The sequence below is a fragment of the Petrotoga sp. SL27 genome (assembly GCF_002924605.1).
Taxonomy (GTDB): domain Bacteria; phylum Thermotogota; class Thermotogae; order Petrotogales; family Petrotogaceae; genus Petrotoga; species Petrotoga sibirica.
Map to the genome: position 1 here is coordinate 57,672 of NZ_JAIP01000027.1, position 57,671 is coordinate 115,342.

A 57,671-nucleotide genomic window follows, 5' to 3' on the forward strand; every position below is an offset into this window, starting at 1 on the left:
CCGAACGAGGAGGATTTTAACTGAATTGGGTATGCCCGATCTCCCTATAATCGCTAAAATAGAAACATTGCAAGCTTTAGACAACCTGGAATCGATCATAGAAGAAGCGGATGGGGTGATGGTTGCAAGAGGAGATTTGGGTGTTGAAGCACCTGTTGAACAAATACCTTTGCTTCAAAAGAGGATAATAGAGATTGCAAATACGATGGCTAAGCCTGCGATAACTGCAACTCAAATGCTTGAAAGTATGGTTAATAATCCATTTCCTACAAGAGCAGAGGCAACTGATATAGCTAATGCTATATTAGATGGGACAGATGCAGTTATGTTGTCTGAAGAAACATCGATTGGGAAATACCCTGAACAAGCTGTCAAAGTTATGTCCAATGTGGCAAAGGAAACTGAGAAAATATTAGAAGAGTACTATTATAAATTCGATTATTCAACATATGGTGGAGGAGATCCTGCTACCAATTCAATAACGATGTCTGCAATAAAAATTGCCGAACAACTAGGCATCGACGTTGTTGTTGCAACAACATATAGTGGTTACACGGCAAGAGTGCTGTCTAGGTTCAGGAGAAATATGAAAATAGTTGCAGCATCCCCAAGAATATCTACTTATCATCGATTGGCGTTAGTTTGGGGAGTGACTCCTGTTATTATGCAAAGGTTTACCGACACAGATAATATGTTGGAAAGTGTGAGCAATATTGTGAAATCTTTAAATTTTGCCCTACCAGGAGAAAATATCATTGTAACTGCAGGAATCCCTTATGGTTTCTCCAGTAAAACTAATCTTTTAAAGGTTCATGAGGTATGATATGATTTTTTTAGTAGTAAATAATAATTTTTGAGGTGATTTTTATGAATAAAATAGACGAATTAACTCCAAAGAAAATTGTAGAAAAATTAGATAATTATATAATCGGTCAAAAGGAAGCAAAGAAACAGGTTGCTATCGCTTTGAGAAACAGGATTAGACGTTTGGCTCTTCAAGAGGATGTTAGAAGAGATGTTATACCTAAAAATATTCTGATGATAGGGTCTACAGGTGTTGGAAAAACAGAGATTGCAAGAAGATTAGCAGAAGTTGCTAACGCACCATTTGTGAAGGTGGAAGCTACAAGGTTTACCGAGGTTGGATATGTTGGGAAAAATGTAGAGAGTATGGTTAGAGAATTGGTTGATTCTTCAGTTAACATGGTAAAAAAGGAAATGATGGAAGAAGTTAAAGGTAAAGCTCAAAGACTCGTAGAAGAAAGGATAGTAGAGGCACTTGTGCCTTCAAAGAAAAAATCAAAGGCTCAACCCTCATTTATGGACGTTATGCAACTTTTCAATCAAAGCGCTGAATATTCCCAAAATAAGGGATATGATGAAAAAGAAGACGAAAATATTCAAAGAAGAAAAGAAGAATTGTTAGAAAAATTAAGAAATGGTGAATTAGAAGATTTAGAAATAGAAATAGAGGTCGAAGAACAATCTACACCTATGTTTGCTGGATTGGGACCTGAACTAGAAGACATGGGTATACAGTTTGGTGAGATGTTTCAAAATATTATGCCCAAGAAGAAAAAAAGACGGCGAATGAAGATTTCTGAAGCAAGGAAGGTTTTGGAACCTATTGAATCCGAAAAGTTGATAGATCAAGATAAATTAATTCAAGAAGGAATAAGTAGAGCAGAAAATAGTGGCATAATTTTCATTGATGAAATTGATAAAGTTACCTCCAAAGGAGTCTCTTCCGGACCCGATGTATCTAGAGAAGGTGTTCAGAGAGATTTGTTACCAATAGTAGAAGGAACAACTGTACTAACAAAGTATGGTTCAATTAGTACTGATTATATATTGTTTATCGCTGCTGGTGCATTTAGTGAGGCTAAGCCTTCGGATCTAATTCCTGAGCTACAAGGTAGATTTCCAATTAGAGCAGAATTATCTGATTTGACTAGAGAAGACTTCATTAGAATACTTACCCAGCCCAAAAATGCAATACTAAAACAATATCAGTACTTACTCGAAACTGATGGGGTGAGAATTGAGTTCACTGAAGATGGCGTTGAAAGAATGGCAGATATTGCCTTTGAGCTCAACGAAAAGGTTGAAAATATTGGAGCAAGAAGACTTTACACTGTAGTCGAAAAAGTTCTTGAAGAGGTTTCTTTTGAAGCACCCGCATCAGGAGAATGGGAATTGAAAATAGATAGCAGTTATGTAGACCTAAGGCTTGGTAAAGTATATGGTGATGAAGACCTTAGAGAATATATCCTTTGATGAATGGTAGTGAGCTAATAAATTGTATATTTCAATAATATTTTTCGGAAGTGAGGACATATGCGATTAAATGGTTCCAAACTAATAATCATAATAGGTTGTGGAAGGTTGGGTTCTGAACTAGCTTTACAATTAAGTAAGTCTTACAATGTAGTAGTTCTTGATAAAGAAGAATCATCTTTTGAAAGATTATCCAAAAGGAATTTTACAGGTTTCACAAGGGTTATTGATACAAGCGATATGGCTGCATTAAAAGATGTAAATATTGAAAAAGCTCACATGGTTTATATTGTAACGCCGGATGACAATTTAAATTTTATGTTAGCCTATGGGATTAAAAAGTTGAATTCGGGAGTAAGAATAGCCGCAAGGGTGAATGATCCTTTGAAGAAATCAATTTTTATAAAAGCAGGATTGAATTTATTTTGCCCCATTGAAGATTCGGTAATTGATTTGGTTAAGGAATTGGAAGGGGAAGTAGTTAAATATGAGTAGAATTTTTTATATTATAGAGGGAAAAATATTAGCTTATTCTTTAGCTAAAAAATTACTCTTGTTAGGTAATCAAGTTTACTACGTCAGTAAAAATAATGAAAATTTGGAGATTTTAGATGGATTAAAGGTAAATTTTCCCGCTCTTGAGCTTGTAAAGCAGGATCCCACGGATATCAATTGGATAGAAAATTTGGATCTGAATAAAAAAGTGGAAGCCTTGATAATCATCTCTGAGGACGATGCGTTGAATTTTGTTGTATCTTGGTTGCTAAGACAGTATTATGAAGATATAAAGATAATATCTTTAGTCAATGCAGCAGAAAACGAAACTATTTTTAAAGGTATCGATGTTGAAACACTGGTTCCCATTTCTTGGATGCAAAAAATAATTGAATCTTCTTTGATTCATGAAGATATTACGGATTTTTTCAATCCCTATGTGGAAAAGTTATCTATTTTGGAACTTACAATACTTGAAAAAGATAAAGCTGTAAATAAAAAACTTAAGGAATTAAAGATTCCTCAGAATTCAATAATCGGAGTATTAATAAGAGAAGACGGAAATATAATGGTTCCTCAAGGTGAAACAACCATTTATGAGGGAGATAGGTTGATCGTTTTGGCACTAAAAGAACAAGTGGATGAAGTAAAAGAAACGTTAAAATAGAGGTGATCTAGTGCCTACTTACAAATATTTTCTAAAATTAAGGTATAAAACTATCTTTAGAGATACTGGAAATATTATAATCGGTCTATCTGTTTTAATAATTATTGTAGGTTCTACAGCTTTTATTTATGATTCTTTTAAAGATTTTCTACCATTTTTGATTACGGGCATAGTATCCATTCTTAGTGGAGGAATACTAAGGTTTATTGGAAGAGGAGAAAAAAGAAATGAATTAAACACACAAGATGCGGTTGTCACTGTTTTTTTTGTTTGGACAATAGCCATTTTTCTTTCTTCCTTTCCTTTTATTTTTTCCGGAGAATTGAATTTTTCACAAGCTGTTTTTGAATCGACAAGTGGATGGACAACGACAGGGCTTTCAATGTTTTCTGATGTGGAAAAGTTGCCACGATCAATCTTAATATGGAGATCGGTCATGCAATTCGTCGGTGGGGCTGGTTTCGCTATAATCACTGTAATTGTTGTCGGTACCATGGGTGTTGGTATATACCAGGCCGAGGGAAGAAGTGACAACTTAGTCCCAAATTTGAGGGAATCATCAAAGATAATTCTTCGAATCTATTTAAGTTGGGCGCTTATAGGTGTTTTACTTTTGGTGTTAGTGGGAAAACTCTCTTTTTTTGATGCTTTTAATCATACATTAACTGGATTGGCCACAGGAGGATTTTCCACAAAAAATTCAAGTATTGCTTCTTTTGGTAGTCTGAGGGTAGAAATAATTATTATGCTGCTAATGATTATGGGTGGGACTGGGTTTGGAGTCCATTATGCTGGATTATTGATGATTAGGAATTTTATTAGAAATCGCAAAGACTACCGATCTAAAAAAATTTCGTTACTTGAGTTAAGAGAAAAAATCAAATCTGAGCCTTTTTTAAAAAACCCTGAAATTAAGACCATGTTTATAATTTTAGTTATTTCCTTTTTGTTACTTTTTTCTTTTACCACTGTTGAAATATACGGCCTTGGAGATGGTTTAGTGCATTCTGCATTTCAGAGTATTTCAGCTCTAACAGGAACCGGCTTTTCAACAGCATCTTTTTCACATTGGAATTATTTTGGATTGTTAATTGTGACAATATTGATGATCTTAGGTGGTATGATGGATTCCACATCTGGTGGTTTAAAATTATTTAGGGTTTATATCGCTTTAAAATTGATCATTAACCAGATCAAAGAATTTTTTAAACCCTCTGGGACCACCTTTTATATAGAAGTATACAAAGGCGTATCAAAAAAGAAAATAGATTTAAATTCAATAAAAAATGTATTAGTAGTCTTTACAATGTATTTTATTACCTATTTCATTGGTGTTTTTATCTTGTTAGCTTATGGTTATCCACTTCATAATGCATTGTTTGAGTATGCTTCTACGTTATCTGCTGTTGGACTTTCTACAGGTATTACATCGAGTCAAGCACCCTTAGGAGTGATTTGGACTCAAACATTAGGAATGTATTTGGGGCGTTTGGAATTTTTCGTCATTATAAATGCAATTATAAAATTGTTTAAAGATTTGAGAGATATTATTTAAAAAACATTCTTTAATACTTGAACGATCGTTTGTTTTTCATATTAAAAAAACAAATTTAGGAAAGTAAACAAATACCCGCCATCTATAATTAGGCGGGTTTATATTATCCTTTGACTGAACCAGCAAGTAAACCTCTTACGAAATATCTCCCCAATATGATGTAAACTATGAGAGTGGGAAGTGCAGCGATTAAAGTGCCTGCCATTTGAACGTTCCATTGAACGACTTGACTGCCAGCTAAATTAACCAAAGCCACCGTTATTGGTTGTTTCGTTGGATCACTGGTTATCGTTACTGCGAACAAAAATTCATTCCATATATTTGTGAACTGCCATATTATTACCACTACAAATCCAGGCATGGATATCGGTAAAAGAATCTTTGTATACGATTGCCATATGTTTGCACCATCCACAGAAGATGCTTCTACTAATTCATTTGGTATTTCTTCGTAGTAGTTTTTAAACATCAGGGTTGTAATTGGTATTCCGTATATAACATGGGTTATAATCAAAGCCGGTATGGTACCGTATAAACCTATTGCTTGAAAGAACTGTATCAGTGGAAATAATACACTTTGATAAGGTATGAACATCCCAAAAAGTATGAGAGCAAATACAATATTTGAATATTTGAATCTTAATTTTGAAAGGGCAAAGCCGTTAATTGAACCAATCATTGCAGATATTAAAGTTGCAGGGATAGTAAGGTAAAAGCTATTTTTTAGATTTGGACCTAACCTTGCAGACGCAGCTTTGAATCCTTCAAGGGAAAAATTACTTGGTAGTTTCCACATGTTTGATATGGAAACTTCTTCAAATGGCTTAAAGGATGTGCTTATAGTAACATAAAACGGTAGGACATAAAATACAGTGAACAAAGCAAGTATAATATAATATATTGTGAGAGAAGTTTTACTTGTTTTCTCCGCCATTATCTTTCCCCCCTAAAAGAACTGTACAGATAAGGTATTATAACGGCCGCTACCATTATCAGCATTATTATTGCAATGGCTGATGCGATAGCATATCTGTTGGATCTAAACATCTGTTCAAACATATAAACAGCAGGCATATCGGTAACATTGTTAGGTCCGCTTCCAGTCATAGCGTATATTAAATCGAATATCTTTAGGGACATGTGTCCTATTACTATCATTGCACTAAGTGTGATTGGTCTGAGCATCGGCATCTTTATTCTCCAAAACAATTGAGTGCCTGTTGATCCGTCTACTTGTGCTGCCTCTATCATCTCTTCAGGTATTGCTCTAAGCCCAGCTAAATACATTGCCATTACGTATCCCGACATCTGCCAGGTTGCTGCTATTATCACTGGTATCAGTGCAAGATTGAAGTTACCTATCGATTGGGTACTCGTATACCACATCCATTGTAAATTAGACCATCCAAGGTTTTCAAGTAATAAGTTAATTCCTTGTGGGGAGGTTGGTAGGTTTCCAGGTGCGAATATCCAACCCCAAACTGTACCTGTTACTACATAGGAAATTGCCATTGGGAATAAAAACAAGTTTTGAAAAAAACTTGAACCTCTCAATTTCTTGTCAATAATATTAGCTAAAAATATACCAAGTATTATACACCCCGCAAGGAAAAATAATGTGAAAAATAATGTATTCCATAAATCTGTTTGAAATCTGGGGTCGTTGAATAACCTTTGATAATTTCTTAATCCAATAAATTTATACTCTCCACTTAACAATGAGGAGAAACTGTTCCAGTTGGAAGTCGATGTTCTTATTGTTAAAAATATAAAATAATAGACAAATATACCAATGAAAGCCAAAGAAGGTAGGATTATAAAAAATCCGGCTCTTGCCTTTTTCTTTTGAACAGACATACATATCTCTCCTTATAGATAGTGGCATATCAAAAACCTCGGCCCAGAAAGGGCCGAGATTGCGTTATTTTAGATGTTAATCTGTGAGCAGATTTACGTCTTCAGCAGCCCATAATATCATTTGTTTGGCTTGTTTTACGTTTTTAGTAGTTACTAAGTTGTTAATGGCATCGTTGAATGACGTGACGAATGCTTCAGGAGCAGCAGAACCGTGAACGATGGATGGTGATATGATGAGAGTTCTGAAATCCTCAGCTGTTTCTATCAGATATGGATCGTCTCCTGGGTCTGCGTCAATTCTTGCAGGTATAGCACCTTTAATTGGATTAAATACTGATTGAGCCCTTGTAGAAGCCAAATATTTCAGGAAGATTAGTGCATTTTCTCTATTTGGGGCATTCTTTGGTAACCCGAAGGTGTCGGATACGAGTACAAATACAGCTTGTGTGCCAGGTAATTCGAACCATCCAAAGTCTTCGCCTGGTATCAAACCTAAGGTTTTGAAGTATCCTTCTGCCCAGTCACCCATTAAATTGAAAACGGCTTTGCCTTCATATAACAATCTTGCAGCATCTTGCCATGCTAAAGCTGCATGATCTACGTTAACGTAATCCATAAGTTGTACCATTTTTTCTAATGTACTGTCAAGCCTTTCATCGTTGAACGATAGTTCACCGTTAAATAAGTCGTTGTAATTTTTAGCTCCAAATTCGGCTACCATAAGATTCTCAACAAGTTGACCTGCAGGCCATTTGTTTTTATCTCCTAAAGCAAGTGGAGTGTAACCAGCAGCTTTTGCTTTTTCTAAAGCTTTTATGAATTCATTCCATGTCTGCGGTTCTTTAGTTAAACCTATTTCGTTAAATAATTTCTTGTTGTAGAATACAACATTGCTTCTATGCACTGTCAAAGGGATTGAATAAACTTCACCTTGATAACTTACTATGTCTATTAAACCTTCAGGAAATTTATCGTAGACTCTCCAAGCTTTTAGATATTCTGTTAAAGGTTCCATGAGTCCTGGAATTACGTATGTATCTGTTAACTCCCAACCAGCGTGTACTTGGAATGTGTCGGGTGGGTTTCCACCGAGCATTCTTGTTTTTAATACTGCTTTAGCGTTTGTTCCTGCTCCACCGGCAACAGTTGCGTTGATTACCTGAATGTTTGGATATAATTCATTAAAATCTTGAATAGTTGCTAGCAGAGCCTCTTCTTCTCCTCCACCTGTCCACCAGCTGAATATCTCTACCTGCCCACTTTGGGCAAAAATCATGGTGAAACTTAATACACTTAGAAGTACTATGCCTACTAACTTTTTCATACTACTCTACCTCCTCGTTTAATATGTATGGATATGAAACTTAAAAAATGGTACTAAAAATCTGTTTTTTGTTTTTTTATTATTTCTTTTGTAAAGAGATACCCTAATGCTAAAATAGTACCAGGATGATTAACAAGGGAAGATTCCCTCCCCCCTCTTTGAGAATTTGTAATGCCTTTAGAAATTCAAAAACTTGCCTTAATGCTTCTTCCTCCCCTCCTTGAAAATTGGATGAAAATCTTTTTATTTCTATAAATCTATGAAAAAGTTTTATTATCAAAAATCGAACATGTTTATATGCGATATTAGATTTTGTGATATTTCATACAATTTTTTACTATTTCCCATTATTTCATTTGTGCTTTCTTGTTGTTCTTTAATATTGTTGAAGTTTTTGTTGAGGTTTTCCATTATACTCTGTATAGATTTTTCCACTTTTTGCATTGCTGTGCTCATCTCTTGCGCACTTGCACTTTGTTCTTGCGCACCTGCAGTCATGTTTTCTATCCCTTGGTCCATCCTTTCTATCCTTTCTTTTATCCGGTTGAAACTTTTCTGTACATTCTCCATCTTTTCGTTTATTTCCCCTATCGTTCCTACTACCTTGTTCGTCGATTCGTTTACTTTGTTCGTCCCTTGCGTTATGTTGGTTAATATTTCAGATATTTCATCCGTTGCATTCCTTGATTCTTCTGCTAATTTCCTTATCTCATCCGCTACTACCGCAAATCCTCTTCCTGCTTCTCCTGCCCTTGCCGCTTCTATCGCTGCGTTTAGTGCCAAAAGGTTCGTTTGTTCAGTTATCGAGTTTATCGTTTCTACTATACTTTGTACGTTCTTGGCATTGCTTGCAAGTGTTTCTACTTCTTTTTGACTTTCTTTTGTCCTTTCTACCGCTTCTTTCACAGCTTGACTTATGCTTTCTATCGTTTTGCTTCCTTCTTCTGCAGCTTTACTTGTTTCATCTGCTTCTTCACTTAGTCTTTGCGCGTCTTGGGATACACCTTGTGCCGCCCTTGCTACTTCGTCTACCCCTGACGTTACTTCTTGAGTGAAGGCCGCAGAGTCTTCTAAGTCATTTTGTATGCTTTCAGTTTGATTTAAAATGCCTTTGTTACTTTTTGATAATTTCTCTGAAATATTGGAGAGTTCATTAGAAAATTTTTCGATATTGATACTTATTTCCTTGACACCTGATAAAGAAGATTTCAAAGTTTTTAACATGTTCGATAATTCTTCTGAAATTGTTCCTATTTCATCGTTTTCACAAGTATTGAAATCAACATTTAAATTTCCTTGCTCTATTAAATTTACTTTGTTTTTCAATGATTGGATTGGTCTAGTAATGGATCGCATAAAGAAGATTGATAAAAGGATAGCTAAAACAATTACTATTAGAGCAATTAAAGCTATATTGAAAGATCGTTTTAATGGTTCGTACATAATGTCTTGAGAATCGACTGCGGAAAATATAATCCATCTTAAGTCTGGTATTTTTAGATAGTAAATGTATTTATCTTCTTGATTTATAATACCCTTATCTTCAGTAATAATTGGAATTACTAAATTCTCATTATCTTTTGTGGAAACTAATATATTGTTTTCTTCATCAACAATATAATTTATTTGTGAACTATAAGAAGTAGATGATATGATGTTTTTGAAAGTTTCATAATCTATATCTAATCCTAAAATTCCTTCTCTGGACGAAGCAACAAATTTTGTAGCAAAAGTTAAAGTTGGTTTATTTGAAAAAGATTGGACATGCGAAGTAGTTAATATTGTTTTGTCTTCCGATGCAGCTGTTTGTGCCCATATACTACTTAAAGGATCATACTTTTGAGATATTTCAACTTCTGGTTCGATTATAAAAGAGCCATCTTGTAATACTACGTAAATATATTCTATTTCTGAAAAGGAGTTGACTACGTTTGAGAAATTCTGAAACATCCAGTTTAATCCGTTTTTTTCAAGGTTGCTAGATACGTATTCTGTCAATTCATGCACAGGGTTTAAGAACTTAAGAATAGCTTCTTTTTCTGTTTGTAATTGATTTAAAATATTATTTTCTGTATTTTCTTGAATAGTTGTGTAGTAATTGTAAAAGCTAAAAATGGAAATTAAGATCAATGGAATTATGGATGTGACGATAATTAAAAAGTATAACTTTGTTCTTATTTTCATAATATTTAGCCCCCTAAGATGTAAGGTTTAAGTTTTTTACCTAAGGTTGTTATAAGATATGTTTTAGTCATTGTTTAGCAAAAACTGGTAGGGAGAAGCTACGATATGTTCAATTGCAATTGAGGCTGCACCTGACAAAATAGCATCTTCTTTCTTTGAAGCAACTAGAATTTGTGGGATTTCATCTGAAAAAGTATATTGCTCTACTATTTTTTTTATTTCTCTAATAATAGAATTCCGTGCTTTTAAAATTCTTCCACCTATAATTACCGATTCAGGATCAATCGTATTTACCAGGTTCACTATCCCGATGGCTAAAAATTTACTGATTTCATCAATTGCTTTTTTAATTTCATCAGACTTTTTTGATTCATTTAAAATTATCTCTAATGGTAAATTAAATTCATCTGCTAACCTTGATAAACCTCCAAAATTTTCCAAAGGAATTAAATCTTCAGTTATGGCTGTATGGCCTATTTCTCCAGCAGAATTAGAAGTTCCCGAATATAACTTTCCGTTTATGATAATTCCTGCGCCGATTCCAGAATCACCTACAATAAAAACATAATTGTTAAATTTTTTTCCATGTCCAAACCACTTTTCACCCAAAACAGCACTGTTTGCATCATTTTCTAGCCATATTGTTTTTTCATAGTGTTCTTCTAAATGTTCAACGAGTGGGTAATCTTTTAGCAAGGGGAAAGGATGAACTGATCGTAAAATTCTTTTTTGGCTATCTATCAATCCAGGCATAGCGATACCCATACCCTTAATTTTGTTGAAATCTACTCTGGAGTTATTGATCAATTCGTCGATTATTAAAATTAGATTTTTTAAAACATCAGTCGGTCTTCCATATGAATTTATTTCTTTTTCAACAATCTTGATTTTTTTTCCTTTAAAATTAAATATTCCCGTACGTACAATGTTTACACCAAATTCAACACCTATAACATAAAAAGCATCTTCTTTGAGCCTTATTAGTGTTCGTTTTCTGCCTAATTTACCATCGACAGTTCCAACTTCCTCTACTAAATCCCTGGAGATTAATTCATTTATGATATTTGTGATAGTAGCGTTTGTTAGACCTGTTATATCAGCTATTTCTGATCTTGTGCTTGTCCCTTTAGAGTTCAATAATTCTAAAACTAAGGATCTATTACGTTCTTTAACTAATTCGATATTGTAGGTTTTATTTGCCATCAGTAAACTCCTTTGCTTTTTATTTATATTAGATTAAGAGACCCTAAAACTTAATTAATAGAATCTCTCTACTTCTTTCCCCGCTCTTCTAAAAAAGGGACCTTCGGTCCACAAAATCATGAGGGTGGGGAGGATTCCGCCCTGTGACCCTTTCAAAATAAAAATTTTTTTTTGAAAATCGTTTTATTTTGAAGTTATTTCTTCTACTTTTAATTTAAATACAATTTTATGCTAATGTCAAGTTTGTTCATGAGTGTTTAGAGACAATTATTACCATTTAAAAGCAATTATTTGGGAATATCTAAGAAAATCATACTTTTTTTATTTAAAAAAATCTGGCCTATATATTTATAGTTTAATACTTGAACGAGCTTGTTGTTTTCATATAAAAACTCCATAGAATACTATTCAATATGCAATAATGTAAGGTTTTAATTTAAAAATAGGTTGGATTGACGCTTTCCTTGAAGTCTTTTATGCAGAAAACTAGAGTTAAAGCTAACTGTAGAATGACACCTTAAATGTGCTGCCAACCATCCATTTTGATTCAAATTCTATTTTATAATTTGCTAGTTCGCATAGATACTTAACCACAGCCAAACCCAACCCCGATCCCTTGGCGTGATTCTTTGCCTCTACGCCACGATAGAACCTTTCAAAAATTCTATTTTGTTCTTCTTCTCTTATGCCTATACCTTCATCTTTTATAATGAGTTGTTCGCCTAGAAAATCAATGTAAATATCAGAATTTTCGTAAGAGTATTTAATCGCATTTGAGAGCAAATTTCTGAAGATTGTGTAGAGTACAAACTTGTCACCTTTTATAGACTGAATTTGACAATTGAATTGTAACTTAACCTTTTTTTCTAATATCTTTTCATAGAGATCATTTACTACTTCATTGTATAGAGTACGTGGATTTATTACTTCTTTTTTTAATTCGTATTCTCCAAATTCTGCTTTCGAAAGAAGGGTTAGTTGAGAAATTATATTTTCTATTCTGTCAAGAGATTCTTCGATTTTGGTAACTTGTTTTAAAAATTGATTGTCTTTCATGAAATCTTTGAGAATTTGAGTATTTCCTTTTGCTATAGTGAGGGGAGTTCTGAGTTCGTGGGATACAGAAGTTATGAAATCTTCTTTCACTTTTTTTAGTAATTCAAATTCTGTTTTGTTTTGTAATATTAGAAGTTGATATTCTTTTTTGTATGTGAGTTTGCAAAACTTGCTGTAACCTTCAAAGAAATATATATTTGTTTCTAATTCATAGTCTTCATTGTTCAATATATGTTTTGCAAGCTGATCGATTTCGTTGAAACTTATGGTGTTCAATAATTCTTTGTTTGTTCCTAATCCCCAAGCTTTGGCTGTGGTATTTGCGTTAAGTATAGTAGTTTTGTTTTCTAACTGTAATACGGCATCTTCTAAAGAATCGAATATTTGAAAATCAAATGAACAGGTATTTTTCATATTTTATTTTCACCGTTGTTATCTACTGTAAAAGCGTTTTTGTTGAACTTGTATCCTACGTTTCTAATAGTTTTTATCCAATCTTTACCGATCTTTGACCTAATCATGCTTATATGTACGTCTATGACTCGGTCTGTAATAAATTCATCTCCAAACCAAATTTTGTCGATAATTTCTTCTCTTGTGTAAACTTTTTCTGAATTTCTGGCTAATAGATCAAGTATTTCGAACTCTTTTGATGTCAATTCAATATTTTTACCTTTGTAAGTTACTAAATAATTGTTTGAATATATTTCCATGGGTCCAAAAACCATTTTACTTTCAGATTTTTTAAGTCTTTTTAATAAAGCCCTAACCCGTGCTGTAACTTCTCTTGGATTGAAGGGTTTAGTGATATAGTCATCTGCTCCTGACTCAATTCCTAAGATTTTTTCTCCATCTGTATTTTTTGCAGAAATAATTATGATGCCTATTTCTCTATTCAATGCACGAACTTTTGGCAATTCATTAACTGCGTCTCCATCCGGTAACATCAAATCTAATAAGATTATGTCGATGTTTGATTCTTTATTCAAAACGTTCCTCATTTGAGATAAAGTACCGGCTTCAAAGATTTCTAAATCTTCTAATCGAAGATAAGTTTTTAGTATATCTCGTATATCTTCATCATCTTCAACAATAAGAACCTTAGGCATGAGAAAGCCTCCGTTTATAGATAGTCCTCGATTTCCTTACCTGTTTCTATGTAAACTATTTCTTCACAAAGATTTGTGGCGTGATCAGCGATTCTTTCAATGTCTCTTGTCAATAATATATATGGTATGATAAGTTCTTTGTTGAATGATTCATCCTCTAATTTTTGCACAGCTATTTTTCGAATTTGTTTTTCTAGGTTGTCTACTTCGTCATCTCTTTTCCAAATTTTCACAGCTTCTTCAATATTTCTTTCTCCGAATGCTTTATATGAGTCCTTTATCATCTCTAAAGATATACCGAACATCTTTTTTATTTCTTTAGTATTTACTATGTCTTTTAGATCAATATGCGCATAGATTTTAGTTTTTTCAGCAATATTGCAAGAAAGATCACCTATTCTTTCAAGATTGTTTGCGAACTTTATCATTGTTACTGCGTAACGTAAATCTTTTGCTAAAGGACGAAATCTGGCTACGATTTGATAGACTGACTCTTCAATTTGGCGGTTTAAATCATCTATTTGATCATCTGCTTTTAAGACTTTTTCGGCTAATTCAAGGTTTTTATCTTCTAAAGCTTTGATAGAATTTTCAAAGGATCTTAAAACGACGGTTAAAAGCTTAGATATTTCACTTGTTAATCGTGTCATTTCAGTTTCAAAATGTGTGTAATCCATCTATTCCACTCCCCATTTTCTTGTATAATTTCTATTGTTTTTTTAACTATTCAATTTTTAGCTAATTCTACCATTTAAATAATCTTCTGTCAATTGTTCTTTGGGACTTTTTATAATGTCTTCTGTTTTTCCGGATTCTATAAGTTCTCCTTGAAACATAAAATACATATAATCTGAAATTCTTATAGCTTGGGCTAGGTTATGAGTTACAATAATTATAGTATAATTTTCGGATAGGTGTTCAATTAGATTCTCAATTTTTTGCGTAGCTATAGGGTCTAGGGCAGATGTGGGTTCGTCTAATAAGATTATTTCAGGATCAACAGCAATGGCTCTAGCAATACATAAACGTTGTTGTTGTCCACCAGAGAGAGAACTAGCTGGTTTGTCGAGATCGTCTTTTACTTCATCCCATAACGCTGCCCTTTTTAGAGCCGTTTCAACGATTGCATCCATTTTTCTTCCATTTCTTTTTGTATGTAACTTTACACCGAATGCGATGTTTTCATAAATAGTCATTGGAAAAGGTACTGGTTTTTGAAAAACCATTCCTATTTTTTTTCTCAACAATGATAAATCAATGTTATTTTCATATATATTTTTACCATCAAATATTATTTCTCCATTGGTTCTATATCCAGGAATTTCATCGTTGATTCTATTTATACTTCGCAACAATGTGGATTTTCCACAACCTGAAGGACCTATTATTGCACTAACTTTTTTCTTTTTAATTTCCATATTTATATCTTTTAAAGCTTGTTTTTGAGCGTACCAACCATTAAAATTTTTGATTTCTATAACAATTTCTTTTTCTGTACTCAACTTTTTTGTTTTCCTCCTCTTACTTTAAACGCTATCGAATATATGACTAAAATAAGTATTATTAAAAATGCGGATGTTGCTTTTGCCATCCATTGTGCATTTTCTCCATATGCCATGGTTATAAAATATATGTGAGTTGGAAGAGTCATAACAGGATCGAGTAGAGATTTTGGTAACTGAGTTGAATAAAAGACTGCACCAGTCAATAAAACAGGGGCGGTTTCTCCAATAACCCTTCCAGTGCCAATTAATATTGCGGTTATTATTCTATTTTTTGCTGCTGGAAACAGTATTTTGTAAATAGTTTCTGTTTTTTTTGCTCCTAAAGCATAGGCTGATTCCCTTAATTCTCTTGGTAGAGATGTAAGGGCTTCTTTTACCGATGAGGATATTACAGGTAAAGTCATTATAGCTAAAGTTAAACTTCCACTGAGAAGCGATGTTCCAAATCCAAGAGTTATTGAAAAAAGAGCTAATCCAAACAATCCATAGACAACAGAAGGAACACCAGATAAAGAGGTAACGGATATGTCAATTATTCTTCCTAATCTTGATTTTGATCCATATTCTGAGAGGAAGGTACCAGTGAGAACTCCTATTGGAATGGATAATAATAGAATGAAAAATATCATCAAAAAACTTCCCAATATAGCCGGTCCTATTCCACCGGCTGTCATTCCTTGACTGGGGTATTCTAAGAAAAAAGAAGGATTAAAATATCTTGCACCATCTACTATAACTATTACAATTATTGACAATATTATACCAAACGCAATATAACTTATGATTCTGAAAATGATTGAAATTATTGAATCTATTCCTGTTTGTTTCTTCATTTTTTTCAACTCCTCGTTACTCTCCTAGATATCATCGTTAGAATAAAAGATATCATTAGTAAAATCAAACCGGCAACGAATAAAGCAGAGTAATGAATACTTCCAATCGGCACTTCTCCCATCTCACTTGCTATAGCAGCGGTTAAAGGTCTAACCGGATCCCATATTGATCTAGGAATTATAGCAGCTCCTCCAGCAACCATTAATACAACTATAGTTTCCCCTATAATTCTATTTATTGTTAGAATTATTGAATTTAAAATTCCTGATAGTGCTGCTTTGCTTACTATTCTAAATCCAGCAGTGAACCTACTTGCTCCCAAGGCTAATGCACTTTCTTTTAGACTGATATCAATTGCTGATAATGCTTCCTGCATAAGTGAAGCGGCGTATGGTAGGGATAAAATAGATAGCCCAATTGCTGCTAATAGTAAATTACCTAAGGACCAAGCTCCAAAATTCATAAGGATAGGTGAAACATAAATAAATAAGAATGTACCAATTATAACAGTGGGTACTCCAGATAGCAAATCTATTGCTGATTTTATAATTTTTTGTTCTGTGTTTGTGGCATAATCGTACAAGAAAAATGCAATTATATACCCTATGGGTATAACCATAATAGAAGCGAAGCCCGTTAATATGAAAGACCCTACTATCATTGCCAACATGCCATATTCTGGTGGATCATATGTTGGATACCAGTATTTACTAGTAAAAATCTCAGCCCCAACTTCCGTCAGGGCTGGAATAGTTTCTCTTATGATAAAGATGAATAGACCAATTAATGCTACTATTCCCACCATTGCGACCGCGGTAATTATACTTTGATTTATAATATTTTTGAAATCTCGTCTATTCACAAATAAAGCACTCCTTTTAAAGGATTAACTTTTAAAATCCGTATGCTGCTACATACCCGGCCTGTTCAACTAATTCTTGACCTCGTTTTGATAGCCCAAATGTCAAATACTGTTTTACCGGTCCAGTTTCAGGGTAACCGTTTGTTCCATCAACAAACATATACAATGGTCTTGAAATTGGATAAACAGAATTTAAAATATTCAGTTTTGTTGGTTGTACACCATCAACAGATAAAACCTTTACGTCGTTAGTTACATACCCTACTCCTGTATAAGCTATCGCATATTGGTTTTTAGCAACTGATTGAATTTCTGCTTGTGTTGATTCCAGCATTTGAACTGTTGGTACCATTCTTTCACCTTTTAAAACTTTTTCTACGAATGTTTCGTAGGTCCCAGAGGCGGAGTTTCTTGAATATACGACAATCCTTTGGTTTGGTAAATTTGGATTCAATTGGTTCCACCTTGTGATTTTACCAGTGTAAATCTTTGCCAATTCTTCTATAGAGATTTCATCTATTCCAAGATTAGGATTAACAATAACAGCTATTCCATCGTATCCTAAAACTACGGGGATGAAATACTTTCTTTTTTCGGACATTTGTTCCAATTCTGATTCTTTAAGCCATCTGCTCGAGTTTGCGATGTGTGTTGTTCCGTTGAATAAAGCAGAAATACCTGTTGAAGATCCTGCACCTTCCAATGTTATTGATAAATCTGGATACATATCTTTTAGCTCTTCTATCCAGAGTTGTGCTACTGGAAAGATCGTGTTTGAACCTTTTATAACAAGTGTTTCTGCGAAACTGAAAAGGGCTATACCCACTAAAACTAAAGTTAATAATACCTTCTTCACAATAATTCCCTCCTTAATTTAAGTTTTTCAATGTAATCATAACAATCTTTTTTTTGGATAAAATCAAGTGATGTTAAGAAATATTAAGGAGGAACTCCACTTATATTTAAACATACTGTATGAGCTTAAAAAATAAAATTGATATTACATTTTGATAAATTTTTTTGTCTTTAATTTTTTTCAATAATTCAAAAATTTGTGCTATAATTATATTGTACCTTAATTTACAAGACCTAATTGAGCTTTTTTAGAAACGTTAAGAGGTGTTTGATTATGTTGATTGAATCGAAAAGTTATGAGAAAGAGGTTGAAAAACTATTAAGTGTTAGGTTTACCCAGAGAGAAAGAGAAAGACTAAGAGTCGCTTATGATTTGGCCGAAACTGCTCATGGTGGTCAGTATAGAGATTCTGGAGATGAATTTTTTGAGCATCCAAAAAATGTTGGATTGATACTCGCCGGTTTAAAAATGGATGTAGATACTATAATAGCTGGTCTTTTGCACGATGTAGTTGAAGATTGCGGCGTTCCAATAGATAAAATAAAAGAACTTTTTGGAGTCGATGTTGCCAATATAGTTTTAGGCGTTACCAAGATCAGTAATCTAAAGCTTAATGAACGGCTAAACGAAAAAGACATGAAGTCTTTAGAGAAAGTTGAAACTATACGAAAGATGCTTTTCGCTATGTCTGAAGACATAAGAGTCATTATCGTAAAATTGGCTGATAGATTACATAATATGAGAACTTTGGAATTTGTCGACAGAAAAAAGCAAATAGCCAAAGCAGATGAAACTTTAAAAATATACGCGCCTATAGCCCATAGATTGGGTATTTATAAGATCAAGGAAGAATTGGAAGATTTATCTTTTCGTTATTTGTATCCAGATACGTATTTTGATTTAAAGTCTAAAATCGAGGAAAAATTAAGACTTGGACAAAATAGATTGAATGAATATGCCCAGATTATTAAGCATGAGCTTGATAATCAAAAAATCAAAGCAACTGTTGAGGGACGTTCTAAACATTTATATAGTATATGGGATAAAATGATTCGAAAAGGGGAAACTTTAGATGAAATCTATGATTATATTGCTCTTAGGATAATTACCGAAGATCAGAATAAATGTTACGCAGCTTTGGGAATAATACATTCTATTTGGTCCCCTATTCCAGGAAGGATAAAAGATTATATTGCAACTCCTAAATTTAACGGTTACAAATCTCTACATACCACTGTTATAACCCATAAAGGAGATCCATTAGAAATCCAAATTCGAGATTGGAAAATGCATGAAGAAGCCGAATACGGTTTGGCTGCTCATTGGGTTTATAAAGAGGGTGTTAGTCCTGAAAAATTGAAATTTCTCAATGATTTGATGGAGTTGCATAGATATATAGCTCAAAATGCTTTTGAATTGAAAGATATCGAAACAAACCTTCTCTCAAAAGAAATTTTTGTATTTACACCTAAAGGAGAAATAATTCATTTACCCAGAGGAGCCACACCTATTGATTTTGCTTTCGCTATTCATACTGAGGTTGGCAATCATTTTTCTGGTGCGAAAGTCAACGGTAAGTTAGTTCCTATCTCACACAAATTGCAGACTGGCGATATAGTAGAGATACTAATCAACAGGAATTTTCAGGGACCTAGCATTGATTGGTTAAAATATGCTCGGTCGCCTAAAACCATATCAAAGATCAAAAAATATTACCGACAAAAAAATGAAGTAGAGTTAATAGAAAGAGGGAAAGACAAGTTTAGAGAGCTCTCTAAAAAGCTTAATTTTTCCATGGATGAAATTCTTGAAAAGTTGAAGGAAATAGGATTTTACATTAAATACAACATAAAAAGTGACGAAGAATTTTTTATAAAATTATCTTTAGAAGATATCAGTATTAACACGATTAGAAATATTTTCACCCTAAGCGAAAAAGAAGAAGAGAAACTGGTACCTGCAGTTGAAAAATCTATTTCGAATAGAAAAGGTATCTCCGTTCTTGTTGACGGTGAAGAGGGAGTTGAAAGCTATTTTGCAAAATGTTGTATGCCTGTTCTAGGAGATGAAATTATAGGTGTGATAACTCGAAGAGGAATCGGTATACATAGAAAAGATTGTAATAATATTCAGGATATCGATGAAACTAAAAAAGTGACTGTTGCGTGGAACGAAAACAATCAAAATAAATTTTTGACCGTGTTATTGATAGATGTGGAGAGCAAAAATGTTATAAATAACGTAAGAAACGTTATAAATAATGAAGGTGGACATATAGAAAAATTCGAAATGAGGAGTAATTCTAATTTCCTTAACCTTAGAATATATTTGTCCGTTCAGAATTTAAAACATCTGAGTCTTTTAAGTAATAAATTAAAAAATTCTAAGGGTGTTTATTCTGTTAGGAGGGTATAATTTGAGGGCTGTAGTTCAAAGAGTTGCACAAGCATCTGTTACTGTTTCTGATAATATTGTTGCGCAAATAGAAAAAGGACTTCTGGTTTTCTTGGGTATTTCAAAGAGCGATCAAGAATCAGATATTAGTTGGATGACTGATAAGATAGTAAATCTGAGAATTTTTGAGGACGATCAAAACAAAATGAATAGATCTTTACTAGATGTTAATGGTGAATTGCTTATTGTGTCTCAGTTTACTTTATACGGTGACTGTAGAAAAGGGAGAAGACCATCTTTTACTGATTCCGCAAGTCCGGATGATGCTAGAGCCCTCTACGATAAGTTCCTTTCATTCCTTAAAGAAAAGTACACTATAAACGTTCAACAAGGGGAATTTCAAGCTCATATGAGAGTAAATATTGTCAACGATGGTCCAGTGACTTTACTTTTAGATTCACAGAAGCTGTTTTGACTTTAATAAATATCATTTGATCGGAGGGATTTTATGAAAGAAGTTGAAGTTACGGTTTTTGTCTACAACGAAGATCCATTCGAGGCGCATATTTCTTCTGAAGGTGTAGAATCAGGAGTTAATCAATCTAATGTGCATAAAATATATTTAGGTTACGAAAAACCTCAAAAAGGTGTGGTTGTTAAATTCAAACTACCTAACGGTGAAAAAAAATACGTTAGGGGTTAATAGATGACTCTATTTCTTTTATAATTTCACTAATATCAATTGGAGAGAAGTATAATATCTCCTTTTTTATTGATTCAAAGGTTTTTATAAAGTATTTATTTTGGTTCCCTGTACTTATTTCCAGGAAACACTCTATTAATGCTGCTATTAAATCCGAAGTTTTCACGTATGGTCCATAATCATTTTCAAACGGGGCATATATGTGATTTTCAAATTTTTTAATCTTCTCTTTTAGTATACTTTTATGGTTGTACCAATCTTTAATGAAGTCTTTTTCTATTTCTCCAATTATTTCTTCTAAGCCGCTTACTTTTCTTTTAGTCGGGCTTATCACGTCACCTGTAAATGCTTCCGGCAAATCATGGAGTATCGAAGCAATCATAATATCGTAAATTTCTTTCACTTGCAAATTAGCTTTTAGAGCTAAGATGTAAGAAATTAGAAAAACGAAAAAGGTATGTGAAGCTACCGAACTTTTGATATTTCTATGATTTTTATTCCACCTTGTCATAGTTACAAGTCTTGTGGATATCTCTAATAGTTCATGAGCTAATTCTTCTATCTCTTTTTTATCTTGTATATTCATTTTTTTTATTTTCGTTTGATTTTTTGTTTTAGGCTCTGTGTAATATTCGGGAAATACTCTTTCGTTAATACTGGCTTCTTTTTGAGCGACGAGAAGGTTTATCATTCTAACTTTTTTTTCAGTTTCTTCATCAAAAGTATAATGAATTAATAGTTTTGGGCTAATATTGCTATCAAAATTCGATTCTACTTCTTTATAGGTTTTGTTAATCACTTCATCCCAAAGTTTTTTGCCTTTTTCTTCAATTTTGCTTTTGGTAGCCAATGATATGTCTGATAATACTATTTTAGGAATCGCTTCATATATTTTGTTGTGCAGTATTTTTACCAACTTTTCTTCTGAGTCGTCAGAAAATACAAATAAACTTAAAAGAAGATTGTTGTATATGTTGTCAGATTCGCTAAATCTTACAATTGCAGGATTATTATTCCATCTGTAAACTGTAAACAAATTAGAACTTTCTAAAAGGAAATTACCAATGTTCATAAAGAGATCCGCAAGGAACTCATCACTTCCTTAAGAGGCGGAAGCCCGTTTCAGTGATGAGAGGAATGCAGAATTTTCCCTCCTTTCCCATAATAGAGTTTTAGTTTTACTTACCAGGATTAAATCTTTGCTTTTCGCACTTCTATGAATTACTGTACCATCAAGTTTTCTTATATCAAAGTATCCAGTTGAACGTCTTCCAAATATGAAACATTCAATACCGTTGTAGCTTATTTTATCAAACAATCTAAAGCCATGTACTAGATAAGGTGCTTGGTTAAGCTTCCTTGTTCCTCCCTTTAGAATGTTAGCTTTGTGTATTTGTCTATTGTGTCGTCTAACTTCTTTAATGTGATAATAATACTCTAGTTGTTTTGCTTGAGGATGACCACTAATACATAAGGCGTCTATTATATGTGTTTTAGGTAGGTTGTTCTGTATCCTTGTTTTTTTAGTGATATATCCATAAGTTAGATGAACATTAGGGTATAGCGTTTTTAATCTATTGTATAATGTCCATCTCATAATACCCATAAATGTAGCATCTTTAAACTTTTGTCCTCTTTTAAAATTCAATTTAATTTTCCCATTGTGGCAATTCTTATGACATGTTTCGCATAATGTAATTAAATTATTCGGTGCGTTTCCACCTATTTGCCTACTTTTGATGTGGTGAACATTGAGTCTTTTATCTTTGGTTTTGCCTTTGCAGTGTTGACAGGTATAATTATCTCTCCATAGAACATATTCCCTTACATTCTAAAAAGCTAATTGTTCCCCTTGTTGGTATTGTTTGCCTTCAATGTTAGGATTCTTAATCTTTTGTATATCGAAGCTTGCAACTTCTACTACAACTTTTGTAATAGGAAGCAAATGATGAAGTAGATCAATCAGCTTAATGTGCGATTTTATTTTATGTTCTACCGATGGTGCAAGCTATCCTTTGTTTTTACTGTGAACACGATTAAAAAAACGTGGTTTTCTATACCTTGTTTTTCTGAAACGTCTATCTCTACGATACTGTCGTTTCTGAGCTAAAAGTTTAGTTATGTCGTCCCTTGTTTCAACTTCTGCTGCTAAAAGCTCTTTCTTCTCAGTAGTAGCAGACAAACCTACAGTTTTACTTCCTGCATCTATTCCCAGAGTAATAGGTTGTTTATAGCCGCTACTACCATAGAGGAGTTGAATGGTAAAAGGTTCTTTTCTAACAACCTTAGCTTTACCATCTTTAAGTAGTTTTCTTGCCTTTGAAGGTTTACAAGGCATAAGAGGTTTCCCATGTTTGTTTAAAACGTACACTAACATAAAGTGCATCTCCTTAACGGAGTTGTTCTCCTGCCCCAATGTTATATAGGCTTTTTACGTTTAGCTCACTATCCCTACCCCTCAGGATTGTTTAAAGCTAAACAACAGAGCGACGGACTAGGAGAAAGATCCGAAGGTGTTATGACCTATATAACGTAGCCCGATGATCTTCCTTTAGAGGCGTGAGCCTGTTTGATCCTGGCTGAGGGTAGTCAACTAAGGCTTATTCATCATAAGCCTCTGTCTTTATACGGTGGGTAGTTGACTCAATCACCTTCTTCAATTAATTCAATATTTAGCTTTTGCATTTCTTAATTATTTTAACACATTTTTTTATTTATGATTATTTGAATTGATGGTATAATTTAAAATGTATTTTTAATTGTTAATAAGAGAAAGGGGTTTGTATGTGAAAAGTATTTTCATCGCTGGAATTTCTGGATCAATTGGTCAACAAGCATTAGAAGTGTTAAATAAAGGATGGTTTAAAGACAACTTCAAGATAGTAGGAGGATCCGTTTATAAAAGTTGGGATAAATTAAAAAAAGCAATCGATAAATACAATTTGATTAGTGTTGGGATTGTTGAAAATAATGAAAATATTCCTAAAACTTATAATGGATGTCGAGTTTTTACTGGAGTAGATGCTGCTGAAAGGAGCATGGAGTTTTGTAATCCTGATTACTCTTTGATCGCTACTTCCGGTTTTTCAGGTCTGAAAAACACTTTAAAGGCTATCGATGTTTCTCAACGGGTATGTTTGGCAAATAAGGAATCGATTGTGTGTGGTGGCAATTATGTTTTGGATTATGCTAGTAATCTCAAAAAAGAGATAATTCCGGTTGATAGTGAACATAGTGCAATATTTCAACTTTTGATGGGGGAAAGCTCGACTCCTGAAAAAATTATATTAACGGCTAGCGGGGGTGCTTTAAGAGATTACCCAGTTGAAGCCCTTGAAAATGTTTCAGTGGAAGAAGTACTGAACCATCCAGTTTGGTCCATGGGGAAAAGAATAACCGTTGATTCTGCGACGATGGTAAATAAATCTCTTGAATTATTTGAAGCTTATTATTTATTCAAAATAAACAATATCGAGGTAGCCATTAATAGAAACAGTAGAATTCATTCTATGGTTCAATTTTCTGATGGCGTAATTAAGATGCATTACGGACTTGCCGATATGAAAATTCCAATAGCTTTTTCAATTTCTTATCCTGAACGAAATTTTGTTTTTGAAAAACCCGATTTTTTTTCAGAGAAGATACAGTTCGAAAGAGTAGATTTCGATAGATACCCTTCTCTGAAATTAGCTTACAGCATTCTTGGAAATGCTCCTTTACAGGATGCATTTAACGGAGCTGACGAGATTGCAGTGGATAGTTTTTTAAAAGGTCTAATTAAATTTGGAGATATTTATCGTGTGATATACAAAACGGTAAATGAGATGCAAATTCAGTTTTCATTTGCAAATAGCTTGAGTTTTAATAATTTTGATGATATACTTAAAGTGGATAAAATCAGTAGAAATATAGCGAAAAAAAATATTATGGAGGTTACCGAATGACCGTTCTATTATCAATTGTTTGGTTTTTGATTATTATTTCCGTTATTGTAGTTGTTCATGAATTTGGACATTTTATTTTTGCAAAAATTTTCAAGACGAGAGTGGAGGAGTTCTCTATTGGATTTGGACCCGCATTATTCAAAATTCCAGGTAAAGAAACTACCTTTCGATTCAATATTGTTCCTTTGGGTGGATATGTTAGATTGGCTGGTGAAGAAGTATTAGAGGAGGGTTATGAGGATACTGATCCTGCCCTGTTTTACAATAAAAAACCTTTCCAGAAATTTTTGATAGCTTTTGCAGGCCCCTTGTTTTCCTTTCTTTTAGGCTATTTTCTTTTTGTAGGAATAGCCGGTGTTTACGGTTTTCCTGAGGTGATTGTTGAGAGAGTAGGAAAGGACAGTATCGCTGCTCAAGCAGGTCTTGAACCTGGTGATATTATTAAAAAAGCGAACAGTGAGTACGTATTTAATCCTTCGATTTTAGAGATGGAAATAGCGTCTGGGAAACCATTAGATTTAACTGTTATAAGAAATGGGGAAGAAGTTGCAGTTACCTTGAATCCTGAACTTACCAATAAAAGGGCAATTTTTACTTTACAAGGAATCGAAGATACCGAATCGCTCAATCTGAAAAACAAACAGATTGTTTCATTAAATGGCGAAGAAGATTTATATATAGTTATGAGTCGATTGGAAAGTGGTGATCCGATAGAGATACAGTTAGAGGATGGAACTATTATTGAAGGTAAGTTATCTCAATATTCGTATTTCCCACCCACGTATGAAACAGGTATCGTATACGCTACTTTTTCAAATGTTATTGCAAATGGTAACAATGTTTTTCAAGAGGGAGATAAAATAATTGAAATTAACGGGATATCCATTACCAATGGGTCTGATTTGCAAAATGTAATTTATCTAACCCAATTGAATAGTGGAGAATTAATGTTTGCTGTTTCTGCTAAAGAAATTATTAATGAGTATAAGCCTTTTACTGCTAATACTCTTGCATTGCTAATAGAGAGAAATGGGCAGATAATTAATATTAATTTACCCAAAAAAGAATTTTTAGATTTCATCGTTCAACCCGGAGTTTTAGAGGTCCCATACGAAAACTGGCACCCTAAAGGTGTTGAGGCTCTTACTGTTCCAATTCAATGGGCAAATAATTTAATTTCTTTAACGTTTAGATCTTTTGGGCAGTTATTCACCGGCAGGATGAGTGCCGATCAAATAGCCGGCCCCGTTGGAGCAGCTGCCATAATAGGTCAGGCAGCAATGGTTGGATTCGATGCTATTTTAAATTTAACCGCTTTGATAACTATCAGTTTAGGAGTTTTTAATTTGATTCCAATACCTGGTTTAGATGGTGGAAGAATCGTTTTTTCTATCTATGAAATGATAACTAGGAAAAGGGTAAGCCCAAAAGTAGAGGCGATAGTGAATACTATAGGATTTTTATTCTTAATATTTTTGATGATTTTCGTCACTTACAACGATATAATGAGATTTTTCTAATGAGGTGTTTTAAATGTTCTCACAAAAAGTAGTTGATGTTGGTGGGGTTAAAATTGGTGGAAAGTACCCCATTGTTATCCAAAGTATGACGAATACAGATACAGCACATATTGAGAAAACTCTGCTTCAAATTGAACGATTGAAAAATTCTGGTGCTCAGATTGTAAGGGTATCAGTGAGAAGTAAAGATGACATTCAACCATTTAGTGAGATTGTAAAAAGAGCTCAAATACCTTTAGTTGCGGATATTCACTTCGACTACAGATTAGCAATAGATTCTATTAAAGCAGGTGCTTCGAAAGTAAGAATAAACCCGGGCAATATTGGCTCAGATGTTAAAATACGTGAAATAGTTAAAGTTGCTAAGAATTATAACGTCCCAATAAGAGTGGGGTCTAATTCTGGTTCGATTGCTAAGGAATTTTCTGATTTACCAAGACATAAAGCATTGGCTGAAAGCGCTTTAAAAGAAGTTAGATTGTTAGAAAAAGAAGGTTTTTACGATATTGTTGTTTCTGTCAAATCTGTTGATGCAAAAGAAACCTTCGAAGCCAATAAATATCTTTCGGGTTTGATACCTTATCCTTTTCATATCGGAGTTACTGAAGCGGGTGTTTTTGAGGATGCTATTATATTGTCTTCAGCAGGCTTAGGGTCTTTACTTATAAACGACATAGGAGATACAATCAGAATATCCATCAGCGGGGATCCACTCAGAGAAGTTGAAGTGGCAAATGATTTGCTAATAGCCTTAGGTTTAAGAACGGGGGTAAGAGTCATAGCATGTCCTACTTGCGCAAGAGCAGAGATCAATGTTGAAAGTTTAGTCTACGAGGTAAAAAGAATTTTAAAAGACAAAGAGGTTAAAAAAAATATTACGATAGCGGTCATGGGGTGTGTTGTTAACGGTCCTGGTGAAGCTAAGCACTCCGACATTGCTATAGTTGGTACCAAAAATGGATCGGCGGCTTTTTTTCTAAAAGGGGAGCTTTATGGAACCATCAAGAGCAATGAGATAAAAGAGAAGCTTTTTGAAGTTATAGAGTTTTTTCAAAATTCCTAACTGAAGAAGGGAATATTATGGAGATAGATCCTATTACTGGAAAGAAAACTGATAAAGAGATAAAAAAGAGGAAGATAAAAAAATCAAAAGATCACAATATTTCTACTTCTGAAATAAAGGAAAAAGAAGGTTTTTTCGATGTACTGGTCGATACGAATTTAAAAATTTCCGAAAGTGAATTAAAGAGTTTGATTGATAATATTCTTAAACAAGGGAACAATTTTGTGAAATCTCCTACTCAAACTAATCTAAGAGGTTACAGGAATGCTATCAAAGATTTCCTTAAAAGATTGGAAAAACATTGGTATGTGATAAAAAACAATCTTGATTTTAAAAACTCAGCACCTCAACTACATATGGTTGCAGAAATAGTTGATGGCAAACTCATGGAATTGACTGATATGATTTTAAAAAGAGAGAAAAATACATTACTATATGCATCGAAAATCGAACAAATAAACGGGTTGATTTTGGATTTGTACAAATAAAAAGTAATATAGAAGGTGTTTCTTTGTGAATAATTCATTTTTTTATGATACAATAAAAAAAATTGAGTCAAAAATAGATGTTATTAAAGCAAGTTCCATGTGTTTTGTTAGTGAAGATAATTTCATTTTGCATAATTTCAGAGATGAATTAATAAATTCAGTTTCAGCTTTTAATAAATTAGATACCTTAATTATAAAGCCTTCTGGTGGAAATATTAAGATAGAACAAGTGAGGGATGCAGAAGAGTTTTTAATGTATAAACCTAACTATGCAAAGGTGAAGGTTGTTTTTTTTGAGGATATGGAGAGTTTGAATATAGAAGCAGCGAATGCTGCACTCAAATTAATCGAAGAGCCGCCTCAATATGCTTTGGTATTTGGCACTACTACGAGATGGAATTATTTGCTCCCTACCCTTAAAAGTCGTTTTATAAGGTATGATCTTTCGATTCCTTCAACTCTAATTGAGAATGTTAATAGTAAGTATGAAGAAATAGCTATTTATTTAAATTTTTTTCGACATTATGATTTAGGAGTTTCATTATTTCTTAATGATGAAAATACTGATGTTTCTAGCATTAAAGAAATAGTAGAAAGGATAGTCAGTTTTTCAGCCAAAAATGTTGATGAATTATTAAACAATTTTAAATTGCCACTCGATTTGTCAGAAAACAAATTGAAATTTGCTCTTTCATATTATAAATTGTGGGATATATTAATAAATTCAAACGACAAAGAGTTCTTTTATCTAATAAAAAATATTGCCCAAATAAAAAATGATGTGGAAAATTTGTCTTTTTTACGTAATATATCCGCTTTGGGCGCGATTTTGTTGAGAGATTCGATGGTGTTTTTGAATTCTTCCAAGTGGAAATATTTTTGGAATAATTCACTTGTTTATTTCTTTGGATTAAATGAACATGCCGTTAATCTAGAGCAAATTAAAGATACTGTTTCATATCTGAACAGGATGTCTACGATGAGATTGGCTAACTTTAACTTTGAAATGGAAATATTTACTCATTTTCTTAGAATTAAGAGATGTTTTAAGTGAACCTTTAGATAAAAATAATGGGAGTGAAATCTTTTGATAGATCTAAAAGCGGAAGTTTATGGGGTAGAATTGGAAAGATTAGGTTCAATATATTATTATAATTATTTAGGAATCGAAAAAATCGAAATATTGGATAATGTTTTGGTTCAAACAGAAAATGGAATAGAAGTTGGAAGGGTGATGATGGGGCCCGTTACGATGAGGTTTGAAGAAATTGGTTATGAACCTAATTCAATAATTAGAAGGGTTGGAGATGACGACAAAAAACAAATAGAAGAAAATGTTGAAAAGGCTAAAGAAGTAGCACAATACGCAAAACAGATGGTTAGAGCATTAGGATTAAAAATGAGAATTCTTGATGCCACTTTTACTTTTGATAGGTCAAAATTGGTTATTTACTTTGGTTCCGATGTCAGAATAGATTTCAGAGAATTGGTAAAGATTTTAGCTAAAAGGTACAAAACAAGAATAGAACTTAAACAGGTAGGAGCTAGAGATGAAGTAAAGATGACCGGATCAATTGGTTTATGTGGGCAAGAAGCATGCTGTAGTAGATTTTTAAGAGATTTTTCTTCTATAAAGATGGAACTTGCTAAAACGCAACAGATGATGATTAATACCGCTAAAATCTCAGGCAGATGTGGAAAACTTCTTTGCTGCTTGAAATATGAGAATGATTTTTATAAAGAGGTCCTTAAAAATGTTCCAAATGAGAATACTACAATAGAATACGAAGGGAAGCCAGCCAGAGTCGTAACGGTCAACGTGTTCTTAAAGGAAGTTTCATTACAAGTAATAGAAGAAAATCAACCTATTATAATTAAAGTTCCTTTTTCTTATTTCAACAACGGTAATTCTTAAAATCAACTGCCTCCGTCTAACGACTAAGGCGGAAAAACTGGGAGAAGCTAATTAAGGTTATTTCAAAGAAAGGACGAATATGGATATTAAATATCCTGAAAGGGGTGAAAAAAACTACTGCATTCCTTTCGATACTAAAAACGGCTTCCGCTTCTTAAGGAAGGCGTAGGTCAGTTGCAGTAGCGTTTCATAAGCATATGAAAACAATTGCGGATGTATTCATAACAATCGGTGTTTTGTTTGTAATCATTGGGTTGATGTTTGCTTTTAATATAAAACTCGGAAGACTTCCTGGAGATATAATAATAAAAAGAGAAAACTTTGTTTTATATATTCCTATTACAACAATGCTTATTGTAAGTGGAATAATCACATTGCTATCAATTATCATTCGAAGATTTTTCTAATATTAGATCTAAATTCTTTGGAGGTGGATTCATTGAAAAAAAGTATAAAAGAACTAAAAAACTTGTCGTTAATCGCTAGAGGAGATATCCTGAAGATGACCACTGTAGCTAATTCTGGTCATCCAGCAGGTTCAATGTCTTCAATTGACATGTTTTTATCGGTTTTAAATCGAGCAAATATTTTCCCAGATGATCCTTTCAACCCAGATAGAGATAGGATTGTGGTTAGTCACGGGCATACTTCCCCCGGTTTTTATGCAGCTTTAGGTAGGATGGGCTTTATAGACATTGAAGAAGTTATTTCGGGATTCAGATATGCTGGAAGCATATTTGAAGGACATGTTACCCGTGGGATACCAGGTGTTGAGTGGTCAACAGGGAATTTGGGTCAAGGTTTATCTGCTGGCGTAGGAATGGCTTTGGCAGCCAAAAAGAGGAAAAAAGATTATAGAGTTTACGTTTTTAGTAGTGATGGAGAAAGTTCAAAAGGGCAGATTGCAGAAGCAAGGAGAACTGCTATGAAAGAAGGCCTAAATAACCTAATTGTTCTACTGGATTACAATGATATCCAAATATCCGGTAGGGCTAGAGATATATTATCAGTAAATATAGTTGGCGAATACAAAGCAGCTGGATGGAACGTAATAGAAATTGATGGTCATGATTTTGAGCAGATCAATAAGGCGTTGGAAATGGCCGAAAATGAACTATTAAGACCAACAGTAATTGTATGCAAGACGAATATAGGTAGAGGAGTTTCTTTTATGGAAAACACTCCGACCTATCACGGTAAAGCGCTCACCAAGGAACAATTAAGTAAGGCATTAGAAGAATTAGGTTTAGAGAACGATGTGGAAAAGTACATTGAAAGAAGAAAAAATATTACCTTAAATAGGGATAAGCTAAATTATCCAAATATTGAATTAAAGGTTGAAACGGGGCAACCTATAGTTTATGAGAAGGGGACAAAGGTTGCTAATCGTAACGCCTTTGGGAACGCTATCGCTGATCTTGCAAAACTGAATAGGGATAACTTTCCAGTAGTCGCTATTGATTGTGATTTGAAACCATCCGTTAATTTGGGAAAATTTGAAAAAGTCAATCCTGAAGGCTACATTCAAATTGGCATTGAGGAACATAACGCTGCTACGATTGGTGGAGCATTGTCTGTTAGTGGAGTATTAACTTTTTTCGCTGATTTTGGAGTATTTGGTTTAGATGAGGTATTTAATCAGCAAAGATTAAACGATATTAATCACACTAATTTAAAGACCGTTGTCACCCATTGTGGTATGGATGTTGGAGAAGATGGTAAGACCCATCATGAAGTCAATTATATTGGGATAGTCAGAAGCTTATACCATACTAAATTAATTGTACCTTGTGATGCAAATCAAACTGATAAAGCGATTAGGTACGCTGCAAAAGTTCCGGGTAACTTTGTGATTGCTATGGGAAGATCAAACCTTCCAATTTTGTTAGATGAAAAAGGCGACGTTTATTATGGTAACGATTATAACTTTGAGTATGGGAAGTTGGATTTTTTTAGAAAAGGCAAAGACCTAACGATATTCACATATGGTAGCTTCGCTCATTTAGCGGTTGAAGCAGCTGATAAGTTGAAAGAAGAAAATATTCATATCACAGTAATTGGAGTACCGACTCCTTTGGATTTTGACCTTACTCAGGTTAAAGAATTTGTAGATAATACTATTGTATTAACTTTAGAAGACCACAACGTAGAAAATGGTTTATCAAATGAACTATCAAAAGCTATGATCAGAAATGCTTTGAAACCCTCTTATTTTGAACCTATGGGATTAAAAGACTACACACCATCTGGAACGATCAATGATTTGCTAAAGATTTATGGATTTGACGTAGAATCGTTGGTAAATAAGATGAAAGGATTAATTGAAAACAAATGAAGTATGAAGATAATTTAAAATTGACTTTGCAAGAGGAAGAAACGCTAAAAAGTGCAAAAAAGATGCTTCTTCTACCAGCATGTGTCAATGAAAAGTTGCTGTTTGAAGCGTTGTGTCATAAATCATACGTTTTCGATAACGAAAATATTCAAAGAAGACTTAATTCTAACGAAAGACTGGAATTTCTTGGAGATGCTGTTTTGGAGTTAGTTATCTCCGAGTTTCTTCACAACAACTATTATCTTTCCGAAGGAGAAATGTCAAAGGCGAGGGCTATTATAGGGAGCGAGGTTATTTTGGCTGAAGTCGCTTTAAAACTAGGGTTAGATAATTTTATTTTTTTAAGTAAGGGAGAAGACAAACAAAGTGGACGAAGGAAAAAGTCAATTTTATCCGATACGATGGAAGCTGTGTTTGCATGTATATATATAAGTTGTGGTTATGAAAAGGTGAAGAAGTATATAATAAAAAACATGAAGGAATACATTGAAAATGCTGTTGGAGGCAATATTTTTCTCGATTATAAAACGAGATTACAAGAGATAACTCAAGAAAAAGCAAAAAAATTACCTGAATACGTCTTATTAAATGCTTCTGGGCCATCTCATATGAAAAGATACAAGGTGGCTGTTAAACTAGGTGATGAGATACTTGGAATAGGTGAAGGTTTTTCAAAGAAAATTGCCGAACAATTAGCAGCAAAAATCGCTTGTGAGAAGTTTTTGGACTCTGTTGGTGAAAACAATGGCGTTGATTAAAGAGATTGAGTTCGTTATTTCAAAGAATACCTCTTCGATATCATTAACAGGAAATTATTGTTTTCTGGACTGTAAACATTGTGGTGGCCACTATCTAAATAATATGGCCAGAATAAAAGATATAGAAGATTTAGTAAAAAAAGGCTTCACTTCTTTTTTAATTAGTGGTGGATTATTACCTGATGGAAAGGTTCCAGTTTCACTATTTGAAGATACACTATATAATTTAAAAAATAAATATAATTTGAAATATAATGTACATACTGGCTACGTGGATGAAAAAGACATTCATGCTTTAAAAAAGCTTGCAAATACCGTATCTTTTGATTTGGTTGGAGATCAGCAAACGGTGAAAGAGGTTTATGAGAAACTAGATTTTGAGAAGATTTGGGATTCCTTTGAGTTGCTTGTAAAGAATGATTTTGTTGTTAAACCACATATTACTATAGGTTTGAATAAAGGTGAATTCTCTCATGAAGTAAAAGCGATTGAAAAATTAAAGAAATTTGGAGATCGAATAGATGAAATAATATTTCTGGTTTTTATACCCACCATTGGGGCTAAATTTTATTCTTATCAACCTCCAAAAGTGGATGAAGTTGTTTCTTTTCTTTCAAAGGTCAGAAAAGATTTTCCAGGTAAAAAGTTAACTTTAGGCTGCATGCATCCTAAAGGGAAATATAGAGAAGAGCTACAAACCAACCTTTTAGGTATTGTAAATAAAATTGTTCAACCTATTGGCAAAGTTATCGAAAAAGCTGAAAGAGAAAATTACCGGATTAGTTATAGTTACGAATGTTGTGCGTTTCCTTCCTATGAGATGGGTGATAGGATGGGAAGTGGGACTAAGGGGGGCTAAATATAATATTATAGTATCTTTAAACACAGTATGATAGATTTAGGCACTTTAGAAATAAAAAGATTTTCAAAAATAAGATTTTGATTTTAAAAGGGTTACAGGGCGGAGCCCTCCCCCCACCCATCCGGGCGGGTTGCTGGGCGAAGGGGAGCTAAAGTAGATTGTATGTAAGTAATAATGACAGATAATTGTGGAGGTTATAATTATAAGATGGACATTTTACCTTCTTACATGAAGTTATACGAGTCAGGTGAACTTCATAAGAGACGTGATTATTTGATGAAACGATTAGAAAAATGTGATCTTTGCCCTCGCCAGTGTAAAGTAAATAGATTAACAAATATTGGAACTTGTAGGGTCGGGAACGAAATAAAAATTTCCGAGTATGTTCTTTATCCTGGAGAAGAGCCTGTCTTGCAAGGAGAAAATGGTGCAGGTGGTATTTTCTTTAGCAATTGTACGATGAGGTGTGTTTATTGTCAGAATTTTAATTTTAGTCAACTGGGTTTCGGAAAGAACATTTCAACAATCGATTTAGGAGAAATTTTCTTAAAATTACAGAATGAAATGAAGGCTGCTAACTTAGATTTGGTAACAGCCACTCCATACTTACCTTTTATTTTTGATGCTTTGATATATGCAATAGAACGTGGATTTAGATTACCTATAGTGTGGAATACTTCCTCTTATGAAAATATTAAAACTTTAAAGCTGATGGAGGATGTCGTTGATATATATTTGGCTGATATAAGGTATACTAGTAATATAGTTAGTAAAAGGTATTCAGGAGTAAATGATTACTGGAGTAATATGCAGTTAGCTGTTAAAGAGATGTATCGTCAGATTGGTGAAACTTTTATAGTAGATGAAAAGTCTAACATTTTGAAAAGAGGAATAATAATTCGTATTTTAGTTTTACCCAATCTAATAAACCAAGCGAAAGAAGCCTTAAAATTCTTAAAGTATGATGTTTCCGAAAAGGTACATGTCAGTTTAATGGACCAGTACGTTCCAGTTTATAAGGCAAAAAATTATGAAAAATTATCAAGATATTTATACAAATCAGAATATCAGGAAGTAGTAGACTATTTGTATGAATTAGGATTTGAAAATGGTTGGATTCAGGCTCACAATTTAAAAGAAGACGATGAAGTTTTTTCAACGTCACAATAAACGTTGGTGACTATCAGAGGGGTGATTTCATGAAAGAAGTAGAACTGATGCGGTATGTTCTTGATCAGTTACAAGATGGAGTAATGGTTATAGATGAAAGAGAAAAGATTTTTTACATAAACGACTCCGCCTGTAAGATTTTAGAGGTTGATAAAGAAAAAATAATAAGGCAAAATGTAGTTGAAAATGTTCCAAACACAAGATTGCATATTGTTTTAAGAACCGGGGAACCAGAATACGACAAATTACAAAGTTTAGGAGATAAAGTTATTTTAACTTCCCGTATCCCTATAAAAAATGAAAATAATGAAACCATTGCTGTTGCTGCTGTTTTTAGAGATATCACTACATTACAAAAGTTGGCGGAAGAGATTACTAATCTAAGAGAAATGGAAGCGCTTCTAACTTCAATAATTGATTCTACTTCCGATGCTATTTCTGTTGCAGATCAAGAAGGTCGTGTTACCATGGTCAACAGAGCTTATACAAGAATCACAGGGCTAACCCCGAGAGAGGTTATTGGTAAACCCGCCACTATAGACTTAGCAGAAGGTGAAAGTTTGCATATTCAATGTGCAAGAGAGAAAAAACCTATATACAATGTAAGAAAAAGATTAGCTACGAACAAGAAAGAAGTAGTAGCAAGCGTCACTCCACTTTTTGTTAAAAATGAGTTTAAAGGAAGTGTCGCCGTTATTCATGATATTTCTGAGATTCAAAGATTACTAAATGAGCTTGAAGCAACAAAAAGGATGCTAAAAAAAGAGACTGCCAAACACACCTTCGACGATTTAGTGGTTAAATCTGAAATTATGAAAGATGTAATAGCTCAAGCAAGTAAAGTAGCCTCAGTAGACGTGGATCTTTTATTAATAGGCGAATTTGGAGTAGGAAAAGAGGTTCTAGCACAAGCTATTCACAACGCAAGTGCAAGGAAAGAGGGACCATATCTAAAATTAAATTTTTCTTTGATTTCAAAAGAAAGACAAGAAGAATATCTTTTTGGGGAGAATAGTTATCTTGCACAAGCGAATGAGGGGACCCTTTTTGTGGAAAATATTGATCTGATGGATATAGAAATGCAGAGAAAACTTTTAGCCTTTCTTAAAGACAACGTTTTTGATACAAATTATTACGATTTTATTCCTGATGTGAGGTTCATTTTTTCAACAACAGAAGATTTAAAGATTCTTTCTGGTTTGGGGAAATTTTCTAAAGAGCTTTTATACAAAATTTCAGTAGTAAGTATAGAAGTTCCACCATTAAGGGAAAGAAAGGAAGACATACCTGAGCTGGCTCAGCAGTTACTACATAGTTTAAATAGAAAGTATGGAAGAATAGTTTATGGATTTACTGAAGATGCATTGAATAAATTGATGAATTATTCGTGGCCAGGGAACATAAGAGAGTTGGAAAACGTAATTGACCGGGCCATGTTAGCAATGGACAACAGCGATTCCATAGTAACTTCCACACACATTCCTGATTTGGAAGAAAAGGTTGAAGAAGTCACGGGAACGCTTAAAGAGATGACTGAAGACTTTGAGAAAAAGATAATTTTGGAAGTACTAGAAGCAAGCCACGGTAATAAAACAGAAGTTGCTCGTAAATTAGGTTTAACCGTTAGAAATCTGTATTATAAGCTGGATAGATACGGGATCAAGTGAAGTTTTAATAGGATTAGGGGGCTGAACATTGAAGTTTGAATTTCGTCTGGAGCGTTTGAAAGATCTAAAAAAAAGTTTAGAAGATACCGCAAGAATAGAATTAGGTAAAAAAAGTAAACAAAGACAGTTAGTTGAAGACGAAATTAATCAGATGAACAATAAGATCGATACCTTTTCAACAAAATTTATAAAAGAGGTAAAAGATACTATATCAATTACTAAACTATCAAGTATGGTAGAGTATAACAATTATTTAAATGAACAATTATCACAATTACGTTTAGTATTACAAGAAAAACTACAAGAAGAAGAAACTGCCCGACAAAATTATTTAAAAGCTAAAAGTGAAAAGGATATTCTTCAAAAACTAAAAAATAAAAGACTTAACGAATTTAAAGTTCAAGAAAGGAAAGCAGATATAAAGGAATTAGATGAGATTGCAAGATTAAACCATCAACCAAGGGAGGAGAATTATGAATAAGATCAAAGTTTTGTTCTTATGTTCGAGAAATTCTGCAAGAAGTCAGATGGCTGAAGCGTTTTTAAGAAAATACGGTGGTGATGAGTTCGAACCTTACTCTGCAGGTTTAGAAGCAAGTGAAATTCATCCATTGACTATAAAAGTTATGGAAGAGAAAGGAATATCTATGGACGGGCTATGCTCAAAAAGTTTGGATATATACTTGAACGATAGGTTTGGTTTTTTAATAACTGTCTGCTCAAAAGCAGAAAAAGAATGTCCTTTTTTTCCTGGTGTTAGTATAAGACTACATTGGCCCTTTGATGACCCCGCCGCTGCCCAAGGATCTGAAGAGGAACGATTAGAATCATTTAGAAAGGTAAGAGATCAAATAGAAAAAAAGGTAATTGATTTCGTTGAAAATACTGATAAATACTCCAATATAAAAGATAATTTTCGAATGTAAGCACTTTTTTGTATTTACCTTATTTTTCAAAAAATTAACCTTAGACTAAAATTTCTTTGTTATAATGAATACATAAAAAAATAAATAATCAAGGAACCTCTTTCTGTATAATGCCGATAATATGGTTCGGCAGTTTCTACCAAACAGCCGTAAACTGTTTGACTACAGTAAGAGGGGTTTGGAACTTTTATATCAATATCCTACCTCTCTACTGTATGGGAGGTAGGATTTTTTATTTTAATGCTTTAAAAAATGAAATTATTTTAAAAAGGAGAGATGACTTTGAGTAAAAAGGTCCTTTTGATATCCGGGAGTCAATCGGATGAAATTTTTGTAAAAACTGCCATTGATCTCTTTGAAGAATGGAAAATGAGTTACGATTACAAAGTGTTTAGCGCGCATAGAAATTTGAAAGAGCTAACCAAATTTATAGAAGAACTTCCAAGTAATGAGTATGGTGTCATAATAGCTGTTGCTGGTCTTTCTGCTGCCTTACCTGGTGTAATAGCTTCTTTAACTAACCTCCCTGTTATTGGTGTCCCTAGAGATGTAGGTCCTTTGAATGGAGTAGATGCCTTACTTTCTATGGTACAGATGCCAAGTGGAGTACCCGTAGCGACGATGGGAATTGGAAGTAGTGGGATGAAAAATGCAGCATACTTTGCAAAAAGGTTGATAGAAGGTGAAAGAGATGGAAAATAATGAAAATTTTACACTTTTATACGAAGGAAAAGCCAAAAAGGTATATAAATTCGATGAGAAGAAATTATTGATAAGTTTCAAAGATGATGTTACGGCGTTCAACGGATTAAAAAAAGATCAGATCCTTAATAAAGGTAGAATTAACAAAGAGATTTCTAAATTCTTTTTTGAAATGCTTAATAAGAAAGGTATAAGTACCCATTACATAAACGATTATGATGAAAACTCTTTCGTCGCAGAATGGACAGATTTAATTCCTCTCGAGGTTATAATTAGAAATTATACTGCCGGTAGTTTTTGTAAGAGATATGGTGTAAAAAAAGGATTGATATTAGATTATCCTTTAGTTGAATTTTCTTTGAAAAATGACGAGTTAGGAGATCCCATGATCACCAAAGATGCTGTCATTCTTTTAAAAATTACCACAGAAGACGCATTGAATGAAATCACTTCTATTTCTAAAAAAGTCAACAATATTTTGAGAGATTATTTAAAATCTAAAAGAATCATTTTGGTGGATTTCAAATTAGAGTTTGGAATAAGCAAAAAGGATAACAAAGTTACCTTGATAGATGAGATTTCTCCCGATACATGTCGTTTTTGGGATGCAAATACTATGGAATCTCTTGATAAAGATGTGTATAGGGAAGAAAAAGGAGATCTCATGAACGCTTACGAAGTATTGCTAGGGAGGTTAAATATATGATTAAAGAAAAGCATAAAACCTTCGGATTTGAAGTAAAAGTAAAGTTAAGAGAAGGGATTTTGGATCCACAAGGAGCTACTACTTTCAAGGTTTTAAGAAGGTTAAATTACAACGTTGAAAGTGTAAGATTTGGAAAAAGTATTGAATTAGAAATAAAAGAAGATAGCTACGAAGCAGCCAAAGATAAAGCGAGAGAAATAGCGTATAAAATTTTAACCAATCCAGTTTTAGAGGATTTTGAAATCATCGATTTGATTAGGAAGTGAATGGTGTGAAGAATGGAAATTTATTAACAGCTGGAATTATAGTTTTTCCTGGATCAAATTGCGATAGGGATGCTTATTTCGCTTTGACAATTAACGGCTTTAATGTGAAATATATTTGGCATGATTTTAATCAATTACTAGATTTCGATTTGGTTTTTATTCCAGGAGGATTTTCCTATGGGGATTATTTAAGAGTTGGGGCATTGGCAAGGTTTTCCCCTGTAATGAGCTCTGTAGAAAAGTATATATTGAATAAAAGAGGATTAGTATTAGGTGTTTGTAATGGCTTTCAGATACTTACAGAAGCTGGTGTATTACCCGGAGTATTAACTGTTAACACCTCTCATAGGTTCATATGTAAAGATGTTGAAGTTGAGATCATAAATTTTGATACACCTTTTATTAATAATGTTCAAAAAAAGATTTTAACTTTACCTATAGCTCACAAGGAAGGTCGTTATATAGTAATTGATAACAAGCTTGATCCTACAAATATTGTATTAAAGTACAAAGAGAATCCCAATGGATCATTTGACGATGTAGCAGGCATAGTAAATGAAGGATACAATGTGTTTGGTTTAATGCCTCACCCGGAAAGGGCTTGTCATAGTGTATTAGGTAGCGAGGACGGCAATTACATTTTTCAATCTATCAGGAGGTATTTGACTGGTGCAGAATCAATTAACAATTAAAGAGATAGCATTGGAGTTGGGTCTTTCAAGTGATGAATTTTATCTTATTGAAGAAAAGTTGGGGAGATTACCCAATGAATTTGAAACGTACCTTTTTTCTGCGCAATGGTCTGAACATTGTGGCTACAAGCATTCTAAACATTATCTAAAAAAGATTAATGAATCTTTTGAAAGTGAAAATGCAGGCTACGTTCAAATTGGGGGGAAAGCTATCGTTTTCAAGGTTGAAAGTCACAATCATCCTTCTGCTGTTGAACCTTATCAAGGAGCAGCTACTGGTATTGGTGGAATAGTTAGAGATATATTAGCTATGGGGGCAAGGCCCATAGCACTTTTAGATTCGTTGAAATTTGGTGATATTTCCGATCCAAAGGTGAAAAATATTTTTGAAGGTGTTGTTTCTGGTATAAGTGATTACGGCAATTCCATTGGAGTCCCTACGGTTGGTGGAGAAACTTCATTCAATGAAATATATTCAACAAATCCTTTGGTAAATGTAATGTGCGTCGGTATTGCTAACAAAAATCATTTAGCATCTTCCCATGCTGATGGTCCTGACAAACTTCTTGTATATATAGGATCTAAAACCGGACGTGATGGAATCCATGGTGCCTCTTTTGCATCAAAAAAATTAAGCGGAAAAGATGACAGGCCTTCTGTCCAAGTTGGTGATCCTTTTACCGAAAAGAATCTAATCGAAGCCACACTTGAGATATTGCAAATAAAAGGAGTAAGGGCTTGTCAAGATATGGGAGCTGCCGGTATTCTTAGCTCTACTTCTGAAATGGCTTATAAAGGTGGAGTCGGTTGTGAACTTTATTTAGATAATATACCAAAAAGGCAAGAAGATATAGAACCCTGGGAAATTATGCTTTCTGAGTCTCAAGAGAGGATGCTTTTTTTGGTTAATCCTGGGGCAGAAAAAAAAGTAGAAGCGATATGTAATAAATACTTGATAGATTTTGCAATTATAGGAAAAACAGTTTCTACCCCTCATTACGTTGTTAAAGAAAATAGTGAAGGGAGGATTCTTGCTGATCTTCCAATAGAGGTCTTAGTTAATGCCCCTGAATATTATAGGAACAACACCATTCCTTCTACTTATATATTGAACAAAGCGAAAAAATATCCAAACACAAAGATAAAGGATATAGATAAAATATTAAAAATATTGTTATCTAACCACAATATATCCAGTAAAAAATGGGTATATCAACAGTACGATTATAAAGTTGGAACCAATACAATATTGATACCCGAACAAGCCGATAGTGCAGTACTATGGTTAAAAAACACTCAAAAGGCTATAGCTGTTACGATTGATAGCAACGAACTTTACACATATTTAGATCCATTTGAGGGTACAAAGAACGTTGTATACGAAGCTGCGAGAAATCTAATTTCTGTGGGTGCAAAGCCTTTAGCTATAACAGATAATCTAAATTTTGGGGATCCTGATGATCCTGAAGTATCCTGGCAATTTGAAAAAAGTATAGAAGGTTTGATTGAAGCCTCAAAAGAACTTTTTATTCCAGTGGTTAGCGGAAACGTTAGTTTTTACAATTCTTATCATGAAACATCAATTTTTCCTACGCCTGTGATTGGTATGATTGGAGAAATTAAAGATATTAAAAAATTAGTTAACTTAAAATTTAAGGATTATGGTGACTTGGTGTATTTAATTGGTAAAACAGATATCAATGTTGATAAGATTGGTGGAAGTCTTTATTTAAAGGTTCTTGAAGGTTTTGTGGGTGGAGAGATCGACTTTGTAAATTCAATGTATGAAAGGTACTTGCAGAACTTTATATTAGATCTAATAGAAAAAGGTATTTTAAAAAGTGTGCACGATGTTTCAAAAGGTGGGTTACTTGTAGCTTTAACGGTGTCATGTATATTGAGTAATCGTGGTTTTAAAGGTATTTTAGATACTACCATAGAGGAACTTTTTGGAGAGAATCAGTGTAGGTTTATTGTGTCTGTTAGTAGTAGGGATTCTTATACTTTTGAGTCTATGGCAAAATCATCCAATATCAACGTTAAAAAATTGGGAGAAATAAAATCCAGTGATGAGGGTGTGGATATCGGTATTGCATCTTTTGATTTAAAAGAGTTGAGAAGTATATATTTTAATAGTATTTCAAAAAGTGTGGAGGAATAATAGAATGTTGATGGAGAATTGTGGTTTGTTCGCTGCATATTCAAAGGCTGAAAAATACAACATAAGCGGGAGAATTATTGAAGGTCTTTTGGCGCTTCAACATAGGGGTCAAGAATCAGCCGGCATCTCTGTATCAGATGGTACTAAAATTACAACTTACAAGGGTAAAGGAGTCGTTAACAGAGTTTTTGGGAGTGGTGTATCAAAAAAAATTAATGGTTATTTTGGGATCGGGCATGTGAGATATTCAACGAATGGGGTTTCTAATTTCGCAAATGCTCAACCAATTAGTATAAAGTATAAAAATGAATTTTTTTCAATAGCTCATAACGGTCAAATAGAAAATGGTCCTGAACTGAAAAAAAAATATGAAGAACAAGGTTCCATATTTATGACAACTTCGGATACGGAACTTTTCCCACATCTTTTAGTAAATAAACTAAAAGGTTCTCCTTCAAGTTGGTATAGCGAAGAAATAGGTAAGTTAATTGCTGAAAATATCTCTCCTTCTTACTCAGTACTTTTTCTTTTCAAAGATAAAATCATTGCTTTTAGAGATCCTTTTGGATACAGGCCTTTAAGTATTTGCGAAACTGAAAATGCGATTTACGTAGCCTCAGAAGACAGTGCTTTCAAATTTTTTCCTCTTAGAAACGCTAAAATTAGGGAAATAAAGCCTGGTGAATTAATTGAAATAAAAGACGGAAAGATAGAAAGTTATCTAATATCTTATAATAATCCAAATAAATTTTGTTTTTTTGAACATGTTTATTTTGCAAGGCCCGATTCAAATATATTCGGTGATAATGTCCACTTGATGCGTGAAAAGTTAGGAGAGTTGTGTGCAAAAGAAAATCCTATCGATGCTGATATAGTGGTTCCGGTAATGGATAGTGGTTTTTCCGCTGCATTAGGATATTCAAAAGCTTCTGGTATCCCATTAGAAATGGGGCTAATGAGAAATAAATATGTTGGAAGAACTTTTATCGACCCAGATCTGCAAGAAAGAAAGTTGGGAGTCAGACGTAAACTTTTACCGGTTAAAGAAGTAATAGATAACAAAAGAGTTATTTTAATAGACGATTCTATCGTAAGAGGAACAACGATGAAACATATAGTGAAGATGCTAAGGGAGAATGGCGCTAAACGAGTTCATATAAGAATAGCCTCTCCAATGGTTGTTAATACTTGTCATTGGGGGGTTGATATTCCTACGAAAGAAGAATTAATCTGCACAACTAAAACGGTTGAAGAAATAAAAGAAATTCTTAATGCAGACTCTCTTAATTTTATTACTTTAAAGAATCTCTTTGCTTCTTTGGGAGAAAAGGGAAAGAATTACTGTTTTAACTGTTTTATAAAGGATTAAAATTTTTAAAATTGAGGCTGTTAGTCAAAACAATGATGCCACTTCTCCTTATGGGTGGGTTGCTGGGCGAAGGGGAGCAAATATCATAGAACACACTATAACCAAAAATTGGGGAGGCAATTCATGTTTTATAAAAACTCTGGTGTAGATATAGACAAAGCTAACGAATCTATTAATGAAATTAGATCGTTTATAGGTTCCAATATAGGCTCTTATGCAGGGATATTTCCTTTGAAAGATGAGCTATCTAACTATAAAAACCCTTTTTTAGTAGCTACTTCCGATGGAGTAGGAACAAAGCTTCAATTGTTAAGAAAGTATGGAAGGTGGGATATAGCTGCACAAGATTTAGTAGCTATGAATTTAAACGATTTGGTTTGCATGGGGGCAAAGCCTTTATTTTTTTTAGATTACTTTTCTACATCACACTTAAACAAGAATAATTTTGTCACTTTCATTCGACATTTAAAAAATATTTTAGATAAATATAGTTGTGTTCTTCTAGGCGGAGAAACAGCTGAATTACCAGGTGTTTTTAAAAACGAGAGTGAAGATATCGCTGGTTTCGCCGTTGGAATAGTTGAAAAAGATAACATATTTGACTATTCAAAGATAAGGCCAGGTGATAAGCTTATTGGTCTTTCTTCTTCTGGCATACATTCTAATGGATATTCTTTGGTTAGAAAATTACTGGATGAAAGAAAAATTCTCTTCACAGAAGAACTTTTAAACCCTACAAGAATCTATGTTAAACAAACTTTAACTTTGCTTAATTATATCAAAGGTGCTGCTCATATAACGGGTGGTGGAATAATTGATAACTTGCCCAGAATAATCCCTGATGGCTGTTGTGCGGAGATAAAGGTTAATTGGGAAATTCCTCCAATTTTTGAAGAGATCAAACAAACAGGTATTTCTGATGAAGAAATGTTTAAAACCTTCAACATGGGTATTGGTATGATTTATGTTCTTCCTGAAAGTAATCTTTCTGAAATTACAAAAATATTCGAATCTGTTTTGATGGAAGACTTTTTCATTATTGGAGAAGTGAAATCGATAAACGATTCATACCAAAAAGTCAAAATCATTTTTTGAACAAATTTATTAGGAGCGATATACTGTGAAAAAGATAGTAATTTTAGCCTCAGGTAACGGGACAAATTTTGAAGCTATCTGTAAATATTTTTCAAACTCTTCCAAAATTAGTATAATTAAATTGATAACGGATAACAAAAAAGCTTACGTAATAGAAAGAGCAAAAAGATTGGGAATAGATTATGAAATAATTGACTATACCACTTTCAAATCAAAAAAAGAGTACAATGATTATCTTTTTGGCCGTTTAAAAGATCTAGATTCTGATCTAATAGTACTTGCAGGATACATGAAAATATTACCAGGCTACATCGTTAGATATTATGCCAATAGAATAATAAATATTCATCCTTCTCTTTTGCCAAAATATCCAGGATTACGTTCAATAGAAAGAGCATTTAATAATAAAGAAGAATATACAGGAATAACAATTCATTACGTAGAAGAGAAAGTTGATGATGGCAGAATCATATTACAAAAAGAGTTAAAAGTAGAAAAAAATTGGGATCTTGAAAAGTTGGAGGAAGAAATTCATAAGCTAGAGCATCAATATTATCCTAAAGTAGTTGAGGAACTTTTAAATAATTCTGATGAAAATTGATAGAGATCGGTGGGTGAGAAGCAGGGAAAAGGGAATTAAAGCATGTTTTTAGAGTTTCTAAAGACAATTTGGCAAAAATAACAAGGGAGGCATTAGAGTGATAAAAAGAGCATTGTTAAGTACTTACAAAAAAGATAAAGTAGTTGATTTTGCGCGAACTCTTCAAGAAGTTGAAATAGAGGTTATTTCAACAGGAGGAACCGCTAAGAAACTTCAAGACAATGGTATTGAAGTTACGCCCGTTGAAGAAATCACCAATTTTCCTGAGATATTAAATGGAAGAGTTAAAACTTTGAATCCTTTCATACATGGAGGGATTCTTGCAAGAAGAGAGAACGAACAAGATATGGAAACTCTCAAAAATTTAAATATAGAACCAATAGATCTTGTTTATGTTAACCTTTACCCATTTGTAGAAGAAGCTAAAAAAACTAATTTCGATCTAGATGAGTTGATTGAATTCATTGATATAGGTGGACCAACAATGATTAGATCTGCAGCAAAAAATTACAAAGATGTTATAGTTGTTGTAGATGAATCTGATTTGGAATATATATCAGCTAAATTAAAAAATAAAGAAGAATTTGATGAAAAATATCGAATGTACTTAGCTTCAAAAGCCTTTAATTTGACTGCCTTTTATGATAGCTGTATAAGTAATTATTTAAATGCTCAATTGAAAGATAAGGATGATTTTCAACAATTTTTAACGGTTCCATTTGAAAAAAGCTATCAAATGAGATATGGTGAAAATCCTCATCAAAGTGCCATTTTTTACAAAAATACTTTGAATAATGGGTCTATGACTTCATTTGATCAATTAAATGGGAAAGAGTTATCCTTTAACAATTTGAGAGACGCAGATTCTGCGTGGAAAGCAGTAAATGAATTTGAAGATATAGCATGTTGCTGTTTAAAGCACAGTTCTCCTTGCGGTATTGCCTTAGGAGATAGCATTTTAGAAGCATACAAAAAGGCTTATTCATGCGATCCTGTTTCAATATTCGGTGGGATAGTTGCTTTCAACAGGAAAGTTGATGTTGAAACTGCACTTGAGCTAAAAAAATTGTTTCTTGAGATAATAATGGCCCCAGAGTACGATGAAGTGGCTTTAGATATTTTAAAAAAGAAAAAGAATTTAAGAATTTTGAGAATGTCCTCTAAACCCATTGATACGTATGAATATGTATCTGTTGATGGTGGAATTCTTGTTCAGGAAGTTGATAAAGGGGTTATAAATGAATTTAAGGTTGTAACAGAAACTAAAGTTCCAGAAGAAATCAAGGAAGAGCTTTTGTTTGCATGGAAGGCGGTAAAGCACGTTAAATCAAATGCGATAGTTGTATCAAAAAACAAGGCTACCACAGGCATAGGACCTGGCCAACCCAACAGAGTATGGTCCGCTTTACAAGCTCTTGAAAGAAGTAAAGGGAAGGGTGGGGACGTTTTAGCTTCAGATGCCTTTTTCCCTTTTAGTGATGTAGTAGAAGCAGCAGCAGAATACGGAATAAAAGCGATAATCCAACCTGGAGGGTCAATCAGAGATGATGAGTCTATTCAGGCATGTAACAAATATGGAATAGCTATGATATTCACAGGAATGAGACATTTCAAACATATATAATTTTTTTAAATTTTTAATGTGAAAATCACCCATTTTTTGGTATACTATTAATGGGTGATTAGATGAATGTGAAAATCAAAAATCTTATTTTACTAGGAATAACAATTTTTTCTTTTTATTTTTTAAGAGCAGATTTTGAAAATGTTGCGCTAATAGATGCTTTGATGGTTATAGCGTTAACAGCTATTTCTGATAATATCAAGGTTTATTGGAATGACCGTAATAGGTTGGTTTCTAATACTGTGGGCTTTGTATATGCTTTTTTGTTGGGGCCTCAATATATTTTAATTTCATCTTTAGTTATTTTTTTCAGTAAGACCAAACATCCAGAAATCAGCAGGAAGTTATACAGGACTCTCGTGTTCTCCGCAAGCTATTCGTTATCCGCTTTGATTTCTTATAGATTCAGTCCCCTTCTTGCTATATTTTTATTTTTGACTATTTCTAAAATTATTAACAGCATTATAGTTGAAGGTAGAAAAGATTTCATTTTTTCAGTTTTTATGTATGAATATTTTTATTTTTTGAGTCTTTCACCTTTTTCTTATTTGTATTTATATTTTGAGTTTTCTCCTTTTAAGTACATGATAATTTCTGTGAATTTGTTGATATTGCTCCTCTTTTATCTGATAATTAAAACAAGGAACGATAAAAAAGATGAAATTTTGAGAACCCAAAGAATGAGAAAATTAAACGATGTGATTGTTAACTTTAGCAATGTCATTAGGCAACTCTCCTTGAAAGTACCCTCAGAGAAAATTCTCGATCAAATAGCTGAAATAATCCAGAAAAATATGGGTTACTCATATGTTCTTATCAGTTTGTTTAACTTTAAGAGTAATAAAGTTGAAAGAATAGCACAGCGGGGACTAAAAAAAGAAAAATATGAAAAAATTAAAACTCAAGAGGTTCCTATATCTGAAGTTCTAAAATTCATGGATGAAAAATATAATTATAAAGATACCTACTTTATTCCTCACGCTAATAAAATAAGCGAAACTTATACTTATCAACCTAGAGATGAAGTGAGTATAGATTATTTAGCAGATAATCAAAATTTGTGGGACCCTAATGATTTATTGTTGTTGGCTTTGCGAGAAGAAAGGAACAACATTATAGGATATATATCTCTGGATTCACCAGAAAATAATTTAAGACCGTCTAAAGAAGAGTTGAACATTTTATCGGTTTTCGCTCAATTAGTTTCACTAGCGATGGAGCACTCACAAAAATTCATGGAGATTAAAGAACAAGCCGATAGAGATAGTTTAACGGGGCTTTTCAATCATTCTAAATTATTTTATGATTTGGAAAATTGCGAAAAGAATAAAGAAAATATTTGTGCAGTATTTATAGATTTGGACGATTTCAAGGATATAAACGACAAATATGGTCATAAGTTTGGTGACGAAATACTTGTAAAATTTTCTCAATTACTATTGAATACTGTCAGAAATAAAGACAGGGTTTATAGATATGGAGGAGATGAGTTTGTAATTTTATTTACTGATATTTCAAAAGACGTAGGGAAAAATATTATAGAAAGGCTCTATGCGGCAATAAGAAATTTTCAATCAAAGATCAGTTTTAGTGCAGGATTAAGTACTTGTGATGAAGTGATTAATAGTTATAAAGAGATCGTTGAAATTGCAGACAGAAAAATGTATTTATCAAAAAAACAAGGTAAAGGTAGTTTGAGGGAGTAGTGGATTTTTCTTTTGCTAGACATTTTAGGAATAAGACGAGGGTGGGCAGCGGGGCGAAGGGGCGCTATATATAAAATTATAAAGTTTATAAAAAAGAGTATTTTTTACTAACGGGAGGAAAACAATAAAATGAAAGTACTTGTAGTAGGCAAAGGTGGTAGGGAACATGCAATAGCTTGGAAGTTGTCACAAAGTAAAGATATAGAAAAAGTGTTTGTAGCCCCTGGGAACGATGGTATATCTATAGAAAATAAATGTGAATGTGTAAGAATAGAATCTATCGAAGAAATTATAAATTTTGTTAAGAATAATAATGTAGATATTACGATAGTTGGTTCAGAAGAGTATTTGGCAAATGGAATAGTTGATAAGTTTGAGGAATCAAATTTAAAAATAATCGGTCCCAACCAAAAAGCTGCTCTATTAGAAAGTAGTAAGATATTTGCAAAGAGTTTCATGAAAAGACATAACGTTCAAACAGCATCTTTTAATACATTTGTAAATTTAAAAGATGCCCTTGAATATTCCAGAAAGGCTTCGTATCCATTAGTGATAAAATCTGATGGTTTAGCGGCAGGTAAAGGTGTTTTTATATGTAATTCTTATGAGGATTCTAGCCGAGCTATAAATGAACTTATGAAAGAAGAAAAATTTGGAGAATCCGGTAAAAAAATTGTCGTCGAACAGTTCTTAAAGGGTTTTGAAGCTTCTGTTTTCTTGCTTATGGATGGTCAAAATTACAAATTTTTCAACGTTTCGAAGGATCATAAGAAACTGTTGGAAAGCGATCAAGGCCCAAATACTGGAGGTATGGGAGCAATTACACCTCATCCTGACATTGATGAAAAATTAATGAAGGTAATATTTCAAAAGATCGTTAATCCAACTATCAACGGTTTAAAAGAAGAGGGTTTATTATATAAGGGATTCTTGTATATAGGATTAATAATAGAAGAAGAAACACCCCGAACGGGGTCAAGGAAAAACACCCCGAATGGGGTCAAGGATGAACCCTATGTATTGGAATACAACGTGCGGTTAGGAGACCCTGAAGCCCAATCTATACTTTATTTATTAAAATCTGATTTTATTGATATCATAAACGACATGGAAAAAGAAAGAATTAACACTACCAATATTGAGTTTTATGATGGTTTTTCTTTGTGTCTTGTGCTTAGTAGTATTGGTTACCCTTTTTCCTATACAAAAGGTGAAAGAATCACAATAAAACCTGGAATAACTTCAAAAATCTTTTATTCTGGCGTTAAAAAAGATGGTGAGAATTTACTTACCGATGGTGGTAGGGTACTATCGATAGTAAATAAGGCAGATACTTTAGAAGAGGTACGAAATATTGTTTACGATGAAGCAGAAAAAATCCATTTTGAATCAAAATATTATAGGAAAGATATCTAGTCAGATTCTAACCACTTTTGTTAATTTTGTGACGGCTTATGGATTCTTCAATTTTAAGATATCCCTTTTTCATAGCTTTTTTACTCACCTGTACGTTGATTTGATCGACTTTGATTTTTTGCATTTTCTCTTCTATGTTTTTTGAGCGTTCAGAGTCTTTTTTTAAGATGTTTTCTATGACATTTTTTACAGCCGTTTCAGTTTTAAATGGTTCTAATTGTTTCAGTAATTCAAATCTTTCTTCTAACAATTTCGAGAAAGTTTGAAAATCATCGTTCTTTAGCGAATCATCTAAGTTTTTTTCCTTTTTGTTTATTTCACTTATTATCTCTTCCAACATGGTCTTCCTCGTAGTCATTTAAAATTCCCCTTTTTATCCCTCTTTTGTTAAATTATATCACATTTTTCCTAATTACATAGTAAAACGGCAAATATTTGTATTTAGGAGTATTTAATAGAGATTATAGGCTATTAGAATCGATTATTTCACTTTTTCGATGTTTTCTTGTATAATATAAGTTGTAGATTTTTTTATTTGTTGAATGAAAAAGGAGAATTCGTTATGGAAACCAAAGTTATCGAGGTGGATCCATTAAAAATTGAAGAGGAAAAAATTATAGAAGCTGCTCAGGCAATAAAAGAGGATAAAACAGTTGTCTTTCCTACTGAAACGGTTTATGGTTTGGGAGCAAATGGCCTTTCAGAAAACGCTGTAAGAAAGATTTTTGAAGCAAAAGGAAGGTCATATGACAATCCTTTAATTCTTCATGTATCAAATGTTAGGTCTTTTTTAGAGTACACTTACATTTCTTATGCTCTTTTAGAAAAAATAGAAAGATTATTACCTGGTCCGATTACTTTTGTATTGAAGAAACGGGAGGTTGTTCCAGATATCGTTACAGCAGGAAAAGATACATTGGCTATTAGAATGCCAGCCCATCCTGTAGCTTTAAAATTGATAGAGTATGCTGAAGTACCAATTGCGGCTCCAAGTGCTAATATTTCAGGTAAGCCAAGTCCAACAATGTCTGAGCATGTTTTAAAAGATATGTTTGGGAAAGTTGATTATATAATTATTGGAGGTAAGGTAGAGTTTGGCGTTGAATCAACGATAATCGACTTAACTCAAGGAAAGATACCTATAATATTACGTCCAGGTCCCATTCCACCCGAAAAATTAAAAGAAATTTTTGGAGATATTATTATTCCTGATTTTGCATATGGAAAAACAGAACCTGACTATATAAAATCTCCGGGTATGAAGTATCGACATTACTCTCCTAACACCCCAGTTATTTTGGTTGAATATGATGATGCGGATACTATGGTAAAAAAGGTTTTAGAGGAAGTGAAAAATTATAACAGTCCAATTGTTCTATGCTTAAAAGAACATGTTGGCTATTATAAAAAACATAATATTAATTTTGACACTATAGGTAGTGAGGCAAATTATTATGAATTTGCAGTGAAACTTTTTGAAATCTTGAGAAAATACGACGAAAAAGTTGATGCTATGATTATCGAAGGTATAGAAGATAAAGGGATAGGTATAGCAGTTATGAACCGTCTAAGAAAGGCATCTTACAAGATAGTATAAAGAAACACCCCGAACGGGGTCAAGGTAAAGAAAGGAAGGGGTAAAAATGGAAATTTTATTTGATGTTGGTAACTCTTATACAATGGTAGGTATACACGAAGATGGGAAATTTTTGACTTGGAGAATTGGACCAAGTAGTTTTGAGTCAGAAGATGTGTTATTTGTAGTCATTTTAAATTTGTTAAATCGTACAAATGTTGATTTAAATAAGATAACGTTGGCTGGTATATCTTCTGTTGTTCCAAATGTTAACTTTATTTTAGAACAAATGTTAAAAAAATATTTTAACGTTGAAACTATTTTTGTTAGTACTAATAATAAAATTAATAATATAGCATATTTAGTAGATTATCCAAAAGAAATTGGTGCAGATAGAATATGTAACGTTATTGCATGTAAAGAAGAGTATGGCGACAACGTAATCGCTCTAGATTTTGGAACCGCTATAACCGTTGATGTTTTAGAGGGCGGTAATTTTGTAGGTGGGGCAATAATTCCTGGATTTAAGACCGCCATAGGTGCATTGTTTTCAAAAACCGCTCAACTTCCGAAGGTAGAGATAAAGGTTCCTGAATACCATTTGGGGAAAAATACTATCGACAACATTCAAATAGGGGTAATAAAAACAACGTTATACGGGATAGAAAGACTTATACACGAAATAAGACAGGAGAGAAACAGGGATTTTGTTGTTGTGGCAACGGGAGGAGATACGAGTTTTATCTCAACTAAAACATCTATTTTCAAACATTATGATCCTTATTTAACATTAAAGGGAATATTATATTATTCAAGAGAAATTAGAAAATTTCGATAGGAGGCAACGATTTGAACTTCTTGGTTGTTAATCCTTGGATCTACGATTTTGCGGCATATGATTTTTGGCTTAAACCCTTAGGGTTGTTATACATAAGTGAAGTACTTACTAATTTAGGTTACAATGTAACGTTCATTGATTTGTTAAATAGGCATGATAAAGATTTAATAGCAAAATATCTTCCAAAAGATAAAAAGTATGGAACTGGTAAATTTTATAATGAAAGTGTTGAAAAGCCAGATATATTGAAGAACATCCCGAGAAAATTCAAAAGGTATGGGGTGCCTTTGAAATTATTTGAAAGCAAATTAGAAAGAATAAAAAAGAAGAAAAAAATTGATGCAATCTTAGTGGGAATCACTTTAACATACTGGTACTACGGTGGGGAAAAGACTATCGAAATTTTGAGAAATTACTTCCCAACAACTCCTATCTTTTTAGGTGGAATTTATTCCACGTTGTACACAGAACATGCAGAAAATAATTTTTCCAAATTCAAAGTCAATATCTGCCCAGGTACAGGTATATTGCCTTTAAAGAGAGTTTTGGAATCGCTAAACGAGGATACCACAAAATTAAATAATTTTAACTGGTTTGAAGAAATTGACCTCACCTATGATTTTTACACTTCTGATCTTACTTATGTTGTTTTAGTTTCTTCCGTAGGTTGTCCCTTTCATTGTACGTATTGTGTAACTCCAAAGATGTGGAAATTTCAATATAGAAGTATTGACAAAATAATCAATAATATAGAGTATATTCTTGAAAAAAGACCTTATGTAAAAGATATCGTTTTTTTTGACGATGCGTTTTTATTAAGAAAAGGTATTAAAGAATTGTTGAAATCCTTATCTAAATTTAACGTTCGATATCATTTACCCAACGGCATACATGCCCGACGTGTTGATGATGAAATAGCTTTGTTATTGAAAAAAGCAAATTTTAAGAGTATAAAACTTGGGTTTGAAAGCTACGATTTTAATATTCAAAAAGGGACGGGGTTTAAGGTAACTAATAGCGATCTTATAGAAGCTGTTACATGTCTAAAAAATGCTGGTTTTGATATGAATGATGTTTATGCTTACGTTTTAGTAAATTTGCCTGCTCAAAATAAAGATGATGTTGTACAAGCGGTAGACTTTTGCCATTCGCTCGGAATAAGGGTGAATTTAAACGAATTTACTCCAATTCCTGGTACCGTTGAATACGAAGAGCTTGTCAAAAAAAATGCTATATCTTTAAACGCAGATCCTTTGCTTCTTAATAACACCATTATTCCTTATTGGTCTAATTTTAGCCTTTCTATTGATGATATAGAAGAGGTAAAAAGATATACCAAAGGCAAATATGCTGATTAGGCGAGATTATTTACCATGAGAAACTATTAGAAGTGATTATGCCCAGAAATCTTTAAATTCTTTGGGTTGACAAATTAGAATAAATTGACTATAATTATAGTCAAGGGGTGTGAGATATGTATTTAAAAGACCTTACCTTTTATAGTTTAGCTGAAGCGAAAGCAAAATTATCTCAAGTTGTTGATGAAGTTGAAAACAAAGACATTGTTATTACCAAGAACGGTGTACCAAAGGTTATTTTATTAGATTATGATAAATTTGTTAAACTAATGGAATTCGTCGATGAAGTGAGAGATATTTCTCTTTTTGAGGTAGAAAACGTAGAAGAATATAAGCGAATTAAGGACTTTTTTAAGGATTTTGATTACTGAGTATATTATATTTTCTTTCATAGGCAGTGGCCCAAAGCACGTTAAAGAAAGTTTTAGAGTTTGTAAAGACATTTAAAATTAAAAGATGGAGGTGTTTTTTTATGGCTCAAGTTGTATTAGAAGGGGTTAACAAGATTTATCCTAATGGATTTCATGCAGTAAAAGATGTAGACTTTGAAATAGAGGATAAGGAATTCCTCGTATTACTTGGCCCTTCAGGATGTGGAAAAACTACTACTTTAAGGATGATCGCAGGATTAGAAGACATTACTGAAGGAACAATAAAAATAGACCAAAAAGTTGTAAATGATGTGGAACCAAAAGATAGGGATATAGCGATGGTCTTCCAAAATTATGCCCTTTATCCACATATGACTGTTTACGATAATATGGCATTCGGGTTGAAATTGAGGAAAACACCCAAAGACGAAATCGAAGAGAGAGTTAGAAACGCCGCAAAGATTCTTGGGATTGACCACTTATTAGACAGAAAACCAAAACAATTATCAGGTGGGCAAAGACAGAGAGTTGCATTGGGTAGAGCTATCGTAAGGGATCCTAAAGTGTTCTTATTCGATGAACCTCTTTCAAACTTAGATGCAAAATTAAGGGTTCAGATGAGAGCTGAGCTTAAGAAACTACAAAAAAGGTTGGAAGCTACAATCGCTTATGTTACACATGACCAAGTTGAGGCTATGACTATGGCTGATAAAATTGTTATTATGAATGAAGGACTAATTCAACAGGTCGGAGGACCTTTTGATGTATACAATAAGCCTGCCAACATTTTTGTTGCTGGTTTTATCGGGACTCCTCCAATGAATTTCTTAAATGTAAAAGTATCAAGAGATAACGGTATTTGGTTCAAAACAGAGGGAGTCTCTATAAAAGTACCCGATGATAAAGCAAGTTTACTTGAAAATTATATAGATAAAGATGTTATATTTGGTGTTAGACCAGAAGACATTTATGATAAGAATTTTTTTAAAGGTGCTGATGAGTCTAATACTTTAGAAGCCCTTGTCGATGTCGTTGAACCTTTGGGAAGTGAGACTTTGCTTCATTTAAATATTAGTGGGCAATCAATGACCGCAAAGGTAAGTCCTCAAACACGAGCAGAATCTGGACAGAATTTTGAAGTCGCTATCGATTTAAGCATGATTCATGCGTTTGATAAGGAAACCGAACAAGCTATATTTTAATTCTTTAAATTCATACCCTTTGTGTCTACGACACAAAGGGTTTTATCTAAAAATTCAATATTAAAATTAATATGATGGGGGGATTTTATTGGTTATTAAGTTAGTTTTTGGAGCTTTAGAAGGTGACAAAGTCGATCTTCCTGTCCATTACAATAGACCTTTGCAAGGACTGTTTTATTATTTAATGTCTAACACTGTGCCAAAGTACCATGATTTAGGAACAAGATCTGAAGATAAGAAGTTGAAGCTTTTCACTTTTTCAAGGATTTATCCCCACAACTCCTTTAAAGTTGTAAATAGAAGAATGGTATTTAAAGGCTTTTTTAATATTTACTTCGCCTCACCACTTGATAAATTAGTAGACGCTGTATTATATTCTTTGAATGAACAAAAGGTCGTGAGAATTGAAAAAAATTATTTTACTTTGATGAAGTATGAAGTTATTCATAATGAAGTTGATGAGGATATGCTTGTTAAAACTCTCTCGCCTATTACAGCATATTCAACTATCATTCTACCAAACGGGAATCGTTACACTCATTATTTTTCGCCATACTCATCAGATTTTAAAAAATTGATTGAAGAAAATCTCAGAAGAAAAGCATCGGCATTAGAAATTGAAATACGAAATAATTATTTTTATATTGAACCTTACGGTATAACAGAAAAAAATGAAAAATTACTTTTTTACAAAGATATTATTATAAAAGGATGGACTGGATATTTCATTTTAAAAGGTAATCCTAAATTGTTGAGATTAGCACTTAATTCTGGATTGGGAGCTAAAAATGCACAAGGATTCGGAATGATCCTTTCGGCTGAAAAAAATTCTATAAAAGAAAAGAATTTTTCACAACTTTCAGAAGAAGGCTGAAATACAGGTACATTACGGTTTTAAATTAAATGTTCGGGGGTGTAATTATTGACTAAAAAAAATATTATGTATGCACAATCAGGAGGAGTTACTAGTGTAATAAATGCTTCGGCATACGGGATTATAAGTAGGGCTTTGAAAGACCCACAGATTGATAAAATATATGTGGGTATAAATGGTATCACAGGGGTTCTTGAAGGTAAATTGTTCGATTTAACAAAAGAGTCTGTCGATAAGGTAAATAATTTGAAAAATACTCCAGCAAGTGCCTTTGGTACCTGCAGGCATAGATTAAAGGAAGGTGACGAAGAAGGTTTTCAAAAACTTTTTAAAACGTTCGAAGACTACAATATTAGCTATTTCTTTTATAATGGTGGTAACGATTCTATGGATACAGCCCATAAAATCGACGAGTACTCAAAAAAGATAGGTTACGATTTAAAAGTAATAGGGATTCCAAAAACAATAGATAACGATCTATACGGGACTGATCATTCTCCAGGTTATGGCTCTGCAGCAAAGTATTTGGCAATTTCAATGTTGGAAGCCAGCATAGATACTCGTAGTATGGCAAAAGACTCCACAAAAGTTTTCATAATGGAGACAATGGGGAGACACGCAGGCTGGCTTACCGCAGCTACTTCTTTGGCTAAGTTAAATGGAGATTTTGGGCCTCATATTATTTTGTTACCTGAAAGGATTTTTGAAGAAGATAATTTTATTGATAAGGTTCAAAAAGAGGTAAATAGAAATGATTACTGTACGATAGCTGTTTCTGAAGGCATTAGGTATAAAAGTGGGGCTTTCGTTTCCGATATGGGCTACACCGACAGTTTTGGAAACAGGCAGTTGGGAGATGTTGGAAGGGTTGTGGCCAATATTATTTTAACCAGGTTAGGTTTGAAAGTGCATGTGTCTATACCTGACTACCTCCAAAGAAGTGCAGGGCACATTGTTAGTAAAACCGATCAAGATGAAGCGATTATGGTGGGAGAAAAGGCCTTAGAATATGCTTTGAATGGTATCTCAGGCTTCATGGTAGCGATTAATCGCCTCTCAAATAACCCTTACAAGATAGAATTAGGGAAAGTCCCTTTATTTGAAGTAGCGAATAATACCAAATATTTACCAGAAGAATATATTTCTGATGATGGTTACGGTGTGAATCAAAATTTTATTGATTATGCTAAACCTTTAATTCAAGGAGAAAGTTATCCACCTTACGAAAATGGTATTCCTAAATACGTATCTTTTCCAATTGAAGATAGGTAATTTATTCAATAAAAATCATTTATAACATGTTAACCATAAAATCAGGGAACAGAGCACACCCCAAACAAAAAGCCGAGCAGGGTGCGTGGTATTTGTATATGGTGCACCCAGCATGGGCAATAGCTAAGCGGTGGAAGTCCGCTGTGGGCCAGGTAGCGGGAACCACTAGTCGAAGGCAAGGGTGTCCATCGTGAGGTGGAATCTGAAGGAAGCCCAAGGCAAAGTCTCGATCCGATGAACAAGAACCAGATATAAGGCTAAGTGGAGTGGACGAGTTTGCTTAACAAAATGAAGTCCAGCAGCTACCCAGAAC

At 33.3% G+C, this 57,671-nt stretch carries 54 protein-coding genes, 1 pseudogene and 1 riboswitch (1 of these 56 only partly in view); of the genes and pseudogenes, 40 read left to right on the plus strand and 15 right to left on the minus strand.

Annotated elements, in window-relative coordinates; genetic code table 11:
• The 5 genes in view from pyk to AD60_RS09635 are tightly spaced (at most 60 nt apart) and all read left to right on the plus strand, a layout consistent with a single transcriptional unit that may run on beyond the window.
• Window positions 1-823, plus strand: the 3' portion of a protein-coding gene (gene pyk / locus AD60_RS09615) for a pyruvate kinase (protein ID WP_103877525.1). It extends 614 nt beyond the left edge of the window; only the last 823 of its 1,437 coding nucleotides appear in the window; its start codon lies off the left edge, out of view; the stop codon is at window positions 821-823.
• 44 nt (window positions 824-867) lie between these two features.
• Entirely contained in the window at window positions 868-2,277 is a 1,410-nt protein-coding gene (gene hslU, locus AD60_RS09620) for an ATP-dependent protease ATPase subunit HslU (RefSeq protein ID WP_103927651.1), read from the plus strand.
• A gap of 60 nt (window positions 2,278-2,337) precedes the next feature.
• Window positions 2,338-2,772, plus strand: a complete 435-nt coding sequence (locus AD60_RS09625) for an NAD(P)-binding protein (protein ID WP_103877482.1) — start codon at window positions 2,338-2,340, stop codon at window positions 2,770-2,772.
• Complete coding sequence (locus tag AD60_RS09630; protein WP_103877483.1) at window positions 2,765-3,439, plus strand: TrkA family potassium uptake protein; 675 nt, start codon at window positions 2,765-2,767, stop codon at window positions 3,437-3,439. The genes AD60_RS09625 and AD60_RS09630 overlap by 8 nt, the downstream gene beginning before the upstream one ends.
• A 10-nt stretch (window positions 3,440-3,449) precedes the next feature.
• Window positions 3,450-4,994, plus strand: a complete 1,545-nt coding sequence (locus AD60_RS09635; protein WP_103927652.1) for a TrkH family potassium uptake protein — start codon at window positions 3,450-3,452, stop codon at window positions 4,992-4,994.
• A 103-nt stretch (window positions 4,995-5,097) separates the two neighbouring features.
• Here AD60_RS09635 and AD60_RS09640 read toward each other — a convergent pair whose 3' ends face one another.
• The 12 genes from AD60_RS09640 to AD60_RS09695 all read right to left on the minus strand — a co-directional run bounded on the left by AD60_RS09640 (window position 5,098) and on the right by AD60_RS09695 (window position 17,784).
• Window positions 5,098-5,928 (minus strand): carbohydrate ABC transporter permease, encoded by an 831-nt coding sequence (locus AD60_RS09640; RefSeq protein ID WP_103927653.1) that lies wholly within the window; start codon window positions 5,926-5,928, stop codon window positions 5,098-5,100.
• Window positions 5,928-6,851, minus strand: a complete 924-nt coding sequence (locus AD60_RS09645; RefSeq protein WP_103927654.1) for a carbohydrate ABC transporter permease — start codon at window positions 6,849-6,851, stop codon at window positions 5,928-5,930. The genes AD60_RS09640 and AD60_RS09645 overlap by 1 nt, the downstream gene beginning before the upstream one ends.
• A gap of 76 nt (window positions 6,852-6,927) precedes the next feature.
• Window positions 6,928-8,175: an ABC transporter substrate-binding protein gene (locus AD60_RS09650; RefSeq protein ID WP_103877486.1), complete on the minus strand. Its 1,248-nt coding sequence runs from the start codon at window positions 8,173-8,175 to the stop codon at window positions 6,928-6,930.
• A gap of 276 nt (window positions 8,176-8,451) precedes the next feature.
• The gene (locus AD60_RS09655) at window positions 8,452-10,359 is read right to left on the minus strand and encodes a methyl-accepting chemotaxis protein (RefSeq protein ID WP_103927655.1); all 1,908 of its coding nucleotides are present in this window, start codon (window positions 10,357-10,359) and stop codon (window positions 8,452-8,454) included.
• Window positions 10,360-10,422: 63 nt separating this feature from the next.
• Entirely contained in the window at window positions 10,423-11,562 is a 1,140-nt protein-coding gene (locus tag AD60_RS09660) for an ROK family transcriptional regulator (RefSeq protein WP_103877488.1), read from the minus strand.
• A 498-nt stretch (window positions 11,563-12,060) separates the two neighbouring features.
• A complete protein-coding gene (locus tag AD60_RS09665) occupies window positions 12,061-13,032 on the minus strand; it encodes a HAMP domain-containing sensor histidine kinase (protein WP_103877489.1) in 972 nt (323 codons plus the stop codon).
• Window positions 13,029-13,727, minus strand: a complete 699-nt coding sequence (locus AD60_RS09670) for a response regulator transcription factor (protein WP_103877490.1) — start codon at window positions 13,725-13,727, stop codon at window positions 13,029-13,031. Before AD60_RS09670 ends, AD60_RS09665 begins: the two co-directional genes overlap by 4 nt.
• 14 nt (window positions 13,728-13,741) lie before the next feature.
• Window positions 13,742-14,404, minus strand: coding sequence for a phosphate signaling complex protein PhoU (gene phoU, locus AD60_RS09675; RefSeq protein WP_103877491.1), 663 nt, complete (start codon window positions 14,402-14,404; stop codon window positions 13,742-13,744).
• A gap of 57 nt (window positions 14,405-14,461) precedes the next feature.
• Window positions 14,462-15,229, minus strand: a complete 768-nt coding sequence (gene pstB / locus AD60_RS09680) for a phosphate ABC transporter ATP-binding protein PstB (RefSeq protein ID WP_103877492.1) — start codon at window positions 15,227-15,229, stop codon at window positions 14,462-14,464.
• The gene (pstA, locus tag AD60_RS09685) at window positions 15,226-16,065 is read right to left on the minus strand and encodes a phosphate ABC transporter permease PstA (protein WP_166667806.1); all 840 of its coding nucleotides are present in this window, start codon (window positions 16,063-16,065) and stop codon (window positions 15,226-15,228) included. The genes pstB and pstA overlap by 4 nt, the downstream gene beginning before the upstream one ends.
• Window positions 16,066-16,070: 5 nt before the next feature.
• Window positions 16,071-16,889 (minus strand): PstC family ABC transporter permease, encoded by an 819-nt coding sequence (locus AD60_RS09690; RefSeq protein ID WP_166667810.1) that lies wholly within the window; start codon window positions 16,887-16,889, stop codon window positions 16,071-16,073.
• Window positions 16,890-16,959: 70 nt separating this feature from the next.
• Window positions 16,960-17,784, minus strand: coding sequence for a phosphate ABC transporter substrate-binding protein PstS family protein (locus AD60_RS09695; RefSeq protein WP_103877495.1), 825 nt, complete (start codon window positions 17,782-17,784; stop codon window positions 16,960-16,962).
• Between the two features lie 273 nt (window positions 17,785-18,057).
• Between AD60_RS09695 and AD60_RS09700 the strand changes: the two genes are divergently transcribed.
• From AD60_RS09700 to AD60_RS09710, 3 genes are read left to right on the plus strand one after another with little or no spacing between them, the layout of a single operon-like run.
• Window positions 18,058-20,199, plus strand: coding sequence for a bifunctional (p)ppGpp synthetase/guanosine-3',5'-bis(diphosphate) 3'-pyrophosphohydrolase (locus tag AD60_RS09700; protein ID WP_103877496.1), 2,142 nt, complete (start codon window positions 18,058-18,060; stop codon window positions 20,197-20,199).
• A 1-nt stretch (window position 20,200) separates the two neighbouring features.
• Entirely contained in the window at window positions 20,201-20,653 is a 453-nt protein-coding gene (gene dtd / locus AD60_RS09705; RefSeq protein ID WP_103877497.1) for a D-aminoacyl-tRNA deacylase, read from the plus strand.
• Window positions 20,654-20,686: 33 nt separating this feature from the next.
• Window positions 20,687-20,881: a hypothetical protein gene (locus tag AD60_RS09710; RefSeq protein ID WP_103877498.1), complete on the plus strand. Its 195-nt coding sequence runs from the start codon at window positions 20,687-20,689 to the stop codon at window positions 20,879-20,881.
• Here the strand turns inward: AD60_RS09710 and AD60_RS09715 are convergent.
• Together AD60_RS09715 and iscB are read right to left on the minus strand one after the other, a co-directional pair.
• A complete protein-coding gene (locus tag AD60_RS09715; protein ID WP_103927656.1) occupies window positions 20,871-21,953 on the minus strand; it encodes an HD family hydrolase in 1,083 nt (360 codons plus the stop codon). The two genes, AD60_RS09710 and AD60_RS09715, sit on opposite strands and share 11 nt — an antisense overlap.
• Before the next feature lie 30 nt (window positions 21,954-21,983).
• Window positions 21,984-23,258 (minus strand): annotated as a pseudogene (iscB, locus tag AD60_RS10775) (RNA-guided endonuclease IscB).
• A gap of 409 nt (window positions 23,259-23,667) precedes the next feature.
• Between iscB and dxr the strand changes: the two are divergent.
• The 25 genes from dxr (at window position 23,668) to purD (ending at window position 49,867) form a co-directional block, all read left to right on the plus strand.
• Window positions 23,668-24,825: a 1-deoxy-D-xylulose-5-phosphate reductoisomerase gene (gene dxr, locus AD60_RS09725; RefSeq protein ID WP_103877500.1), complete on the plus strand. Its 1,158-nt coding sequence runs from the start codon at window positions 23,668-23,670 to the stop codon at window positions 24,823-24,825.
• On the plus strand, window positions 24,822-26,345 hold the full coding sequence (locus AD60_RS09730; protein ID WP_103877501.1) for a site-2 protease family protein: 1,524 nt from the start codon (window positions 24,822-24,824) through the stop codon (window positions 26,343-26,345). Before dxr ends, AD60_RS09730 begins: the two co-directional genes overlap by 4 nt.
• Before the next feature lie 13 nt (window positions 26,346-26,358).
• The gene (ispG, locus tag AD60_RS09735) at window positions 26,359-27,408 is read left to right on the plus strand and encodes a flavodoxin-dependent (E)-4-hydroxy-3-methylbut-2-enyl-diphosphate synthase (RefSeq protein WP_103877502.1); all 1,050 of its coding nucleotides are present in this window, start codon (window positions 26,359-26,361) and stop codon (window positions 27,406-27,408) included.
• A gap of 17 nt (window positions 27,409-27,425) precedes the next feature.
• Complete coding sequence (locus tag AD60_RS09740; protein ID WP_103877503.1) at window positions 27,426-27,896, plus strand: YaaR family protein; 471 nt, start codon at window positions 27,426-27,428, stop codon at window positions 27,894-27,896.
• A 25-nt stretch (window positions 27,897-27,921) separates the two neighbouring features.
• Window positions 27,922-28,950, plus strand: coding sequence for a hypothetical protein (locus AD60_RS09745; protein WP_103877504.1), 1,029 nt, complete (start codon window positions 27,922-27,924; stop codon window positions 28,948-28,950).
• Between the two features lie 33 nt (window positions 28,951-28,983).
• Window positions 28,984-29,811 (plus strand): regulatory iron-sulfur-containing complex subunit RicT, encoded by an 828-nt coding sequence (locus AD60_RS09750; protein WP_103877505.1) that lies wholly within the window; start codon window positions 28,984-28,986, stop codon window positions 29,809-29,811.
• A 197-nt stretch (window positions 29,812-30,008) separates the two neighbouring features.
• Complete coding sequence (locus AD60_RS09755) at window positions 30,009-30,218, plus strand: DUF2905 domain-containing protein (RefSeq protein ID WP_103877506.1); 210 nt, start codon at window positions 30,009-30,011, stop codon at window positions 30,216-30,218.
• A gap of 32 nt (window positions 30,219-30,250) precedes the next feature.
• Entirely contained in the window at window positions 30,251-32,146 is a 1,896-nt protein-coding gene (locus AD60_RS09760) for a transketolase (protein WP_103877507.1), read from the plus strand.
• Window positions 32,143-32,904 (plus strand): ribonuclease III, encoded by a 762-nt coding sequence (rnc, locus tag AD60_RS09765; RefSeq protein ID WP_103877508.1) that lies wholly within the window; start codon window positions 32,143-32,145, stop codon window positions 32,902-32,904. Before AD60_RS09760 ends, rnc begins: the two co-directional genes overlap by 4 nt.
• A complete protein-coding gene (locus AD60_RS09770) occupies window positions 32,891-33,763 on the plus strand; it encodes a radical SAM protein (protein ID WP_103927657.1) in 873 nt (290 codons plus the stop codon). The genes rnc and AD60_RS09770 overlap by 14 nt, the downstream gene beginning before the upstream one ends.
• A gap of 210 nt (window positions 33,764-33,973) precedes the next feature.
• Window positions 33,974-34,936 (plus strand): radical SAM protein, encoded by a 963-nt coding sequence (locus AD60_RS09775; RefSeq protein WP_103067457.1) that lies wholly within the window; start codon window positions 33,974-33,976, stop codon window positions 34,934-34,936.
• Between the two features lie 29 nt (window positions 34,937-34,965).
• Window positions 34,966-36,603: a sigma-54-dependent Fis family transcriptional regulator gene (locus AD60_RS09780; RefSeq protein ID WP_103927658.1), complete on the plus strand. Its 1,638-nt coding sequence runs from the start codon at window positions 34,966-34,968 to the stop codon at window positions 36,601-36,603.
• Between the two features lie 28 nt (window positions 36,604-36,631).
• Window positions 36,632-37,084, plus strand: a complete 453-nt coding sequence (fliJ, locus tag AD60_RS09785) for a flagellar export protein FliJ (RefSeq protein ID WP_103877512.1) — start codon at window positions 36,632-36,634, stop codon at window positions 37,082-37,084.
• Window positions 37,077-37,529, plus strand: a complete 453-nt coding sequence (locus tag AD60_RS09790) for an arsenate reductase ArsC (RefSeq protein WP_103877513.1) — start codon at window positions 37,077-37,079, stop codon at window positions 37,527-37,529. The genes fliJ and AD60_RS09790 overlap by 8 nt, the downstream gene beginning before the upstream one ends.
• Window positions 37,530-37,612: 83 nt before the next feature.
• Window positions 37,613-37,714: riboswitch (purine riboswitch) on the plus strand.
• 91 nt (window positions 37,715-37,805) lie between these two features.
• Window positions 37,806-38,231 carry an AIR carboxylase family protein gene (locus AD60_RS09795; protein WP_233186882.1) on the plus strand — a complete coding sequence of 142 codons (426 nt, stop codon included), beginning with the start codon at window positions 37,806-37,808 and terminating at the stop codon, window positions 38,229-38,231.
• Window positions 38,221-38,937, plus strand: a complete 717-nt coding sequence (purC, locus tag AD60_RS09800; RefSeq protein WP_103877515.1) for a phosphoribosylaminoimidazolesuccinocarboxamide synthase — start codon at window positions 38,221-38,223, stop codon at window positions 38,935-38,937. The genes AD60_RS09795 and purC overlap by 11 nt, the downstream gene beginning before the upstream one ends.
• The gene (gene purS, locus AD60_RS09805) at window positions 38,934-39,203 is read left to right on the plus strand and encodes a phosphoribosylformylglycinamidine synthase subunit PurS (protein WP_103877516.1); all 270 of its coding nucleotides are present in this window, start codon (window positions 38,934-38,936) and stop codon (window positions 39,201-39,203) included. Before purC ends, purS begins: the two co-directional genes overlap by 4 nt.
• Before the next feature lie 5 nt (window positions 39,204-39,208).
• Window positions 39,209-39,895: a phosphoribosylformylglycinamidine synthase subunit PurQ gene (gene purQ / locus AD60_RS09810; RefSeq protein ID WP_103877517.1), complete on the plus strand. Its 687-nt coding sequence runs from the start codon at window positions 39,209-39,211 to the stop codon at window positions 39,893-39,895.
• On the plus strand, window positions 39,873-42,056 hold the full coding sequence (gene purL / locus AD60_RS09815) for a phosphoribosylformylglycinamidine synthase subunit PurL (protein WP_103877518.1): 2,184 nt from the start codon (window positions 39,873-39,875) through the stop codon (window positions 42,054-42,056). Before purQ ends, purL begins: the two co-directional genes overlap by 23 nt.
• 4 nt (window positions 42,057-42,060) lie before the next feature.
• The gene (gene purF / locus AD60_RS09820) at window positions 42,061-43,425 is read left to right on the plus strand and encodes an amidophosphoribosyltransferase (protein ID WP_103877519.1); all 1,365 of its coding nucleotides are present in this window, start codon (window positions 42,061-42,063) and stop codon (window positions 43,423-43,425) included.
• Between the two features lie 123 nt (window positions 43,426-43,548).
• The gene (purM, locus tag AD60_RS09825; protein WP_103877520.1) at window positions 43,549-44,520 is read left to right on the plus strand and encodes a phosphoribosylformylglycinamidine cyclo-ligase; all 972 of its coding nucleotides are present in this window, start codon (window positions 43,549-43,551) and stop codon (window positions 44,518-44,520) included.
• A 25-nt stretch (window positions 44,521-44,545) separates the two neighbouring features.
• Entirely contained in the window at window positions 44,546-45,121 is a 576-nt protein-coding gene (gene purN, locus AD60_RS09830; RefSeq protein WP_103877521.1) for a phosphoribosylglycinamide formyltransferase, read from the plus strand.
• A gap of 97 nt (window positions 45,122-45,218) precedes the next feature.
• Complete coding sequence (purH, locus tag AD60_RS09835) at window positions 45,219-46,745, plus strand: bifunctional phosphoribosylaminoimidazolecarboxamide formyltransferase/IMP cyclohydrolase (RefSeq protein ID WP_103877522.1); 1,527 nt, start codon at window positions 45,219-45,221, stop codon at window positions 46,743-46,745.
• Between the two features lie 68 nt (window positions 46,746-46,813).
• Window positions 46,814-48,451: a GGDEF domain-containing protein gene (locus AD60_RS09840; RefSeq protein WP_199177893.1), complete on the plus strand. Its 1,638-nt coding sequence runs from the start codon at window positions 46,814-46,816 to the stop codon at window positions 48,449-48,451.
• A gap of 129 nt (window positions 48,452-48,580) precedes the next feature.
• Window positions 48,581-49,867: a phosphoribosylamine--glycine ligase gene (purD, locus tag AD60_RS09845; protein ID WP_103927660.1), complete on the plus strand. Its 1,287-nt coding sequence runs from the start codon at window positions 48,581-48,583 to the stop codon at window positions 49,865-49,867.
• 7 nt (window positions 49,868-49,874) lie between these two features.
• Here the strand turns inward: purD and AD60_RS09850 are convergent, their stop codons facing one another.
• Window positions 49,875-50,225, minus strand: coding sequence for a hypothetical protein (locus tag AD60_RS09850; RefSeq protein ID WP_103877393.1), 351 nt, complete (start codon window positions 50,223-50,225; stop codon window positions 49,875-49,877).
• 204 nt (window positions 50,226-50,429) lie between these two features.
• On the opposite strand from AD60_RS09850, the gene AD60_RS09855 reads away from it, so the two are divergent.
• From AD60_RS09855 to AD60_RS09885, 7 genes are all read left to right on the plus strand, one after another.
• Window positions 50,430-51,464: an L-threonylcarbamoyladenylate synthase gene (locus tag AD60_RS09855; RefSeq protein WP_103877392.1), complete on the plus strand. Its 1,035-nt coding sequence runs from the start codon at window positions 50,430-50,432 to the stop codon at window positions 51,462-51,464.
• A 46-nt stretch (window positions 51,465-51,510) separates the two neighbouring features.
• Window positions 51,511-52,281: a type III pantothenate kinase gene (locus AD60_RS09860; RefSeq protein ID WP_103877391.1), complete on the plus strand. Its 771-nt coding sequence runs from the start codon at window positions 51,511-51,513 to the stop codon at window positions 52,279-52,281.
• Window positions 52,282-52,292: 11 nt separating this feature from the next.
• On the plus strand, window positions 52,293-53,639 hold the full coding sequence (locus AD60_RS09865; RefSeq protein ID WP_103877390.1) for a radical SAM protein: 1,347 nt from the start codon (window positions 52,293-52,295) through the stop codon (window positions 53,637-53,639).
• Between the two features lie 116 nt (window positions 53,640-53,755).
• Complete coding sequence (locus AD60_RS09870; protein WP_103877389.1) at window positions 53,756-54,010, plus strand: type II toxin-antitoxin system Phd/YefM family antitoxin; 255 nt, start codon at window positions 53,756-53,758, stop codon at window positions 54,008-54,010.
• A 101-nt stretch (window positions 54,011-54,111) separates the two neighbouring features.
• A complete protein-coding gene (locus AD60_RS09875) occupies window positions 54,112-55,212 on the plus strand; it encodes an ABC transporter ATP-binding protein (RefSeq protein WP_103877388.1) in 1,101 nt (366 codons plus the stop codon).
• Window positions 55,213-55,300: 88 nt separating this feature from the next.
• On the plus strand, window positions 55,301-56,086 hold the full coding sequence (gene cas6, locus AD60_RS09880) for a CRISPR-associated endoribonuclease Cas6 (RefSeq protein ID WP_103877387.1): 786 nt from the start codon (window positions 55,301-55,303) through the stop codon (window positions 56,084-56,086).
• Between the two features lie 48 nt (window positions 56,087-56,134).
• Window positions 56,135-57,358: a 6-phosphofructokinase gene (locus AD60_RS09885; protein ID WP_103877386.1), complete on the plus strand. Its 1,224-nt coding sequence runs from the start codon at window positions 56,135-56,137 to the stop codon at window positions 57,356-57,358.
• Window positions 57,359-57,671: the final 313 nt, after the last annotated feature.

What these genes read in the sequence shown, in the direction of transcription:
- AD60_RS09645 (WP_103927654.1), bottom strand. Translation starts at nt 6,851, where the DNA reads ATGTCTGTTCAAAAGAAAAAGGCAAGAGCCGGATTTTTTATAATCCTA.
- AD60_RS09855 (WP_103877392.1), top strand. Translation starts at nt 50,430, where the DNA reads ATGGAAACCAAAGTTATCGAGGTGGATCCATTAAAAATTGAAGAGGAA.
- AD60_RS09775 (WP_103067457.1), top strand. Translation starts at nt 33,974, where the DNA reads ATGGACATTTTACCTTCTTACATGAAGTTATACGAGTCAGGTGAACTT.
- AD60_RS09870 (WP_103877389.1), top strand. Translation starts at nt 53,756, where the DNA reads ATGTATTTAAAAGACCTTACCTTTTATAGTTTAGCTGAAGCGAAAGCA.
- AD60_RS09625 (WP_103877482.1), top strand. Translation starts at nt 2,338, where the DNA reads ATGCGATTAAATGGTTCCAAACTAATAATCATAATAGGTTGTGGAAGG.
- phoU (WP_103877491.1), bottom strand. Translation starts at nt 14,404, where the DNA reads ATGGATTACACACATTTTGAAACTGAAATGACACGATTAACAAGTGAA.
- pstA (WP_166667806.1), bottom strand. Translation starts at nt 16,065, where the DNA reads ATGAAGAAACAAACAGGAATAGATTCAATAATTTCAATCATTTTCAGA.
- AD60_RS09650 (WP_103877486.1), bottom strand. Translation starts at nt 8,175, where the DNA reads ATGAAAAAGTTAGTAGGCATAGTACTTCTAAGTGTATTAAGTTTCACC.
- AD60_RS09710 (WP_103877498.1), top strand. Translation starts at nt 20,687, where the DNA reads ATGAAAGAAGTTGAAGTTACGGTTTTTGTCTACAACGAAGATCCATTC.
- AD60_RS09850 (WP_103877393.1), bottom strand. Translation starts at nt 50,225, where the DNA reads ATGACTACGAGGAAGACCATGTTGGAAGAGATAATAAGTGAAATAAAC.
- AD60_RS09770 (WP_103927657.1), top strand. Translation starts at nt 32,891, where the DNA reads ATGGCGTTGATTAAAGAGATTGAGTTCGTTATTTCAAAGAATACCTCT.
- ispG (WP_103877502.1), top strand. Translation starts at nt 26,359, where the DNA reads ATGTTCTCACAAAAAGTAGTTGATGTTGGTGGGGTTAAAATTGGTGGA.
- AD60_RS09860 (WP_103877391.1), top strand. Translation starts at nt 51,511, where the DNA reads ATGGAAATTTTATTTGATGTTGGTAACTCTTATACAATGGTAGGTATA.
- purS (WP_103877516.1), top strand. Translation starts at nt 38,934, where the DNA reads ATGATTAAAGAAAAGCATAAAACCTTCGGATTTGAAGTAAAAGTAAAG.
- purM (WP_103877520.1), top strand. Translation starts at nt 43,549, where the DNA reads ATGTTTTATAAAAACTCTGGTGTAGATATAGACAAAGCTAACGAATCT.
- AD60_RS09640 (WP_103927653.1), bottom strand. Translation starts at nt 5,928, where the DNA reads ATGGCGGAGAAAACAAGTAAAACTTCTCTCACAATATATTATATTATA.
- purC (WP_103877515.1), top strand. Translation starts at nt 38,221, where the DNA reads ATGGAAAATAATGAAAATTTTACACTTTTATACGAAGGAAAAGCCAAA.
- AD60_RS09715 (WP_103927656.1), bottom strand. Translation starts at nt 21,953, where the DNA reads ATGAACATTGGTAATTTCCTTTTAGAAAGTTCTAATTTGTTTACAGTT.
- rnc (WP_103877508.1), top strand. Translation starts at nt 32,143, where the DNA reads ATGAAGTATGAAGATAATTTAAAATTGACTTTGCAAGAGGAAGAAACG.
- AD60_RS09730 (WP_103877501.1), top strand. Translation starts at nt 24,822, where the DNA reads ATGACCGTTCTATTATCAATTGTTTGGTTTTTGATTATTATTTCCGTT.
- AD60_RS09630 (WP_103877483.1), top strand. Translation starts at nt 2,765, where the DNA reads ATGAGTAGAATTTTTTATATTATAGAGGGAAAAATATTAGCTTATTCT.
- AD60_RS09740 (WP_103877503.1), top strand. Translation starts at nt 27,426, where the DNA reads ATGGAGATAGATCCTATTACTGGAAAGAAAACTGATAAAGAGATAAAA.
- purF (WP_103877519.1), top strand. Translation starts at nt 42,061, where the DNA reads ATGTTGATGGAGAATTGTGGTTTGTTCGCTGCATATTCAAAGGCTGAA.
- AD60_RS09655 (WP_103927655.1), bottom strand. Translation starts at nt 10,359, where the DNA reads ATGAAAATAAGAACAAAGTTATACTTTTTAATTATCGTCACATCCATA.
- AD60_RS09875 (WP_103877388.1), top strand. Translation starts at nt 54,112, where the DNA reads ATGGCTCAAGTTGTATTAGAAGGGGTTAACAAGATTTATCCTAATGGA.
- AD60_RS09670 (WP_103877490.1), bottom strand. Translation starts at nt 13,727, where the DNA reads ATGCCTAAGGTTCTTATTGTTGAAGATGATGAAGATATACGAGATATA.
- purD (WP_103927660.1), top strand. Translation starts at nt 48,581, where the DNA reads ATGAAAGTACTTGTAGTAGGCAAAGGTGGTAGGGAACATGCAATAGCT.
- AD60_RS09660 (WP_103877488.1), bottom strand. Translation starts at nt 11,562, where the DNA reads ATGGCAAATAAAACCTACAATATCGAATTAGTTAAAGAACGTAATAGA.
- AD60_RS09700 (WP_103877496.1), top strand. Translation starts at nt 18,058, where the DNA reads ATGTTGATTGAATCGAAAAGTTATGAGAAAGAGGTTGAAAAACTATTA.
- AD60_RS09755 (WP_103877506.1), top strand. Translation starts at nt 30,009, where the DNA reads ATGAAAACAATTGCGGATGTATTCATAACAATCGGTGTTTTGTTTGTA.
- AD60_RS09780 (WP_103927658.1), top strand. Translation starts at nt 34,966, where the DNA reads ATGAAAGAAGTAGAACTGATGCGGTATGTTCTTGATCAGTTACAAGAT.
- AD60_RS09665 (WP_103877489.1), bottom strand. Translation starts at nt 13,032, where the DNA reads ATGAAAAATACCTGTTCATTTGATTTTCAAATATTCGATTCTTTAGAA.
- AD60_RS09790 (WP_103877513.1), top strand. Translation starts at nt 37,077, where the DNA reads ATGAATAAGATCAAAGTTTTGTTCTTATGTTCGAGAAATTCTGCAAGA.
- AD60_RS09795 (WP_233186882.1), top strand. Translation starts at nt 37,806, where the DNA reads ATGACTTTGAGTAAAAAGGTCCTTTTGATATCCGGGAGTCAATCGGAT.
- hslU (WP_103927651.1), top strand. Translation starts at nt 868, where the DNA reads ATGAATAAAATAGACGAATTAACTCCAAAGAAAATTGTAGAAAAATTA.